The organism is Corynebacterium sp. 239_CJEI, from assembly GCF_001055995.1.
In the GTDB taxonomy this organism is placed as follows: domain Bacteria; phylum Actinomycetota; class Actinomycetes; order Mycobacteriales; family Mycobacteriaceae; genus Corynebacterium; species Corynebacterium jeikeium_D.
Window position 1 is genome coordinate 230,685 of the sequence record NZ_JVOW01000006.1, and the last position, 43,867, is coordinate 274,551.

The 43,867-nt window shown below is 59.9% G+C and carries 36 protein-coding genes (1 of these 36 running past the window's edge); 28 read left to right on the forward strand and 8 right to left on the reverse strand.

The window, feature by feature from the left end:
- The 4 genes from polA to coaE all read left to right on the forward strand — a co-directional run.
- Window positions 1–214 carry the 3' portion of a DNA polymerase I gene (polA, locus tag ADB08_RS02060; protein ID WP_151011022.1) on the forward strand. The gene continues 2,417 nt to the left of window position 1, outside the view, so 214 of the gene's 2,631 nt are visible here — the last part of the coding sequence; its start codon lies off the left edge, out of view; the stop codon is at window positions 212–214.
- Window positions 215–496: 282 nt separating this feature from the next.
- Window positions 497–1,960 (forward strand): 30S ribosomal protein S1, encoded by a 1,464-nt coding sequence (rpsA, locus tag ADB08_RS02065; RefSeq protein ID WP_005510285.1) that lies wholly within the window; start codon window positions 497–499, stop codon window positions 1,958–1,960.
- A gap of 378 nt (window positions 1,961–2,338) precedes the next feature.
- On the forward strand, window positions 2,339–3,448 hold the full coding sequence (locus ADB08_RS02070) for a glutathione S-transferase family protein (protein WP_370550221.1): 1,110 nt from the start codon (window positions 2,339–2,341) through the stop codon (window positions 3,446–3,448).
- A 33-nt stretch (window positions 3,449–3,481) separates the two neighbouring features.
- Complete coding sequence (coaE, locus tag ADB08_RS02075; RefSeq protein WP_049170349.1) at window positions 3,482–4,123, forward strand: dephospho-CoA kinase; 642 nt, start codon at window positions 3,482–3,484, stop codon at window positions 4,121–4,123.
- Here the strand turns inward: coaE and ADB08_RS02080 are convergent.
- From ADB08_RS02080 to ADB08_RS02090, 3 genes are all read right to left on the reverse strand, one after another.
- Entirely contained in the window at window positions 4,056–5,270 is a 1,215-nt protein-coding gene (locus ADB08_RS02080; protein ID WP_049170351.1) for an aminotransferase class I/II-fold pyridoxal phosphate-dependent enzyme, read from the reverse strand. The genes coaE and ADB08_RS02080 overlap by 68 nt on opposite strands.
- A gap of 104 nt (window positions 5,271–5,374) precedes the next feature.
- On the reverse strand, window positions 5,375–6,064 hold the full coding sequence (locus tag ADB08_RS02085; RefSeq protein ID WP_224783711.1) for a hypothetical protein: 690 nt from the start codon (window positions 6,062–6,064) through the stop codon (window positions 5,375–5,377).
- Between the two features lie 94 nt (window positions 6,065–6,158).
- Window positions 6,159–7,043 (reverse strand): type IV toxin-antitoxin system AbiEi family antitoxin domain-containing protein, encoded by an 885-nt coding sequence (locus ADB08_RS02090; RefSeq protein WP_049170353.1) that lies wholly within the window; start codon window positions 7,041–7,043, stop codon window positions 6,159–6,161.
- A 398-nt stretch (window positions 7,044–7,441) separates the two neighbouring features.
- Here ADB08_RS02090 and uvrB point away from each other — a divergent pair, with 398 nt between their 5' ends.
- Window positions 7,442–9,574, forward strand: coding sequence for an excinuclease ABC subunit UvrB (gene uvrB / locus ADB08_RS02095; protein WP_016422912.1), 2,133 nt, complete (start codon window positions 7,442–7,444; stop codon window positions 9,572–9,574).
- Window positions 9,575–9,706: 132 nt separating this feature from the next.
- A complete protein-coding gene (locus tag ADB08_RS02100) occupies window positions 9,707–10,147 on the forward strand; it encodes a universal stress protein (protein WP_005511992.1) in 441 nt (146 codons plus the stop codon).
- An 84-nt stretch (window positions 10,148–10,231) separates the two neighbouring features.
- Here ADB08_RS02100 and ADB08_RS02105 read toward each other — a convergent pair whose 3' ends face one another.
- From ADB08_RS02105 to ADB08_RS02120, 4 genes are all read right to left on the reverse strand, one after another.
- Window positions 10,232–11,326: a DNA glycosylase AlkZ-like family protein gene (locus tag ADB08_RS02105; protein ID WP_065421639.1), complete on the reverse strand. Its 1,095-nt coding sequence runs from the start codon at window positions 11,324–11,326 to the stop codon at window positions 10,232–10,234.
- A gap of 34 nt (window positions 11,327–11,360) precedes the next feature.
- Window positions 11,361–13,862 carry a HelD family protein gene (locus tag ADB08_RS02110; RefSeq protein ID WP_053087299.1) on the reverse strand — a complete coding sequence of 834 codons (2,502 nt, stop codon included), beginning with the start codon at window positions 13,860–13,862 and terminating at the stop codon, window positions 11,361–11,363.
- A 134-nt stretch (window positions 13,863–13,996) separates the two neighbouring features.
- A complete protein-coding gene (locus ADB08_RS02115; protein ID WP_049170361.1) occupies window positions 13,997–14,866 on the reverse strand; it encodes a DoxX family protein in 870 nt (289 codons plus the stop codon).
- A gap of 189 nt (window positions 14,867–15,055) precedes the next feature.
- The gene (locus ADB08_RS02120) at window positions 15,056–15,763 is read right to left on the reverse strand and encodes an MBL fold metallo-hydrolase (protein WP_053087300.1); all 708 of its coding nucleotides are present in this window, start codon (window positions 15,761–15,763) and stop codon (window positions 15,056–15,058) included.
- Between the two features lie 139 nt (window positions 15,764–15,902).
- Between ADB08_RS02120 and uvrA the strand changes: the two genes are divergently transcribed.
- Window positions 15,903–18,755: an excinuclease ABC subunit UvrA gene (gene uvrA / locus ADB08_RS02125; RefSeq protein WP_049170364.1), complete on the forward strand. Its 2,853-nt coding sequence runs from the start codon at window positions 15,903–15,905 to the stop codon at window positions 18,753–18,755.
- A 1-nt stretch (window position 18,756) separates the two neighbouring features.
- Here the strand turns inward: uvrA and ADB08_RS02130 are convergent, their stop codons facing one another.
- Window positions 18,757–21,207: a DUF2339 domain-containing protein gene (locus tag ADB08_RS02130; RefSeq protein WP_049170366.1), complete on the reverse strand. Its 2,451-nt coding sequence runs from the start codon at window positions 21,205–21,207 to the stop codon at window positions 18,757–18,759.
- A gap of 412 nt (window positions 21,208–21,619) precedes the next feature.
- Here ADB08_RS02130 and infC point away from each other — a divergent pair, with 412 nt between their 5' ends.
- The 21 genes from infC (at window position 21,620) to tyrS (ending at window position 43,313) form a co-directional block, all read left to right on the forward strand.
- Window positions 21,620–22,171: a translation initiation factor IF-3 gene (infC, locus tag ADB08_RS02135; RefSeq protein ID WP_172954614.1), complete on the forward strand. Its 552-nt coding sequence runs from the start codon at window positions 21,620–21,622 to the stop codon at window positions 22,169–22,171.
- Between the two features lie 76 nt (window positions 22,172–22,247).
- Window positions 22,248–22,442, forward strand: a complete 195-nt coding sequence (rpmI, locus tag ADB08_RS02140) for a 50S ribosomal protein L35 (protein WP_005511726.1) — start codon at window positions 22,248–22,250, stop codon at window positions 22,440–22,442.
- A 78-nt stretch (window positions 22,443–22,520) separates the two neighbouring features.
- Window positions 22,521–22,904, forward strand: a complete 384-nt coding sequence (gene rplT / locus ADB08_RS02145; RefSeq protein ID WP_016422904.1) for a 50S ribosomal protein L20 — start codon at window positions 22,521–22,523, stop codon at window positions 22,902–22,904.
- Window positions 22,905–23,087: 183 nt separating this feature from the next.
- Complete coding sequence (locus tag ADB08_RS02150; protein ID WP_049170369.1) at window positions 23,088–23,918, forward strand: TrmH family RNA methyltransferase; 831 nt, start codon at window positions 23,088–23,090, stop codon at window positions 23,916–23,918.
- 98 nt (window positions 23,919–24,016) lie between these two features.
- Complete coding sequence (pheS, locus tag ADB08_RS02155; RefSeq protein ID WP_049170371.1) at window positions 24,017–25,066, forward strand: phenylalanine--tRNA ligase subunit alpha; 1,050 nt, start codon at window positions 24,017–24,019, stop codon at window positions 25,064–25,066.
- 32 nt (window positions 25,067–25,098) lie between these two features.
- Window positions 25,099–27,591: a phenylalanine--tRNA ligase subunit beta gene (gene pheT, locus ADB08_RS02160; protein WP_049170373.1), complete on the forward strand. Its 2,493-nt coding sequence runs from the start codon at window positions 25,099–25,101 to the stop codon at window positions 27,589–27,591.
- Between the two features lie 27 nt (window positions 27,592–27,618).
- Window positions 27,619–28,455 carry a trypsin-like serine protease gene (locus ADB08_RS02165; RefSeq protein WP_016422900.1) on the forward strand — a complete coding sequence of 279 codons (837 nt, stop codon included), beginning with the start codon at window positions 27,619–27,621 and terminating at the stop codon, window positions 28,453–28,455.
- A 180-nt stretch (window positions 28,456–28,635) separates the two neighbouring features.
- A complete protein-coding gene (argC, locus tag ADB08_RS02170) occupies window positions 28,636–29,676 on the forward strand; it encodes an N-acetyl-gamma-glutamyl-phosphate reductase (RefSeq protein WP_172620236.1) in 1,041 nt (346 codons plus the stop codon).
- Complete coding sequence (argJ, locus tag ADB08_RS02175) at window positions 29,673–30,881, forward strand: bifunctional glutamate N-acetyltransferase/amino-acid acetyltransferase ArgJ (RefSeq protein ID WP_016422898.1); 1,209 nt, start codon at window positions 29,673–29,675, stop codon at window positions 30,879–30,881. The genes argC and argJ overlap by 4 nt, the downstream gene beginning before the upstream one ends.
- 21 nt (window positions 30,882–30,902) lie before the next feature.
- Window positions 30,903–31,796 (forward strand): acetylglutamate kinase, encoded by an 894-nt coding sequence (gene argB / locus ADB08_RS02180; RefSeq protein ID WP_016422897.1) that lies wholly within the window; start codon window positions 30,903–30,905, stop codon window positions 31,794–31,796.
- 58 nt (window positions 31,797–31,854) lie between these two features.
- Window positions 31,855–33,060: an acetylornithine transaminase gene (locus tag ADB08_RS02185; protein ID WP_049170375.1), complete on the forward strand. Its 1,206-nt coding sequence runs from the start codon at window positions 31,855–31,857 to the stop codon at window positions 33,058–33,060.
- A gap of 6 nt (window positions 33,061–33,066) precedes the next feature.
- Window positions 33,067–34,008 (forward strand): ornithine carbamoyltransferase, encoded by a 942-nt coding sequence (argF, locus tag ADB08_RS02190; RefSeq protein WP_049170378.1) that lies wholly within the window; start codon window positions 33,067–33,069, stop codon window positions 34,006–34,008.
- 4 nt (window positions 34,009–34,012) lie between these two features.
- Window positions 34,013–34,495 carry an arginine repressor gene (locus ADB08_RS02195; RefSeq protein ID WP_005511719.1) on the forward strand — a complete coding sequence of 161 codons (483 nt, stop codon included), beginning with the start codon at window positions 34,013–34,015 and terminating at the stop codon, window positions 34,493–34,495.
- Window positions 34,496–34,544: 49 nt separating this feature from the next.
- Window positions 34,545–35,744, forward strand: coding sequence for an argininosuccinate synthase (locus ADB08_RS02200; RefSeq protein ID WP_016422894.1), 1,200 nt, complete (start codon window positions 34,545–34,547; stop codon window positions 35,742–35,744).
- Window positions 35,745–35,789: 45 nt separating this feature from the next.
- Window positions 35,790–37,229, forward strand: coding sequence for an argininosuccinate lyase (gene argH / locus ADB08_RS02205; protein WP_049170381.1), 1,440 nt, complete (start codon window positions 35,790–35,792; stop codon window positions 37,227–37,229).
- A gap of 529 nt (window positions 37,230–37,758) precedes the next feature.
- Window positions 37,759–38,910 (forward strand): hypothetical protein, encoded by a 1,152-nt coding sequence (locus tag ADB08_RS02210; protein WP_049170382.1) that lies wholly within the window; start codon window positions 37,759–37,761, stop codon window positions 38,908–38,910.
- Between the two features lie 6 nt (window positions 38,911–38,916).
- Window positions 38,917–40,548 (forward strand): VWA domain-containing protein, encoded by a 1,632-nt coding sequence (locus ADB08_RS02215; protein ID WP_049170384.1) that lies wholly within the window; start codon window positions 38,917–38,919, stop codon window positions 40,546–40,548.
- The gene (locus tag ADB08_RS02220; RefSeq protein ID WP_049170388.1) at window positions 40,535–41,182 is read left to right on the forward strand and encodes a hypothetical protein; all 648 of its coding nucleotides are present in this window, start codon (window positions 40,535–40,537) and stop codon (window positions 41,180–41,182) included. The genes ADB08_RS02215 and ADB08_RS02220 overlap by 14 nt, the downstream gene beginning before the upstream one ends.
- Window positions 41,172–41,345 (forward strand): Trm112 family protein, encoded by a 174-nt coding sequence (locus tag ADB08_RS02225; protein WP_005511714.1) that lies wholly within the window; start codon window positions 41,172–41,174, stop codon window positions 41,343–41,345. The genes ADB08_RS02220 and ADB08_RS02225 overlap by 11 nt, the downstream gene beginning before the upstream one ends.
- Entirely contained in the window at window positions 41,346–41,996 is a 651-nt protein-coding gene (locus ADB08_RS02230) for a DNA-3-methyladenine glycosylase (protein ID WP_049170390.1), read from the forward strand.
- Window positions 41,997–42,044: 48 nt separating this feature from the next.
- Window positions 42,045–43,313 carry a tyrosine--tRNA ligase gene (gene tyrS, locus ADB08_RS02235; protein ID WP_193394148.1) on the forward strand — a complete coding sequence of 423 codons (1,269 nt, stop codon included), beginning with the start codon at window positions 42,045–42,047 and terminating at the stop codon, window positions 43,311–43,313.
- The last annotated feature ends 554 nt before the right edge of the window (window positions 43,314–43,867 follow it).

Sequence of the window (43,867 nt, forward strand, 5' to 3'; positions counted from 1 at the left end):
GATGCTCCGGGTCGACGATGCTTTACGACGGGGCGGGTTGCGCTCACGTGTCCTCCTGCAGGTTCATGACGAACTGGTTGTTGAAGTTGCAGATGGGGAAGAGGGAGCCATCAAGGAGCTGTTGCATCGCGAGATGGACTCGGCGGCTGAATTGTTGGTGCCGTTGGATGTTTCTATCGGTGCTGGTGTGAACTGGGATACTGCTGCGCATTAGTGGTGCGAAGGTCGGGCCGTAGTGCTGGTCGGCGGACTTGATGCGGGCTTGCCGCGGATGTGTTGCGGACTTGAATGTCGCAGCTCAAATCGGTATTGTTCGCTAGGTATGCATTAGCGTGCCGACTTTGCAGCCTCGAGCTTCATGGACATCGGGTTAACTAATTGCCAATGGTGAGATTCGCCGAAAGCGGATTTGGCCCGGTTGTCCAGGGGTTTCTTTGAGGGGCAAGGCCGAAATTGTCCGTTTTTCGATTTCTATCCGCTTCGGAGCACATCTTATATGTCCACTTCTAACGTCCCTCAGGTTGCCATCAACGACATTGGCACCGCTGAGGATTTCCTGGCCGCTGTCGACTCGACGATGAAGTACTTCAACGATGGTGACATCGTTGAAGGCACCGTCGTTAAGGTTGACCGCGACGAGGTTCTTCTCGACATCGGCTACAAGACTGAAGGTGTCATTCCTTCCCGCGAACTGTCCATCAAGCACGATGTCGACCCTGACGAAGTGGTCGAAGTTGGCGATGAGATCGACGCGCTGGTCCTGACCAAGGAAGACAAGGAAGGCCGCCTCATCCTGTCCAAGAAGCGCGCTCAGTACGAGCGTGCTTGGGGCACCATCGAGCAGCTCAAGGAGAACGACGAGCCGGTTACCGGTACCGTCATCGAGGTCGTCAAGGGCGGCCTGATCCTCGACATCGGCCTGCGCGGCTTCCTGCCGGCTTCCCTCGTCGAGATGCGTCGTGTCCGCGACCTCCAGCCGTACATCGGCCAGGAGATCGAGGCCAAGATCATCGAGCTCGACAAGAACCGCAACAACGTCGTTCTGTCCCGCCGTGCATGGCTCGAGCAGACCCAGTCTGAGGTCCGCTCCGAGTTCCTGCACCAGCTGCAGAAGGGCCAGGTCCGCAAGGGTGTCGTTTCCTCCATCGTCAACTTCGGCGCATTCGTCGATCTCGGCGGTGTTGACGGCCTGGTTCACGTTTCCGAGCTGTCCTGGAAGCACATCGACCACCCGTCCGAGGTTGTCCAGGTTGGCGACGAGGTCACCGTCGAGGTTCTCGAGGTCGACCTGAACCGCGAGCGCGTTTCCCTGTCCCTGAAGGCTACTCAGGAAGATCCGTGGCGCGTCTTCGCCCGCACTCACGCAATCGGCCAGATTGTTCCGGGCAAGGTCACCAAGCTGGTTCCGTTCGGTGCGTTCGTCCGCGTCGAGGAGGGCATCGAGGGCCTGGTTCACATCTCCGAGCTGGCTTCCCGCCACATCGACGTTCCGGACCAGATCGTCTCCGTCGACGAGCAGGTCATGGTCAAGGTCATCGACATCGACCTCGAGCGTCGTCGTATCTCCCTGTCCCTCAAGCAGGCTGACGAGGACTTCACCGAAGAGTTCGACCCGACCAAGTACGGCATGGGCGACTCCTACGACGAGCAGGGCAACTACATCTTCCCGGAGGGCTTCGACCCGGAGACCAACGAGTGGATGGAAGGCTTCGAGACTCAGCGCGCCGAGTGGGAGGCTCGCTACGCAGAGGCAGAGCGTCACCACCAGCTGCACGCTGCCCAGATCGAGCGTCACCGCGCTGCAGCTGCCGAGGCTGCAGAGACCGCTTCGAACTACTCCTCCGAGTCCGGCGAGGCAGCTCCGGCTGCTCCGGCCGCACCGGCTGCAGACAACGCAGGCGGCACCCTGGCTTCCGACGAGCAGCTCGCTGCTCTGCGCGAGAAGCTGGCTGGCAACTAAGCTAGGCCGCTAAGGGCTTATACGTCCCTTTGAGAAATCGCCCCGGCGAGGTTTTCCTCGCTGGGGCTTTTTCGTGCCTTCTTTGCTTTACGACGGGCACCTGCTCGGCCTTGTTCTTATAGCGGCGGCTTGGGGGCTTGCTGCATCTTTGGTCCGGGTGATGGAGCTTTGGGCCATGAAGGGGGCACCGCTGTTGCCTAGGGCGGGCTTACGCTTCACCAGAAGTAGTTTGCTGCACAGTAACCGGCTGCTGGCGAAGCGCAAGCCGTCCTAATGGCCCTAATGACTCTAATGTCCTGGTGGCCCTGTCGATTTTGGTGGCTCTGGCGGTCTTTACTGCCGTTGACAGCCTATCTTTCTGCCCATATGATTGGTGACATGACAACAAAGGACGAAGCCAAGCAGGTAGATAACGCTAACCAGGTAGAGGATTCCTCCCACTCCACCGGTGGTGTGTACTCCCAGGAGGGCAAGGACTTTAACCGCGACACCCGCTATATCAACGACCGCATTGTTAAGAACGGTCGCGAGGTAGGCGACGGAATTAAGACGTGGCCCGTTGAAGCCGGTCGCTACCGCCTTGTTGCAGCTCGCGCCTGCCCGTGGGCGCATCGCACACTTATCGTTCGCAGGCTGCTCGGCCTGGAAGATGCAATTTCAGTCGGAATTCCAGGGCCAGTGCACGATGCCCGCTCCTGGACATTCGACAAAGGCCCAGGTGGCCGCGATGAAGTACTCGGCTACGAGCGCCTGCAGGAGGCATTCCTCAAGCGTTTCCCGGACTACCAGCGTGGCATTACTGTTCCGGCCATCGTCGAGATCGAGTCGGGCGAGGTCGTGACCAATGACTTCCCCCGGATCACCTTGGACTTCATTACCGAGTGGACCGAGTTTCACCGTGACGGCGCCCCGGATCTCTACCCGGAGGAGCTGCGTGCGGAAATGGATGAGCTTATGCAGTTCATCTACACCGAAATCAATAACGGTGTCTACCGCTGCGGCTTCGCGGGCTCACAGGACTCCTACGACAAAGCTTACGACCGACTGTTCAGTGCCCTAGACAAGGTATCTGAGCGCTTAGAGACCCGCCGCTACCTCATGGGCGACCACATCACTGAGGCCGACATTCGCCTTTACACGACCCTCATCCGCTTCGATGCGGTCTACCACGGCCACTTCAAGTGCAACCGGAATAAGATCTCCGAGATGCCGGTTCTATACAACTACCTGCGTGATCTCTTCCAGACTCCGGGCTTCGGCGACACCACTGACTTTGTCGATATCAAGCGCCACTACTACGAGGTCCACCGCGACCTCAATCCCTTAGGTATTGTCCCGAAGGGCCCGGAGCTTTCCGACCTGCTCCAGCCGCACGGCCGTGAGGCCCTTGGCGGCAGCCCATTCGGTAACGGCACCGCGCCGACCCCAGTCAACCCGGATCCCGTCGAAGAGGGCCACCGCATCGAGGATCTCGTCGTAAAGCACTAACGTGCCGGGGCGTGTCCACGTACCCTTAGAGACATGCTCAAAGTAGGACTAACCGGTGGCATGGGCAGCGGAAAATCTACGGTCGCCCGTAGGTTCGCCGAGCTCGGTGCCGTCATCATCGACGCTGATCAGATTGCTCGTGACGTCGTCGAACCCGGCGAACCGGCGCTGGCCGAACTCGCCGAAGCTTTCGGCGAGGGCATTGTGCTTGACGACGGCTCCCTCAACCGCGGCGAGCTTGCGAAGCGGGCCTTCGTATCCGCGGAGAAGACGGAGCTGCTGAACTCCATCACTCACCCGCGTATTGAGCAGCGCACCGAAGAGCAGTTCAACGCGGCAGGTGACGCCATCATTGTTTTTGACTCTCCGCTGTTGATTGAAATGGGGCAGTCGGAAGCACAGGACCTCGTCGTAGTTGTGCATACCCCGGTGGAGGTCCGTCTCGACCGTCTGGTGGAAAGCCGCGGTGTAGACCGAGAGGATGCGAAGCAGCGCATCGCTAAGCAAATCAGCGATGACAAGCGCCTGCAGTTCGCCGACGTGGTTCTGGAAAACTCAGGCACCGAGGAGGACCTCGTGCGCCAGGTCGACCGGATTTGGGAGCGGATTATTCAGCCGCTGAATCAGATTCGCCAGCTGCAGGCCGGGCAGCAAGATAATCCCGCAGCCGGATGATAGCCTCCTCAATCACCTCGGCGCGCTTGCAGAAAGCGAACCGCACCAGGTAGCGGTACTTTTCTGACTCTGGGTCATCCACAAAAGCGGTGACGGGGATGGCTGCGACGCGGCATTCCTTGACCAGGCGGGTGCAGGTCTCCAGGGCGTCGCCAAGCCCCCAGCTCGAGACATCGGCGACGACAAAATACCCTGCCTGCGGCGTGAAGGCATCGGCGCCAAGGCCCTCCAAGCCCTCGGCGAGGAGCCGCATGTTGCCCTCGAGCTGACCTGCCAGCTCGTCCACCCATGGGGCACATTCCTGCAGGCCACGGGCGACTGCGGGCTGAAGGGGAGTGGCGCCGACATAGCTCAAGAACTGCTTGGCCTTGACGACGCCATCGAGTAGCTCAGTCGGGGCGAGCGCCCAGCCAATCTTCCAGCCGGTGACGTTGAAGGTTTTTGCGGCACTGGACACGACAATGGTCCGCTCGCGCATGCCGGGCAGAGCGCTGATGGAAGAGTGTGACAATCCGTTGAAGTACAGGCGTTCGTAGACTTCGTCGGCAAGCATGAGTAGATGGTTTGCGATGGCGACATCGGCGATGGCCTGCAAGTCCTCGTCCGCGAGGACGGTGCCGGTGGGGTTGTGCGGCGAATTGATGATGATCATGGCCGTTTTGGCGGTGACGGCATCGGCAAGCGCGCTGCGGTCGAGCGACCAGGAGCGTGCCGTGCCGGAAGCTGCGGGGATGAGCGGCACCGCGGTATATGTGCAGTTAGCCAGTGCGATGGCGGCTTTGTACGAGTCGTAGTACGGCTCGATGACGATGACGTGGCTGCCGGGTTCGAGATGCCCCAAGGTGGTGGCGGCAATCGCCTCCGTGGCACCGACCGTGACGAGGCATTCGGTGTCGGCATCGTAGACCTGCCCCGTGCGGCGGGCGCGATCGGCGACGATAGCCTCGCGGAGCACCTTCATGCCGCGGCCGGGGCCGTACTGGTTGTTTCCTCCAGCTATCTGATGTCGCGCCTCCGCGAGCACCTCGTCCGGCCCATCCCAATCCGGGAAGCCCTGTCCAAGATTGATCGCCTCGTGCTCGGTAGCGAGGCGGGACATGGTGGCGAAGATGGTCTCGCCGAAGGGGCGCAAGCGGGAAACTGTCATGGTTTCACTGTAGGCGGGAGTTTGCGGGCTTGTTGCGATTCCCCATCGGCGAATCGCGGCTGGCGGCCAGCAGTTGCACCGACTGCCGACCGCCACCTGGTGCGCTAGTACATGTAAATCTTCGCGTTGTTGCCGCCGGTGCACACGACAACGTCGTCTTGTGTGCTGCAGCTGAGGTCGTAGGTCTTCCCGGTCGCGGGGCTCTTGGCCTTGATGTTTGGCTGCAGGCGGTCGCGGATATTGTCCTCCGAGGCGTTAAGCCCCTCGGTCTGCTGGTTGAATACGGCCTTCGCAAAGTCGCAGCTGGTGTTTGGCCCCGCCGCGATGAGGTTGAGGCCGTACCCATCGCCGTAGATGCAGGTGGTTGCCTGTTCGCCCGCCGCCGTGAAGGTGGATCCCGGCGAGGGGTTGTTGTAGATCTCAGCGGTCATGTCCTGACGAAGCTCGCTCCCGTCGCCGTTGTCGCCGCTTTCGCTTGACGACGTCGACGTGCCACCAGTCTCCGCCGTCGTTGTGTCGCCTCCCTGGTCCGGTGCGGAACCGGTTGGGTTAGGCGTGTTGCCCGAACCCTTGTCAGATACGCCATCCTCGGGCTGAGTAACGGTGGTGGTTTCAACCGGAGTAGCAGATTCGGACGCTGCTTCGGTTTCCTGTGTTGAGCAGGCGGTGAAAGCCAATGCGGTGGTGGCGAGGATACCGGCCACAAGGGCTCGGTGTGAGGTTGCTTTTCGAGTGGTGGAACCTGGGCGAGTCGTAGCGTGCGTGTGGACTGGTGTGCGGCGCGAGGTGTTCATAGGCGCCAGGCTAGTTGCTGTGCGGGCAGTTTTCATTACAAAATAAATAACAATTCGGCAAATGGATGGCGGTTTATTTTGCGATATCGGCTGTTTATCGCTGCTTATTGGCGTAGCCAACCGTTGGATTCCATTCCCAAACTTTCTGACAGGCAGGCCATCCTGGTTTATAGTCCACGCGGGGACGGCGCTTTTGTACCCATCGGATTGCCTGCTCGATCTCGTCGAGGACGCTGTCGAGATTCCAATTGATGCATGAGTCCGTGAACCGCAGGACTATCCAGCCGTGCAGCGTGCCGGAGTTGGTCTTCCAGCGATCTGTGATGAACGAGTCCTCGTTGGCGTGGTACTTCTCTGAGTCAACTTCGATGGCTATTTTCCACTGGTCAAGCAGGATGTCGAAGCAGTAGGGGCCGATGTACTGGTTCATTCGGATGCGGTACCCGCGCTTGATTAGTGGACGGGCCAGCTTGCGCTCGAGTTCGCTGCATGAGCCAATCGGCGTGGTAGCGATGGTTTCACGCAGCCATGCAGGGACCTTCCGCATCCGGCTGAGGTCGTGGTTGAGTCGCTTCTCGCCGTCCCGGCCGGCGTAGTGTGTTTCCAGGATTCTGTGTGCATAGTCTTTTGAAGCGCGTGCTGCCCAGAGGGCTTCGACAACTGGTATGCCATCGATTCTGGTGCAGGCCGGCAGGCGGCTGTGCCTAATGGAGAAGGTCTCGGCCTGAACTGATCCCGCGCCCTCTGCCTGGATAGGAAGTGTCAGGGGAAGTCTCAAGTGGATTTGAGCTGCGCTTTTACCGCTTAGCGCAATGCTTTTGTAATGCCCCGTGATTGCTCGGGCGACTGAGGCGGGAGAGTGGTCGTCAATGTAGAGGCCCCGTACCAATTTAGTTAGCCTGCCTTGTTGTAGGAGGGCTCTGGTCTTTTTCTCTCCGATGCCGAGTGCACGCAACTCGGCCGTGGTGAAACTTCCCATGGTCGGGACTCTAAGCTTTTTCGGCCCAGGGGATTTTCTGTGAGAGAGGCTCCACGTCCAATCTGTGGACAACTTTCAGGGTGTGGATAACCCAGGCCTCCCGCAGCCTTGCAGCCTTGCAGCCTCGCAGCCGCAGCCGCGGACCATCGATAAGACGGCTTGCGCTTCACCAGGAGTCAGTCCATGCGCACTAAGGGCCAGCTGGTGAAGCGGAACCCGCCTTTGCTGGCCTGGCAGCGACTTTATGCCAGCCTTGTCCAAATCTGTGCCGATTTTAATGTTGGTCCGGAACTCGACAGCCGCTCCTAAGCCCCTGGGCCCCAGCCCTGGACAGCCCAAAGCCCCAGGAAGTAACGTAACCAGCCGCTTTCAAGACAGCCTTCGCTACGCTGGGAACTATGGCATTTGCAGCAGAGCAACCCGTCCTCGCGCACTCGGAGTTCCGTCCCGTCGGTGAAGTCGAGCGCGCTGAGGGAAACTTCGAGGTCATCAGCGAGTTCGAGCCCTCGGGCGACCAGCCGCAGGCAATCGCGGAACTGTCGGAGCGCCTAGATAGAGGCGAGCGCGAGGTAGTCCTGATGGGTGCCACGGGCACCGGTAAGTCAGCCACCGCAGCGTGGTTGATCGAAAAGGTGCAGCGGCCAACCCTCGTCATGGCACCGAACAAGACGCTTGCGGCCCAGCTGGCCAATGAGCTCCGCAGCCTGCTGCCAAACAACGCGGTCGAGTACTTCGTTTCGTACTACGACTACTACCAACCCGAGGCCTACATCGCGCAGACCGATACCTATATTGAAAAGGATTCCTCCATCAACGAGGACGTGGAGCGCCTGCGCCACTCGGCTACTTCAGCGCTGCTGTCGCGTCGCGACGTAGTCGTCGTCAGCTCTGTTTCTTGCATCTATGGCCTGGGTACCCCGCAGTCATACCTCGACCGTTCGGTGTGGCTGAAGGAGGGCGAGGAAGTCGACCGCGACCAGTTCCTGCGCCTTTTGGTGGACATTCAGTACGCCCGCAATGACATTGCCTTTACCCGCGGCACCTTCCGAGTAAAAGGTGACGTGGTCGACATCATCCCGGCCTACGAAGAAAAGGCCGTGCGGGTGGAGTTCTTCGGCGACGAGATTGATTCGCTGTACTACCTCAATCCAGTCACGGGCGACGTCATCGACCAAGTCCCGGAGCTGCGCATTTTCCCTGCTACGCACTACGTCGCCGGCCCGGAGCGCATGGAACGGGCCGTCGCGGACATCAAGGCCGAACTCGCCGAACGCCTGGCGGATCTGGAAAACCGGGGCAAGTTGCTGGAAGCACAGCGTCTGCGCATGCGCACGGAGTACGACCTCGAAATGATTGAACAGGTCGGCTTCTGCTCCGGCATTGAGAACTACTCGCGCCACATCGATGGTCGCGCGCCGGGCTCGGCCCCCGCGACGCTCATTGACTATTTCCCGGAGGACTTCCTCACCATCATCGATGAGTCGCACGTCACCGTGCCACAGATTGGCGGCATGTTCGAGGGCGACGCTTCCCGTAAGCGCAACCTCGTCGACTTCGGTTTCCGCCTCCCATCGGCGCTGGATAACCGCCCGCTGACGTTCGACGAATTCGATGCCCGCGTGGGCCAGGTCGTGTTCATGTCCGCAACGCCGGGTGACTATGAGCTCGAAAAGACCGGTGGAGAGTATGTGGAGCAGGTCATTCGTCCGACTGGGCTGGTGGACCCCAAGATCGTCGTTAAGCCTACTGAGGGGCAGATTGATGATCTGATCGGCGAGATCCGAAAGCGCACCGAGCGTGACGAGCGCGTTCTCGTGACCACCCTGACGAAGAAGATGGCGGAGGACCTGACCGACTACCTGCTCGAAAATGGCGTGCAGGTGCGGTACATGCATTCGGATGTGGATACGCTCAAACGCGTTGAGCTGCTGCGGCAGTTGCGTCTCGGCGAGTACGACGTGCTGGTCGGTATTAACCTGCTGCGCGAGGGGCTGGACTTGCCCGAGGTTTCGCTGGTGGCAATCCTCGACGCCGACAAGGAGGGGTTCCTGCGTTCGGAGCGCTCGTTGATTCAGACGATTGGTCGTGCCGCGCGAAACGTCTCCGGCGAGGTGCACATGTACGCCGACAAGATCACCGATTCCATGCGGTTCGCCATCGACGAGACGGAGCGCCGCCGCGAAAAGCAGATTGCTTACAACACTGAGCATGGCATCGATCCGCAGCCGCTGCGCAAGAAGATCGCGGACATTCTGGATCAGGTCTACGACAACGCTGACACCGATTACGAAGGCAAGACCGGTGCGGCCGCTGATGCGCTGCTCTCGCGTGCCGACGGCTCGGGCGCGGCCGATGGTGCTAGCGGTAAGCAGATGCCGAGGGCGGAGCTCGAGGCGCTTATCGCGGACCTGTCGGAGCAGATGGCCGCGGCTGCGCGAGAGTTGAAGTTCGAGCTCGCGGGGCGCTTGCGCGATGAGATTTTCGACCTCAAGAAGGAACTTAAGGGGATGATTGAGGCCGGTGTCGAGTAGTTTTTTGCTACTGTTGTGGGAAGTAAAACAGTGTATTCGCGAAAGTGGCTCTGGCCAGTGGGTTCGGGGCAACGACGGCGTTACGCACGATGAACTGTTTTAATGCAACTTCCACAGTGAGGGATAGTTTTCATGAGTGATTACAAGACCATTGTTGTCGGCACGGATGGTTCTAAGTCGTCGCTGCTCGCAGTAGAGCGCGCTGCCTCGATTGCCGCGGCTTTCGATGCCACCCTGGTTATCGGCTGCGCTTACTACGAGACTGCAGAGGATGCGTCCAAGACCCTGCGCCAGGATTCGGTTCAGGTCCTCGGTGATGACCCGGCTCAGAAGAACCTGGCTGCTGCTAAGGAGGCCGCAGAGGCCGTCGGCGCTACCAAGGTTGAGACCGAGGTTCGTTCCGGCTCCCCGGTTGAGGCTCTGATGTCTCTGGTCACTGACCGTCGCGCTGACCTGCTGGTGGTTGGCAACCGCGGTATTAACTCGCTGACTGGTCGTCTGCTGGGCTCCGTGCCGGCTGATGTTGCTCGTCAGTCGGACTGTGACGTCATGATTGTTCACACTGTGAGCTAACAAAACGGTGAGCTAGTAAGACCGTCAGCTAACAATTTAGCTTTCGTTTTAAACCGGCATCTCTTAGTTGAGGTGCCGGTTTTTCTATTGTCGGCCGGTGATAACCCCTTCTTCAACTACAAAAGGCCAGCTAATTCCGTTTCTGGTTAAGACCTGGTTGCGAAGGGATTCAGGAAGAACTTCGGTACGGCTGCCATAGCCCATGAGGTACTCGTCAAAAGCGGGCAGTCGAAGCGTCAGTGAAAGCGCGGCTTCAAGCTCGGCCTCAGCTACGTTCTGCTGCCATGCCGGCATGAAGTACTCATTTTGTGCGAGTCCTTCGCCGGTGAATTCTGTGTCAGTTGGCGTGTGCGGAGAGGCAGAGGAATCGAGGGAGAAAGGAGCTATTAAGTGGTCGATAAGCTTAAAGGCCTTTTTCGCTTGAGTTTTCGTCAGCCCCAGCCACCACGCGAAGTCAGCTACACAGATAGGTCCGCGGGAATTAACATAGCGCCAGGCAATGTCGGCCAGCGTGGATTCAGCTGAGTGTTCTGTGCTGGAGCCCTCCGTGGTATTTGCTGAGAGGCCGCCTTTGAAAGTTACGTCGGCAAGCAGGACGAAGGTATCTTCGGATCCTTTTCGTGGCCCTTGGACGACAGCGCCTTCGCCGCCGAATGTGCGCAGTAGGTGAGGACCTCTTTGTTCCGTGGGGTCTATTCCATGATCTGCGAAAACCTCATAGGCTTCAGTCCGAGTCAGCGGGTCGGACAGGCCACGTGAGCGCAATTCGGAATGAAATGCTGCCCTTGCGGTCTGCACATCATCTTGAGAAAGCCCGAGTGTCGTACGACGTCTTGCTGCTGCCTTTTCGATGCGCGGATTCGTCAACCTCATAATTGCTCCCGCGTCTTGCGCTGAAACAAAGTGCAGGGTGCCTCGTTGAGACCAACAGCGAACGATGTCGTAAGAAGAAATGGCTGCTAAAACATCGTCGGTGGTGCTGCCACTGCGTAGGGCGATGGCATTAACACCGTTCGAATAATTCTGCCCTTGTAGAGCGACCATGCCATGCGTTGCTGATAATGCAGGCGAGTTGAGGTTTGTATTCCAATCGCTGCGTGCTTGACTTGCAGCTAACCCCTGGGCAATGAGACGGCGTGCGCGAAGTTCAGCTAGCTGAGGTAGATAGTTTTGGGACATAATGTCTCACTCATTCTGTACGGCACTATCCTCGTCATTCTAACCATTGCAGCTCCGGCAAAACGCTCGACTGCTGAGGCGCCACAACAATTAGCCCCTGGGTCGCACGAGTCAGTGCAACGTACAGGTCCTGTAGCCCCTGTGGGGATTGCGCCACAATCTGGTCGGGCGCAACGACGATGACCTCGTCGAATTCCAGGCCTTTTGAGGTCGTGATGTCGTAGACCGCGCAGTTGGTGAGTTTGCTGGGGCGAGTAGCAGGTGCGTCATCGGCGGCACTAGCCCCGCCAGCACCATCAGGGTCACCATCTCCATCAGCTCCACCACCGAGAAAATCCCGCACCTCCGCGCGCGTGGCTTCGAGCAACTCGGCGGGCGCGATCACAGCGACCAGGCGATCCGGTTGTGCAACCCGCTCCACATGTGCCAACGCCTCCGTCACGGTGCGGGCCTGGACAGGCTTGCGGCCGGTCGCGCGAATCGACTGCGGCGCCTCCAGCTCCGAATCAATCTCAGCCAGGACGCTGGCGGCAACCTCCATCACCTCAGCTGGGGTGCGGTAGTTGACGGTCAGCTCGTGGAGATGCCACCTCGAGCCGATGATGGGTTCCAGCACATCATCCCAGGTCGCGGCACCTGCGGGTGAGCCCGTCTGGGCCACGTCGCCGACGAGGGTCATCCAACCGTTGGGGCTGCGGCGGCGCAGCATGCGCCAGGCCATCGCGGAGAGTTCCTGCGCCTCGTCGACGATGACATGGCCGTAGGCCCACAGGCGATCCGCCGCCGCCCGCTCGGCGGTGGATCGCAGGTCGCGCTCACGGTGGCGTTCGGCCAGTGCCTCGGCATCGATGACGTCGTACGCAGATAGAATCTCGGCCTCGAAGCCGTCGTCAAGGTCCTGGGACGCAGAGCTGGACAGGGTATCCAACGCGCCCTGCGCCTCCTCGACGCGGGCCTGCCAATTCTCGTCATCGGTCTCCGCTTCACCAACCGGGCCGAGGAGCTCCGCCAGCTCGTCGAGAAGCGGGGCGTCGGAAGGCATCCAGTCGGTGCCTTCCGGCCGGTAGAGAGCCTCGCGCGTCAGCTCGTCGTAATCGCTGGCGGCGTAGTCGATGGCCTCGCGGGAACTCAGCAGTTCCGACAGCACCTGCTCGGGTGTGAGTGCGGGCCACAGCTCGTCGAGGATGTCGGCGACTGCTCCGGATTCGTCAATTTCGTCGCGCAGGTCGGCAACGTCGGTCACGGACAGCAGGTTTTCGCCGCCCAGCGGGTCGGCGCCAATGACCTCGGCCATCTGTGCGGCCAGGAGTTCCACCACGTGATCCCGGAAAATCGGACGTGCCAGATTGTGTGGTTTACGAGTCCGCCGCGCACGCGTTCGCGCGGCTTTCACCATCTCTGGCGTGATGGTCAGGATGATGTTGTCGTTACGGACTTCAAACGACTCCGCGGGGAGCTCCTGGTAGGCCCGCACGGCTTCGCGCAGGATAGTGAGCATCTCAATCGAGCCCTTAACTTCCTGCGCAACCAGGGGTTCGGGGTTGTGCCCGTCGATAAGCGCGTCGGACGCGCGTACGCCGGGGTAGAGATCGGCGATGGTGGTCAGCACCACGCCTGTTTCGCCGAGGCTCGGCAGCACGCGGGAGATGTAGTCGAGGAAGGTCGTGTTCGGGCCGATGATGAGGACACCGGTTTTCGCCAGCTGATCGCGGTAGGTGTAGAGGAGCCACGCGACGCGATGCAGCGCCACCGCCGTCTTGCCCGTGCCGGGACCGCCCTGGACGACCAGGGTGCCGCGGGTGGAATCGCGGATGATGAGGTCCTGCTCGCGCTGAATGGTCTCCACAATGCCGCGCATATGGCCGGTGCGCGCTTGATTCATGACCTCGCGCAGCACCGATTCGCCACCGACACCAGCCTCGACTTCGGTCTCGTGTGCGCTGTCGTCTTCCTCGCCGGAGAGCCATTCGTCGTCAATGCTGCGGACCTTCCGGCCGTGCGTGCGCAGGTGGCGACGCAGGCTGACTCCCTCGGGATGCGCGGTCGTGGCCAGGTAAAACGGGCGCGCACCATCGGCACGCCAATCCATGATGACCGTGCGGTAGTCGTCGTTTTCATCGGACAGGCCGATTCGCCCGATGTATCGCTTATCGACGGTCGCCCCCGGCCCTTCCTCTGCCAAAGGATTGTCGGGGTCTGGGTCATCGATATCGATTCGACCAAAGACCAGGCCAATCTCGGCTGAGCGGTAGCGGTCCAGGTTAGCCTGTAGTCGGTGGTATTCCACCTCGCGTTCAACGCGGGCTTGCGGGTCCGGGTCGTCGATGAGCATGACCTGGCGCAGGTACTCTTGGTCGCGCTCGCGTGCCCGGTCGAGGAAGCTGAACGCGCGATTGACGTAGGCCTGTTCTGCAGCGAGGGTACTCTCTTCTTCTCGCTGTGGTGCTGAACTTGCCTGGTCCGGCAGACCTGCCTGGCCAGTGCGGCCAGTGTGGCCTGTCTGGTCCTGCCCGGGCTCGGATGCGCGCGACGCCAACCTGGTCTCCTCAACAGTTCGTTAAAACTAGTGCTAATTGATGTGCTGAATGAATATAAAAATATGAAAACGCCCCCGCACGCGTCGTGGCGTGGGGAGCGTTTAAGTATACCGCTTTAACTGCGGCAGCAAACTTACTGCAGGCGCTTCTGCGCCTTCTTTGCAGACTTCTTGGCCTCCTTAGAAGCCTTGGCTGCGCGCTTGCGCAGTTCCTTGCGCTGCTTGCGAGTGTCCTTCTTGAGATCCTTGCCCAGGTCCTCGGCGTAGTCGCGAGCGTCCTCAGCGAGCTCGCTAGCCTTGGCAATCCAGTCGTCCTTGTTGTCCTCGACGTAGCTCTTAGCGGTGTCGAAGGCGCCGGTGAGCTGCTCGCGCCAGCCGTCCTTGTTGTCCTCGACGTATTCACGAGCCCCATCGGTGGCCTCAGAAGCGCGGTCGCGGAGCAGGCCGGCCTTTTCGCGGACGTTCTCGCCGGCGGAAGCGAAAGCTGCGCTGACTTCCTCAGTGCGCTGCTCGGTTTCAGACTTGGTCGGCAGGGCAGCCTGAACCTTCTTGTTCAGCTGCTTGCCAGCCTTCTCAGCGCGCCAAGCGACACCCGGCTTGCCGTCGGTGTCAGCGGTAGCCAGGAAGAGGCCACCCAGCAGACCGATGTCGGTCAGGAATCCAGTGCGGCGAGCCGCCTTCTCCTTCGAGTCCTGGGTCTCCCAGAATGCGTGGCGAGCCAGCATCGTCGGAATTTGTGCAGCGACCAGAGCCGTGGCGGACAGACGTGGGGCCTTACCCAGAGCGTAGAGGGAACCGGCGGCAACCTTGGTACCAGCGACGGCCTGAACAACCAGCTTCTCGCTATTTGGCACGTACTTGTTGTACTGGTTCGGGGTTACGGAGCGGACGCGGGCAATCAGGTCGCGTGCGCCCTCTTCATGATCCTTCTGGTTCATCAGCGTGTCGACACCGTCGGCAACGAAAACCGAGGCCAGCATTGGTCGGGCAAACTTGCGAATCATCTAAATTCCATCTCCTTTGTCGTCCAGGTGAAACCGTGTTTTTGGCCACCTGGTCGCTGTAATTCACTATTAATCCTACGCAGCCTGGCCTATTTATGTCGTGGGAATGGCGAGTTTTTCAGACGCTGCGACTGCATCCAGCGCTACGAACCACGCTCATCCAGTGCTACCAACCACACTTATCCAGCACTACCAGCCCCGCTGGCGCCAGTTCTCCACCTCGGGGCTCTCGACACCAACTGTGGTGTCTTTGCCGTGGCCGGGGTGAATCACCGAGTCGGCGGGGTAGACGCGGAAGACACGGCTCTCGACATCGTCGATAAGCTGCGTGAAATCCTCGGGCGAGTACGTTTTGCCGACACCGCCTGGGAAGATGCTGTCACCGACGAAGAGGTGGTGTGACGGGGTGTCGTCGGAAAGCGCGCCGGCTTCCTTGGCGGACAGGTCGAGGCAGAGGCCGCCCTTGGTGTGTCCGCGAAGGATGAACGTGGGCAGCGTGATGTCCTCGCCGAACGTGATGGTCTCGCCGCCGTCGAGCTGCTGGTCGGCGGGCTCGGGAATGTCGGCAGCGTCGAGGCTGGACGTGATGTGGCGGGCCGGGAATGACTGCAGGAGCTCGCCGAGCGCCTGAACGTGATCGCCGTGGGAGTGCGTGGTGACAATCGTGCGCACCTGCGCGCCGACGTGCTCAACCAGGCGGATTAGGTGCTCGGCGTCGGTGGCGGCGTCGATAAGTAGAGAACTGTCGGGCTCGCGGGAGTCGACCAAAAGGTAGACGTTGTTGTCCATCGGTCCGACGGAGGTCTTATAAATAGTGACATTGCCGTAGTCAATGCGCTCAACGCCGCGCGTGCTCGGCGAGTTGGAGTAGGGGCTGATTGTAATGTCGTCGTTCATGCGCCCCAGGGTAATGAGGTGTCTGTCGGCGCGCTAGGAGCGCAACGTAACCACGAGTCTCTGAACACATGTGCGAAAAATTGGTTATGGGCTGTAGACTAGTCGGCAGTGAATCGTCGACGAATTGAGGTTTCCCACTGTGGCTGAACGTCTAGTGGTCAGAGGCGCCCGCGAGCATAACCTGCAGGGTGTTGACATCGATTTGCCCAGAGACAAGATGGTGGTTTTCACCGGTCTGTCGGGGTCGGGTAAATCGTCACTGGCATTTGACACAATTTTCGCCGAGGGCCAGCGCCGTTACGTGGAGTCGCTGAGCTCCTATGCGCGCATGTTCCTGGGGCAGATGGAAAAGCCCGATGTAGAGATGATTGAGGGGCTCTCGCCGGCGGTGTCGATCGACCAGAAGTCGACGAACCGCAACCCGCGCTCGACCGTCGGAACCATCACTGAAGTGTATGACTACCTGCGTCTTCTCTACGCGCGCACCGGTACTCCGCACTGTCCGACCTGTGGGGAAGTAATCTCCTCACAGACTCCACAGCAGATCGTCGATCAGGTCATGGAAATGCCGGAGGGCACCAAATTCCAGGTCCTCGCACCCGTCGTGCGCACGCGCAAGGGTGAATTCGTCGACCTATTTGAACGCCTCGCATCTGAGGGCTACGCGCGTGTCATCGTCGACGGCGAAATGCATCGCCTAACGGATCCGCCGAAGCTGAAGAAGCAGGTCAAGCATGACATTGACGTGGTTATTGACCGCCTCCAGGTGAAGGAGTCGCAGCAGCGCAGGCTCACCGATTCCGTCGAAACGGCGCTTCTGCTTGCCGACGGCGTCGTGGTCATCGACGCAGTCGGGCTAGAGGCAGATGACCCGCGTCGTACCCAGCGATTCTCGGAAAAGATGGCCTGCCCGAATGGGCACCGCATTGCTATCGATGAGCTGGAACCACGGTCGTTTTCCTTTAACTCGCCGTACGGTGCCTGCCCGGAGTGCGACGGCATTGGCACCAAGCTGGAGGTGGACACGGACCTGGTCATTCCAGATCCGTCACTGCCGACGATCGAGGCTATTGCGCCGTGGCGACAGACGCTGAACAAGAAGTACTTTGAAAAGTTGGTCGAAGGGCTCGCTACCGAGATGAGCTTCGACCCGACCACGCCTTTCGAAGATCTCACAGCGCCGCAGCGCAAGGCCCTGCTGCATGGTTCCAGCCACAAGGTCACGGTGCGGTACCGAAATCGCTACGGCCGTACTCGCCAGTACACCGCACCGTTTGAAGGCGTGATGCCGTACCTGCACCGCAAGCTGTCGCAGGCAGAGAGTGACTCTCAGAAGGATCGCTTCCAGGGGTACATGCGTGAAGTGCCGTGTCCTGCGTGTAATGGCACGCGTCTGCGGCCAGAAATTCTTTCGGTGACGCTGGATTCGGCGGAGTTCGGGCAGAAGAATATCGCCGAGCTCACAGAGCTGTCGGTCCACGATGGCTCGGCATTCCTGAATTCGCTGACTTTGGGCAAGCGCGAGGAAATGATTGCCGGTCGCGTTCTGCGTGAGGTGCAGGCTCGTCTGAAGTTCCTGCTGGATGTGGGGCTGGACTATCTGTCCCTGTCGCGTTCGGCGGGCACGCTGTCCGGTGGCGAAGCGCAGCGAATTCGTCTGGCCACCCAGATTGGCTCGGGGCTCGCCGGCGTGCTCTATGTCTTGGATGAGCCGTCGATTGGTCTTCACCAGCGCGATAACAGTCGTCTAATCAAGACTCTGAAGAACCTGCGCGACCTGGGCAATACGCTGATTGTGGTCGAGCATGATGAGGAGACGATTCGCGAGGCCGATTGGCTGGTCGACATTGGGCCCAAGGCCGGTGAATACGGTGGACAGATCGTCTACCAGGGCGAACCGTCGGGCATTGTTGACTGCGAAGAGTCGCTGACAGGTGCGTACCTCTCGGGTCGTCGGGTGTTGGCGGTGCCGGAGAACCGGCGTGCGATTGATAAATCGCGCATGGTGACGGTCAAGGGCGCTCGCGAAAACAACCTGAAGAAGATCGACGTGAAGTTCCCCCTCGGCGTGTTGACCTGTGTGACGGGTGTTTCCGGTTCAGGCAAGTCCACCTTGGTCAACGAAATTCTGGCCAAGGTGATGAGCAATGAGCTCAACGGTGCTCGTCAGGTGCCGGGACGTCACAGCCGCGTGGAGGGGCTGGATCAGCTGGACAAGCTGGTGCAGGTTGACCAGTCGCCGATTGGTCGCACCCCGCGTTCCAACCCAGCGACGTACACCGGCGTGTTCGACAAAATCCGCAACCTCTTCGCAGAGACGCAAGAGGCCAAGGTTCGCGGTTATAAGCCGGGCCGGTTCAGCTTTAACGTCAAGGGCGGTCGCTGTGAGGCGTGTAAGGGCGACGGCACCATCAAAATTGAGATGAACTTCCTGCCGGATGTCTACGTGCCTTGCGAGGTTTGCCATGGCGCGCGCTACAACCGCGAAACGCTGGAGGTTCGCTACAAGGGCAAGACCATCGCTGAGGTGCTGGACATGCCCATCTCCGAGGCAGCGGAGTTCTTCGAGCCGATTCAGTCGATTGCGCGTTATCTCAATACGCTTGTCGACGTCGGCCTGGGCTATGTCCGCCTCGGGCAGGCGGCGACCACGCTCTCGGGTGGTGAGGCTCAGCGTGTGAAGTTGGCCAGTGAGCTGCAGAAGCGCTCCAATGGTCGAACCGTTTACATCTTGGACGAGCCGACAACGGGTCTGCACTTCGAGGACATTCGCAAGCTGATGCTCGTATTGCAAGGCCTGGTGGACAAGGGCAACACCGTCATTGTCATTGAGCACAATTTGGATGTCATCAAGTCTGCGGACTGGATTATCGACATGGGGCCGGAGGGCGGCTCCGGCGGTGGCACCGTGGTTGTTGAGGGCACGCCGGAGGACGTCGCGAACTGTTCCGGTTCCCACACTGGCCAGTACCTGAAGCCGCTGCTTAAGTAGCTTAGGTAGTCGGCTCGTTTCCGTCGGAAATTCCAGGGCCGTCGGTGCGGGTGATGCCTTCCATTCTGTCAGCAGCGGGGTCGGCATCTGCTGCGCCGCTCGCGCCGGCAGCGTCAGTATCGCTGGCGGTGCCGTCACAGTCCGGTGCCGCCGGCTCCTCGGCACTCTTCTGCTTCGCCCCGGAGACCGCCATGGCCAGCAGAATCAGACCACAGCCGAGGAACGCCAAGGCGCGGATAACGCCATCGAGCGTTGCCATGTCGTAGAAGATCAGCTTGACGATAGACAGCGCCGCAATCGTCAAACCCGCTGCCAGTCGCGCCGGAATGTGGTGGAACCTCTTCGATAGCACCAGCATGCCGGCAATCGTGGCCCAGAAAATACTCAGCAACATGTGTGCGGCGTTGAAGCTCACGCCAATAGTCGTGAGCAGCACGATAAATGGCATACCCAGTGCAGCCAGGCCAATCAGTGCAAAAGCTGGCGGTAGCTGCGACCTCGCTGCCGTCACGGCCAGGCCGATGTCGGCGCACAACAGGAACAACAGCGAAAGCATTTCTGCCCACGTTGCCGAGTAGCCAGCCGCAGCACCGGCATTCAACGCTGCGGGCAGGATGTAGAGGTGTACTACCGTTGCGCCGAGCAGCCAGGTCAGTGCCGCAATCTTTGTATATGGTGCCACGGCATCCCGGGTTGGTTCAGGAGCCTGTAGTCGTGCGCCAATCGCGCCGTGCTTCGGTGCTGTGGCCAGCGCCCAGACAAAGAGCGCGGCACCGATGGAGATTGGGATGAGACCCCAAGTGTGGGTTCCAGTATCGGCTCCTGAGCTCCTTTCTGGGCCTGCCACCGCGAGCGCTAGCCAGGGCAGAATTGCCGTGGCCAAGGCCAATGGTGCGAGATAGCGGAAGATGGCACGGTTCCAAAGGAATACTGCAGCAATTGCGATGAACAGCACGAATCCGCCGTAGAACAGCAACCAGAGGCTGGAGGTGGACTGTGTGGCGTTGACCGTTGGGACTGCAGCTACAACCGGAGTCGAGAAGGCAACTACTGACGTGATGGTGACCAGATCGTCTTCCCAGGTGCTGGTTTCCGAAGGCTCGTCGTCAAGCTCGGGAGTGAGTTGGCGAGCCAACGCCAGCGGGCCGAACTGGGCAAACGCGAAAAGGGCAATGGTGAGTGCGGCGATTGCGGGCATCACCAGTGCATTGTTGGTCGTGATTACGCCGATGAGAACGTTTGCGCCGAGCAGGAATGCGACTACGTACTTCCGGAAGGGGACGTTCAGGAGGCAGACGATAGCGGCGATGACCATCAGTTGAAGGGTGATTTGCGCGAGCGAGGAGCTCAGCGGGCGGGCGTGGAAGTTGAGGCCGATCGTCGCCCACAGCATTAATCCGGTGTTGATTGTGATTGTCCACGCCGCGGTTGCACTCGACTTCGTCCACCGCGCGCCGTATAGACCGACTGCAGCGAAAGGCAACATGATGACCAGCGTCGCCGCCACCGGAATCCAGTCGAGGAGGTAGGACATCGACATCGTTGTCAGGTGCGCAGCGGCTAGTGATGTCGCAATCAACGCCGTCACGCCAGCAGGCGGTGCTTGACGACGGTGCGCTCGCACAGCTGCGACCGCGAGCACGGCGGCCAACAAGTAAGCCAGGACCACACGACCGGCCGGTCCGATCAGGCCGGATTGGATTGCGACCGCGACGAAAAATGCGATACCGGCAGCGGTGATGAGACCACCGAAGATGGCGATGATTCTGATGATTGCCTTCTCGTTGCGCCACCAGGGCTCGCGAGGTTCACGCGGTGCCTCTGGCAGCTTCGGTGGCGGGGTGGAGTCTGTGGGAGAAGACTGTGGCGAGGGAGAAGACTGCGGCGACTTCGAATCCCGCCGCCATTGGTGGGCAGAGGGGAAGCCAAACATCGGCTGCGCAGCTGCGTCGCTCTGTGGCAGGGGAGCTGGTTGATTCCGCCAGTCCGCTTGTGTTGGCGGTGGTGGCACCTGTATCTGCTGAGACTGCTGGGGATACTGCGGTGTGGCGAGCGTCTGCTCAGCCTGCGGTTCCCAACGGGGAGGAGGTGCCTGCTCTAGTGGCGGACTGGGCGCTGGCGGCGGTTGCGGATTGTGTTGATGTGCCCCTTGAGGTGCAGCATGGGGCGGCGCTTGAGGTACCGGCGCAGATTCCGCTCCCGTAGTGTGAGGCGCGTGCGGTCCAGTCGGCGCTTGCCCGCTTGCCTGAGAAAGGCGCACCTGCCAAGTACGGGTGAGCTGAGCCAGCCGAAGCGAGCTGGCCTCCAAATCTGCCAGAGCATGGGAAAGCTCTGAGACGGAGTCGCCGGTCAGGACAAAATCGCCGGTCGGTGGCTTGTCGTATCGGGCGGAATGCTGATTAGGATCGGTGTTCTCGGCTTTAGGGCCAAAGCCGTTGGAGCCAGTATTCATGGTGACGACTTTAATCGTGTTTGGCCTAAAAACTATGGAGAGAATCTACCAATCTGATTACAATTCGGATTGCAATTTTTTTGACGCTTGGTATCGCGTCGGGTGCCGATGGTGAATAACCCGGAGTGAGAGCCGGTTTTGGTATGCGAGAACAGCTGTGTTAACATCTCGTCTACGACCGCCAGAATGCGATGCTTGCTGCCTTCGGGGAGCATTTAGTTGCATTCGGCAGCGAAGAGGATTTAAGTCCCACCCTAGGTGCGCCAAAGAATTACGGTAGCGCCGGGGTCCACCCTAATCGGTGATGTCACATCGCACGATTGGAAGGCGTCCTTATACAGTGTGTAGTAATCCGCTGTAGACGCGTGGCTTTTCTTCCTTTCCCGCTTGCTATCGCGGTTTGAAACGAAGATTGTTCAGGTTCAACCTAGGAGGCCACATCAGCGCTGAAGCTCGTATTAACGAGGATATTCGAGTACCGGAAGTCCGCCTTGTAGGACCGAATGGTGAGCAGGTGGGCGTTGTCCGCACCGGTGACGCACTCAAGCTCGCTTACGAAGCAGACCTTGACCTGGTTGAGGTTGCTCCGCGAGCAAAGCCGCCGGTCGCCAAGATTATGGACTACGGCAAGTTCAAGTACGAACAAGCCCAGAAGGCACGCGAGGCTCGAAAGAACCAGCAGCAGACTGTGGTCAAGGAGCAGAAGTTCCGTCCGAAGATTGATGACCACGACTACGAAACCAAGAAGAACAACGTTGTTCGTTTCTTGGAGAAGGGTTCGAAGGTCAAGGTCACGATTATGTTCCGTGGCCGTGAACAGTCTCGTCCAGAACTGGGATTCCGCCTGTTGGAGCGTCTGGCCGCCGATGTCGAAGAGTACGGCATTGTCGAGTCTCGCCCGAAGCAGGACGGTCGCAACATGACTATGGTCCTGGGGCCGGTTCGGAATAAGGGTAAGAAGTAACCGACCTGACCAGAAATGGTTGTAAACGAGATTTTTGCGCCACGAGCGTCAAAGATCGGTAGGGGAGAGTTTTAACATGAAGCAGAAGACCCACAAGGGCACCGCAAAGCGCATCAAGGTTACCGGTTCCGGCAAGCTGCGCCGCGAGCAGGCTAACCGCCGCCACCTCCTGGAGGGCAAGCCGTCCACTCGTACCCGTCGCCTGAAGGGCACCACGGACGTTGCTAAGTCGGACGTCAAGCGCGTCAAGCGTCTGCTGGGCAAGGCTTAATTTTTCAAGCCTCGTCCCAGGGGCAATCGCCCTCTTAATTTCACTAGTTCTTAAAGACAACGAAAAGGAAGTATCACCGTGGCACGTGTGAAGCGGTCTGTTAACGCTAAGAAGAAGCGTCGCGAAGTTCTCGATTCCGCAAAGGGCTACCGTGGTCAGCGCTCCCGCCTGTACCGCAAGGCCAAGGAGCAGATGCTCCACTCCAAGACCTACGAGTTCCGCGATCGCCGCCACCGTAAGGGTCAGTTCCGTCGTCTGTGGATTCAGCGCATCAACGCTGCTGCCCGCGCTAACGACATCACCTACAACCGCTTCGTCCAGGGCCTGAACCTGGCTGGCGTTGAGGTTGACCGTAAGAACCTGGCTGAGATGGCTGTCAACGACCCGCAGGCATTCGCTGCTCTGGTCAAGGTCGCTAAGGACGCTCTGCCGGAGGACGTCAACGCTCCTGCTGCTAAGTAAAGCAGCTACGAGGTAACTCGTACGTAGCGTTGGCAAGCGCCTGCGACCGGCAGTGCGCCTGCCAACATCTTTGAAAAACCACCGTCGATTGGGTTAACGAATAACCTCGGCGGTGGTTTTTCGTATCCGCACTGGCCTGCTGGCGGTTATGAATCCCGAGCCGCATCACTAGGATTAATCACTATGAACTCTGCGCTGTACTTCAACGACGAGCCGTTTACTCCTCGCACTCCGCGAGTCTCGGCGGCTATTCAGCTCCACCGTGCGGCCAAGCGGAAGAAGGCCGGTCGCTTCCTCATCGAAGGCTTCAATTCCGTCGATGCAGCTATCCGCGCAGAGGCTGTCGTGGAAATCTTCGTCACCGCTGCCGCCGCCGAGCAGTTCCGAGAGCTGCTCACGGGGTATCTCGAATCTGGGACGCAGCGTAAGTCTGTTTCGCTTATCGACGACTCCGCCGCCCGCTCTTTGAGCGAAACTGTCACCACCACCGGACTCTTCGCCGTCTGCGACACCAATGCGGTGTCCACTTCGTTGGAAGAGGCCATTGAGGTTGGAAAGCAGTCCGGCTGTTTGGTGATTCCGGTGGAGTGCAATGACCCGGGTAATGTCGGCACGATTGTGCGTATGACTGATGCTCTCGGAGCTGGCGCGGTTATCCTTGCTGGCGATTCGGTTGACCCTTTGAACTCGAAGGCCGTGCGTTCCTCTGCGGGGTCTGTTTTCCATACACCGGTCGCACGCGAGCGCGATATCGATGTCGTTGTGGAGAGAGTCAGGGAAGCGGGCTTTGCCACCCTCGCCACGGCGATGGATGGCGCTCTCACACTCGGCGTTGATGCGCTTCCCGACGGTCCCGTCGCCTGGCTTTTTGGCAACGAAGCACATGGCCTGTCGGAGGAGATTACGGCCTCGGCGGGGGCGAGTGTGGCCATCCCGATTAAGGGCGAGGCGGAGTCGTTGAACCTCGCCACCGCAGCGGCCATGTGCCTGTGGGAGACGGTTCGGGGTAAGTAGGAAACCTCGATGGTGAGGTGCATGCACGTGTGCAGTTATCCTCGACTATGATTGTTCCATCACAAGAACTGATAGTCCTATATAGAAGTGGTTGACACGTGAGCGATTCGCCAAATCCTATCGATCTTTCCGAGGAAGCCCTCCAGGCGGCTGCGCAGAAGGCCACGGGTGCCTTTGATGCTGCCGGCAACCTGGATGAGCTTTCTGCCGCCCGCCGTGAGCACTTGGGGGATGAAGGCTACATTCCGCAGGCTCGCCGCGCGCTGGGCTCCATTCCGAAGGCTGAGCGCAAGGATGCTGGTCGTCGCGTAAATGTTGTTCGCGGAGCCGTCGAAAAGCACTATGCTGAGCGTCTTGCAGTGCTGGAGGAAGAGGAAAACGCGCGTCGCCTGGTCGCGGAGCGTATCGACGTGTCGGTGGACACCACGCAGAGTCAGCGTGGCGGTATGCACCCAATTACCATCCTGTCCGAGCAGATTGGTGACATCTTCGTGGGCATGGGCTGGGAAATCGCCGAGGGCCCAGAGGTCGAAGCCGAGTACTTCAACTTTGACGCGCTGAACTTCCTGCCGGATCACCCGGCTCGTACTCTGCAGGATACTTTCCACATTGCGCCGGAAGGATCCAAGCAGGTGCTGCGTACGCACACCTCGCCGGTCCAGGTTCGCACTCTGCAGTCACGTGACCTGCCGATTTACGTTATCTGCCCGGGCCGTACCTTCCGCACCGATGAGCTCGACGCCACCCACACCCCGGTCTTCCACCAGGTGGAGGGACTCGCTGTGGACAAGGGGCTGACCATGGGGCACCTGCGCGGCACGCTGGATCACATGGCAAAGGCGCTGTTCGGTCCGGAGACCAAGACCCGCATGCGCACCAACTACTTCCCGTTCACTGAGCCGTCCGCTGAGGTTGACGTCTGGTTCCCGAATAAGAAGGGCGGCGCAGGCTGGATCGAGTGGGGTGGCTGCGGCATGGTCAACCCGAACGTGCTGCGGGCCTCTGGCATTGACCCGGAGGTGTACTCGGGCTTCGCGTTCGGCATGGGCCTGGAGCGCACCCTGCAGTTCCGCAATGGCCTGACTGACATGCGCGACATGGTCGAAGGCGACGTCCGCTTCACGCAGCCGTTCGGTATCCGCGGCTAATTCACTGACCTACAGATAGGAGTTTTACTTACATGTTCATTCCACAGTCGTGGGTCACTGAAATCGTTCGCGGCCCAGAGAACACCATCAACCCGGACTGGTCCGTTACCCCGGACGAGTTGGATGAGGGCTTTGTCCGCGTTGGTTTTGAAACCGAGGGGCACGAGCCGCTGGAGAAGGTCGAGGGGCCGCTGGTTTTCGGTCGCGTCGACCACATTGAGGAGCTCGAGGGCTTTAAGAAGCCAATTCGCTTCTGTCAGGTCAATGTCGGTGATGCCAATGGCACCGGCGAGCTGCAGGAGATCATCTGTGGTGCCCGCAACTTCGAAGAGGGCTCCATTGTTATCGTCGCACTGCCGGGCTGCGTGCTGCCGGGTGGGTTCGAGATTTCCGCACGGAAGACTTACGGCAAGATTTCCAACGGCATGCTCTGCTCCGAAGCTGAGCTGGGTATGACCGATTCCTCCGCCGGTATTCTGACGCTGCCGTCGGCCCCAGCTGAGCTGGGTTCGTGCGCCAAGGAATTCATCGGTCTCGATGACGAGAAGTTCGAGGTCAACATCACCCCGGACCGCGGTTACGCGCTGTCGGCCCGCGGTCTGGGCCGCGAGATCTGCTCCGCCTTCAACCTCGACTTCGCCGATCCAGCCAAGGTCAACGAGCTGCCGGTCGAAGGTGAGGTCCTGAACGTCACTATCGACGAGGACACCGACACCCGCCGCTTTGGTCTGCGCCGAGTCACCGGCATCGACCCGAACGCCGAGACCCCGTGGTGGATGCGTCGCCGCCTGCTGCTGGCTGGTCAGCGTCCGGTCAACGTGGCCACGGACGTCACCAACTATGTGATGCTACTGCTCGGTCAGCCGATGCACGCTTTCGACGGTTCCAAGATCGCTGGTGGCCTGCACATCCGCAACGCTAAGGCCGGCGAGACTCTGACCACCCTCGACCACGTGGACCGCAAGCTCGACCCGGCAGACGTTGTCATCTGCGACGACAATGGTATTCAGTCGCTGGCCGGCATCATGGGTGGTCTCACCTCCGAGATCGCCGACGACACCACCGATGTGGTCTTCGAGGCCGCCAACTGGTCGCCGCTGCATGTCTTCCGCAGTGGTCGCCGCCACAAGCTGAGCTCCGAGGCTTCACGACGTTTCGAGCGCGGCGTGGACACCGCTCTGGTCGAGCCGGCTCTGGATCTGGCCTGCCAGCTGCTCGCTGACATCGCCGGCGGCACTATCGACACTGGTCGCACCCTGCTCGGTGAGGTTGCCACCATGCCGACTATTGACTTTGCTGTCAACCGCGCCAGCGAAGTTGCGGGCGTTGATTACCCGCGTGAGACCGTCATTGGACGCCTGCGCGAGGTCGGTTGCGAGGTCGTCGACAACGGTGACCGCCTGGCTGTCACTCCGCCAACCTGGCGCTCGGACCTGACCATGTCCGCTGACCTGGTTGAGGAGATCCTACGTCTGGAGGGCCTGGAAGACATTCCGGTTATCCTCCCAATCGCCCCGGCCGGTCGCGGTCTGACCGAGCGTCAGCTGCGTCGCCGCTTCGTCGGCCACGCGCTGGCTCACAATGGCTACCTGGAGATTCTGCCGACACCGTTCATTGCCAACGATGTCTTCGACGTCTGGGGCCTGGACGCTGATGACCCGCGTCGTAACACCGTCAAGGTCATCAACCCGTTGGAGTCCGACCACGCTCAGCTGGGCACGACTCTGCTGCCGTCCATGCTTGAATCGCTGAAGCGCAATGTTGCTCGCGGCCAGGTCGACCTGTCGCTCTACGGTGTGGAGCAGGTATCCATCGAGCGCGGTAACGGTGTCTCGCCGATGCCGTCTACCGCGGGTCTGCCGAGCGAGGCCGAGCGCGCCGAGCTGCTGGAGTCGCTGCCGGAGCAGCCGCTGCACGTCGCCACTGTCGCCTGCGGTCGTATCCGCCTGGATAGCCCGTGGGGTGACGAGGCCGCGTACACCGTCGCCGACGCCATCGAAGCCGCGCGCATTGTTGCCCGCGCTGCCAACGTCGAGCTGGAGATCCGTAACGCTGAGGTGCTGCCGTGGCACCCGGGCCGCTGCGCTGAGCTGCTTGTCGACGGCGAGGTCGTCGGCCACGCCGGTGAGCTGCACCCGAAGGTGTGCAAGGACGCTGGTCTGCCGGAGCGCACCTGCGCGATGGAGATTAATCTCGATGCACTGCCAGTGACGGAGCACCTGCCGGCGCCGGTACTCAGCCCGTTCCCGGCTGTCCACCAGGACGTCGCGCTTGTTGTCAGCGATGAGGTCTCCGCCGCAGAGGTGGAGAAGACTCTGGTGGAGGGTGCTGGTGAGCTCCTCGAATCCATTCGTATCTTCGATGTTTACCGTTCCGAGCAGATGGGCGAAGGCGTTCGTTCACTGGCGTACTCCCTGCGTTTCCGCGCACCGGACCGTACGCTGAAGGAAGAGGAAGCTTCCGCGGCTCGCGAGGCGGCCATTGAGCTGGCCACTACCCGTCACGGCGCTCAGCTGCGTGGCTAAAAGGGGAGACCACAGGGAGAGATACCCATGATTGGCATCTTGCGGCACCGCGGCAACAGGCTGAATAGCGCAGAGGCACGAGAGCAGCGCGTTGGAGTGCGCGCGGTGAGCAGCGCGAAGCCTGCGGCGACTGTGGCTGCAGCTGCTGTCACGGCAGGTCTGTTGCTCACCGGCGCGCCGAGTGCGGCTGCGCTGGTTGGCGGGGAGGCTGCTGCGCCTAGTGTGGCGGCGGACTCCGTGGTGTCAATCATGGTCCAGACCAGTCCCCATACCGGAAACTTTTGCACGGGAACTGCAATCGCCCCGCAGTGGGTAATGACCGCCGCCCACTGCGTGCGTGATGTCCCGCAGCAGGCTGGGGAAGTAGAGGTCGGTTTCGGTCAGGATTCCCACCGTGTTCCTATCGATAGCTGGGAAATTGCGCCCACCGGTGACGTAGCGCTTGTTCACCTTGCGGGCGACGCAGCTCTTCCGGGGTATCCCGCAATGGAACGTCGTCAAGCGTTTTCGGAGCAAGAAACGGCAGGCACGGTCTATGGGCGATCGCTGCTCGGCGATGTTGCGGATGGCTCGCTGCCGTCGGCGACCGTCACCGCTTCGATGTGTCCGGTGAAGTATCAACAATGCGTGCGGGAAGACTCCGTGTTGGCGCGCATGGAGCGCCCCGCGGCGTTGCAGGTAGGCGATTCGGGCGGACCGCTTTTTATCGACGGCCAGCTAGCGGCGGTGTTCTCGGGCGCGGTGGCTTTTGATGGCAGCGTGGCACCGGAGGAATCGGGTTACTATCTCTACACCACGACGTCATCGGTGGCGCAGTGGGCAGATGGCGTGATGAGCCAGGAGCCAAGCGTCGTAGTTGAATAGTCCGGCGTTGAGTAATCCGGCGCGCTGATTGAATGGCCGGCTCGGCGAACCAGATGTATGTACCGACGACGGCGTTATATTCATAATTCACTCACGTCACATCGATAGAATTCCAGCACTTTGGCAACGAATTCTATGAATATCTTGCAACGCAGTGAATAAAAGTGTTGAATGTTTGGCATGAGTATTTCCGTTGCCATTGCTGGTGCGACCGGTTACGCAGGAGGAGAGATCCTCCGCCTCCTGTTGTCGCACCCGGCGTATCTTTCCGGCGAACTGACCATCGGCGCACTAACGGGAGCATCCAACGCGGGTGCCCGTGTGGGCGACATTATGCCTCATGTGGCACCTTTGGCTGATCGTCGTATTGAGCCGACTAATGGTGACACACTTGCCGGGCATGACGTGGTGTTCCTCGGCCTGCCCCACGGTCATTCGGCTGCGATTGCAGAGCAGTTGGGCGATGACACGGTGATTATTGACTGCGGCGCGGATTTCCGCCTGCAGGATGCCGATGAGTGGGAGCACTACTACGGCTCGGAGCACGCCGGTACCTGGACTTACGGTATTCCGGAGCTGCCGGGCAACAGGGAAGTAGTGGCTGCTTCCAAGCGTATTGCTGTGCCGGGTTGTTTCCCCACTGGCGGTACCATTACGGCACTGCCGGCAGTTGCAAAGGGTCTGGTCAAGCCGGATCTGTCCGTTGTTTCCGTCACCGGTACCTCCGGTGCGGGCAAGAAGGCAGCTGTGCCCCTGCTCGGGTCCGAGGTTATGGGCAATCTCCGCGCCTACAACACTGCGGGCAAGCACCGCCACACCGCAGAGTTCCTACAAAACCTCAAGCCGTACGCAGAGGCTCTCACCGTCAGCTTCACGCCGGTGCTCGCTCCGACGTCGCGCGGCATTCTCACCACCATCACCGCTCCGCTTGTCGACGGGGTGACGGAGGCAACCGCACGGGAGGCCTACCTCGAGTTCTACAAGGGTGAGCCGTTTGTGCAGGTGTTGGCCGAAGGGCTGCAGCCGCAGACGCAGTCGGTAATTGGCTCTAACTTGGTTCAGATTCAGGTTGAGGTAGATGAACGCGCCAAGCGTCTGGTGCTGACCTCGGCGATTGACAATCTGACAAAGGGCACCGGTGGTGCCGCAGTTCAGTGCATGAATTTGGTTACTGGACAGAATGAAACTGCAGGACTTCCATTGGTAGGAGTTGCCCCATGATGAAGGAAGAAAAAGAAGGTCTCGTCAACGTCGCTGGTGACGAAGGCGGCGTATGTGCACCTCAGGGGTTCGTGGCCAGTGGTGTCATTGCAGGCATCAAGGTCAGCGGAAACCCGGACATGGCGCTCATCGTAAACCAGGGGCCGGAGAAGACTGCTGCGGCTGTCTTTACTACCAACCGTGTCCAGGCTGCGCCGGTGACGGTATCCAAGAAGCACATCGCTGACGGCAAGCTGTCCGCTGTGGTGCTGAACTCGGGCAATGCCAACGCCTGCAATGGTCAGCCGGGTATTTCCGACGCCCTCGAAGTCTGTCAGAAGGTCGCAGATGAGCTCGGCGTCGATGTTACCGAGATTGGTACCTGCTCCACCGGCTTGATTGGTGACCGGCTGCCGATGGACATTGTTCTGGCAGGTGTGCCGAAGCTTTGTGAGAATCTGGGCAGCGATGCCGCCGCAGGTACGGCTGCAGCAGAAGCCATCTTGACCACTGACTTGGTGGCAAAGCAGGCCGTTGCGCATGGTGACGGATTCACTGTCGGCGCTATGGGCAAGGGTGTTGGCATGATTAGCCCGTCGATGGCCACGATGCTCGGTGTGATTACGACGGATGCGTCGGTAAGCGCAGAAATGGCGCACGAGGCTATTGCCAAGGCGAGCGAGGTTACGTTTAACCGCCTAGATATTGATGGCTCCACATCCACCAATGACACCGTCATCATTTTGGCCAACGGTGCCTCTGGTGTGAAGCCCTCGCAGGAGGAGCTCGACCAGGCAGTGCTCAGTGTGTGTGATTCCATCGCGCGCCAGATGCAGTCGGACGCCGAAGGCGTGACCAAGCGTGTGTCCGTGACCGTGCGTGGCACCGGTGGTGCTGAAGATGCTCTGGTAGCTGCTCGAATCATCGGCCGCGACAACCTCTTCAAGTGTGCGATGTTCGGTTCGGACCCGAACTGGGGTCGTGTGCTGGCGGCTGTCGGCACTGCACCGGTGGATATGGATCCGGAGCACATCACTGTTTCCTTCAACGGTCATGTAGTCTGTCGCGATACCGGTGGCACGCCTGATGCTCGTGAAGTGGATCTCTCCGGCAAGGACATTGCCGTGGAGGTTGACCTCGGTACTGGTAATCCGGAAGAGGCCACGATTCGTACGACTGACCTTTCCCACGACTACGTTCACATCAACTCGGCATATTCGTCGTAAAGGTTTTGAGGAGACTCTGCAATGGTTCACCAGTTGACCGAAGGGCTGTCCTTCGAACAGCGGGCACATGTGCTGGCGGAAGCACTGCCGTGGCTGCAGCACCACCGCGACAAGATTGTGGTGGTCAAGTACGGCGGTAACGCGATGACCGACCTGAAACTGAAGAAGGCCTTCGCGCAGGACATGGTTTTTCTGCGCACCGTGGGGGTGAAGCCGGTGGTTGTCCACGGTGGCGGCCCTCAGATTTCGTCGATGCTCAAGCGCCTGGGGCTGGAGGGAGAGTTCCGAGGCGGTTTCCGTGTCACGACTCCGGAGGTCATGGAAATTGTCCGCATGGTGCTCTTCGGGCAGGTCGGCCGCGAACTGGTGAACCTCATCAACGCCTACGGCCCCTATGCAGTGGGTACCTCTGGTGAGGACGGTGGCCTGTTCACTGGTACTCGACGAACGGTAAACGTCGGCGGCAAGGAAACAGATATCGGGCTGGTCGGCAATATCACCGAGGTGCACTCGGAAACGCTATTGGACCTGATTGATGCCGGACGTATTCCGGTGGTCTCTACGATTGCGCCGTCCGCTGATGGCAAAGAGGTCTACAACATCAACGCCGACACGGCAGCAGGTGCACTGGCATCGGCAATTAACGCGAACCGTTTGGTGATTCTGACTAATGTCGAGGGTCTCTACACGGATTGGCCGAACCGCGATTCGCTGGTGTCAAGGATTTCCACTTCGCATCTGCGAGAAATCCTCCCGACGCTGGATTCCGGAATGATTCCGAAGATGGAGTCCTGCCTGAACGCAGTGGATCAGGGAGTGCCTGCGGCCCACGTTATCGACGGCCGCCAGCCACACTCGGTGCTGCTGGAGCTGATGACTTCCGGCGGTATCGGCACAATGGTAGAGCCCGGATAAGGCAGAAAAGACGGACAAGAATTTACCGACATACATGTTAGGCAGGTCGAAAGACGACATGAGCGACTTCAAGCAGCAGTGGCAACACACGATGATGAACAATTACGGCACGCCGCGCATTGAGCTTGTGCAGGGTAAGGGCGCTATTGTCACGGATTCCGAGGGCAAGGAATACCTGGACCTGCTCGCCGGTATTGCAGTCAACGCGTTGGGTCACGCACATCCGGCCATCGTGGAAGCTGTGTCCAAGCAGATTTCCACGATGGGGCACGTGTCCAACATCTTCGCCTCTGAGCCACCGTTGGCACTGGGCGAGAAGCTCATTGAGCTCACTGGCTGGGACACTGATGACACCCGAGTTATGTTCTGCAACTCCGGCACTGAGGCCAATGAAGCCGCGTTCAAGCTGGCGCGGTTGACGGGGCGCAATCGCATTATCGCTACCCACCACGGGTTCCACGGCCGTACCATGGGCGCACTTGCCATGACCGGTCAGCCCGACAAGCGCACCCCGTTCGAACCGATGCCGGGTGGAGTCGAGTTCGTGCCGTACGGTGACATTGACTTCCTCACCAAGACCATCGAATCCGATCCGTTGGGTGTCGCTGCGGTGATTCTGGAACCAATTCAGGGTGAGACCGGTGTGGTCGCACCGCCAGAGGGATACCTCGCTGCCGTCCGCGAACTGACCAAGCGCTTCGACGTTCTCATGATTGTCGACGAAGTACAGACCGGCATCGGCCGTACCGGCCAGTGGTTTGCCCACCAGCACGATGGCATCGTGCCGGATGTTATGACCCTGGCGAAGGGGCTCGGCGGCGGCCTGCCGCTGGGTGCTGTCATCGCCAACGGCCGCGCAGCGGAACTGTTTACTCCTGGTGCGCACGGCACCACCTTTGGTGGCAATCCGGTCTGTGCCGCTGCCGGCCTGGCCGTCATCGAGACGCTGGAAGAAGAAAAGCTGCTCAATCGAGTCACCGAGAAGGGCAAGGTCCTGGCTCGCAAGCTCGCGTCGTTAAGCCATGTCGATCACGTGCGTGGTCGCGGCTTCATGCTTGGACTGGTGCTGCGCGAGAACCTGGCGAAGGAAGCGGTTAACGCCGGTTATGAACGTGGTGTCATTCTGAACGCTCCGCAGGCGAATGTGCTGCGTATTGTGCCGCCGTTGAACCTCAGCGATGAGGAAGTCAACCGCGCCGTCGAGTTGATTGATGCCTGCCTGAACGACGCCGTTGAGGCTGTCGCCAACAAAGGAAGGAATTAGAAACTGATGCTCCGTCATTTTCTCGCCGATGATGACCTGACTCCACAGGAGCAGGCTGAGGTGCTGCAGTTGGCTGCAGAGCTGAAGGTAGCGCCGTACTCCCGACGTCCGTTTGAGGGGCCACAGTCGGTTGCGGTGCTGTTCGACAAGACGTCGACTCGTACCCGTTTCTCCTTCGACGCTGGTATCGCAGCTCTGGGCGGCAACGCGATTGTGGTCGAAACCGGTAACTCGCAGATGGGCAAGGGCGAAACCTACCAGGACACCGCTGCTGTGCTCAGCCGCTTTGTCTCGGCAATTGTCTGGCGCACCTACGCGCAGTCAGGGCTGGAGGCCATGTCTGAGACCGCGACGGTGCCGATTGTCAATGCGCTTTCCGACGAGTTCCACCCGTGCCAGATTCTCGCTGACCTGCAGACCATCATCGAGCACAAGTGCCCGGAGGAAGGCCAGACGGGACTGCGTGGCAAGAAGGCTGTGTACTTCGGCGATGGTGCCAACAACATGGCCAACTCCTACCTTGTGGGCTTCGCCACCGCAGGTCTGGACGTCACCATCTGTGCACCGGAGGACTTCCAGCCGGAGCAGGTCTACGTCGACCGTGCCAAGAAGGTCGCGGAACAGACCGGAGCGGTCGTGTCCGTGACCGCGGACGTCGATGAGGCCATTGCCGGTGCCGACGTTGTCATCACCGATACCTGGGTCAGCATGGGGCAGGAGAACGACGGCTTGGATCGTCGTACTCCGTTCCTGCCGTGCCAGGTCAACGCTGAGCTGATGGCCAAGGCAAATGAGGATGCCATCTTCCTGCACTGCCTGCCGGCATACCGCGGCAACGAAGTTACCGCCGAGGTCATCGATGGCCCGCAGTCGGTAGTCTTCGACGAGGCGGAAAACCGCATGCACGCTCAGAAGGCGTTGCTGACCTGGCTGGTGGAGAGGCAGTAAGGTCATGACCGCAGCACAACCAGGTTCTCGCACAGCTAGGCAGACGCGCATCGCTGACCTGCTGGCGCAGCATCACGTGTCCAGTCAGGTTCAGCTCGTCGAGCTGCTTGCCGACGAAGGCATTGAGATTGCGCAGGCGACGTTGTCCAGAGACCTCGATGAGCTGGGAGCCCGAAAGATTCGCGATGGAGCCAACGGTTCGCGGTATTCCATCGTCGAAGATGCACTCGCTGTCTCCAGCGGGGCAGTGGCCAGGATGCGGCGCGTTTTAGACGAGCTGCTGGTCTCCATTGATCATTCGGGCACCATCGCGGTTGTGCGTACACCACCGGGAGCCGCACAGTATCTAGCCAGTGTGATTGACCGTGCGGGACTCAAAGAAATCGTTGGCACAATTGCGGGAGATGACACCGTAATGTGCCTGGCTAGAGAACCACTTTCCGGCGCTGACCTAGCCCAGCGTCTAGCCGCCGGAACGAACCAGTAAACTATTCCACGAAATGCTTTAAAGCACCGATTAAAGGAGCGCTTACCCTATGACCAACCGGGTTATTCTTGCTTACTCTGGTGGCCTCGACACCACCGTTGCTATTCCGTACCTCAAGGAAATGACCGACGGCGAGGTCGTCGCAGTTTCCATCGATGTCGGACAGGGCGGCGAGGACATGGAGTCCGTGCGTCAGCGCGCTCTGGACGCCGGCGCTGTCGAAGCTGTCGTTGTCGACGCTAAGGACGAGTTCGCCGAGGAGTACTGCCTGCCGACCATTAAGGCCAATGGTCTCTACATGAAGCAGTACCCGCTGGTTTCTGCACTGTCTCGCCCGCTGATTGTTAAGCACATGGCGAAGGCCGCAGAGGAGTTCGGTGGCACTCACGTCGCACACGGCTGCACCGGTAAGGGCAATGACCAGGTCCGTTTCGAGGTTGGTTTCGCCAACACCGCCCCGGATCTGAAGATTATTGCACCGGCTCGTGACTTCGCTTGGACCCGCGACAAGGCTATTGCCTTCGCTGAGGAGAAGGGTCTGCCAATTGAGCAGTCCAAGTCCTCTCCGTTCTCCATTGACCAGAACCTCTTCGGTCGCGCCATTGAGACCGGCTACCTGGAGGACCTGTGGAACGCACCAACCAAGGATGTCTACGCGTACACCGAGGATCCGACCCTGAACTTCAGCTCCCCGGACGAGGTCATCATCTCCTTCGAGGACGGTAAGCCGACTGCCATCGACGGCAAGAAGGTTTCCGTGCTTGAGGCCATCGAAGAGATGAACCGCCGCGCTGGTGCTCAGGGCATCGGTCGTCTGGACATGGTTGAAGACCGCCTGGTCGGCATTAAGTCCCGCGAGATTTACGAGGCTCCGGGCGCAATTGCCATCATGACCGCACACGCAGCGCTCGAGGACGTCACCGTTGAGCGTGAGCTGGCTCGTTACAAGCGTCAGGTCGAGGGCGAGTGGGCCAACCTGGTCTACGACGGCCTGTGGTTCTCGCCGCTGAAGCGCGCGCTGGATGCCTTCATCGAGGAGTCCCAGAAGGGCGTTTCCGGTGACATCCGCATGGTCATGCACGCAGGTCACTGCAACGTCAACGGTCGTCGTTCGAACACCTCGCTGTACGACTTCAACCTGGCTACCTACGACGAGGGCGACACCTTCGACCAGACCCTGGCTCGCGGTTTTGTCGAGCTGCACGGCCTGTCCTCGAAGATGGCCGCAAAGCGCGACTTCAAACTGTAAAGCTTCTCCAGAGCGACTAGAGCGAAAGGCCTATTGGAAAAGACAATGGTCGAAAAGCACGGTACCAACGAAGGCTCCCTGTGGGGCGGCCGCTTTGCCGGTGGCCCGTCCGAGGCGATGGCCGCATTGAGCAAGTCCACCCATTTTGACTGGGTGCTCGCGCCTTACGACGTTCTTGCGTCCAAGGCCCACGCCCGAGTGCTGCATGCCCGTGGGCTGCTCAGCGATGCCGACTTTGACACCATGATCGAAGGCCTTGATCAGCTCGGTCGCGACGTTGCCTCCGGCGAATTTGGTCCAGAGCCGACAGATGAGGACGTCCACGGTGCCATGGAGCGCGGTCTGATTGATCGCGTCGGCCCGGAGGTCGGCGGTCGCCTGCGCGCTGGTCGTTCCCGCAATGACCAGGTGGCAACTCTGTTCCGCATGTGGCTGCGCGATGCCGTGCGCGGCGTTGCACTGGATGTCACTGACCTGGTTGCCGCCCTGGTGGCTCAGTCCAAGGCACATCCGGATGCCATCATGCCGGGCAAGACCCACTCCCAGGCAGCGCAGCCGGTATTGCTGGCCCACCAGTTGCTGGCTCACGCGCATCCGCTGCTGCGCGATCTGGACCGCATCCGCGATCTCGACCGTCGACTGGCTGTGTCCCCGTACGGTTCCGGTGCGCTCGCGGGATCTTCGCTGCACCTGGATCCGGAGGCCATCGCGGAGGAGCTCGGCTTCGACTCTGCCACGGACAACTCCATTGACGGCACTTCTTCGCGTGACTTCGCCTCTGAGGCGGCTTTTGTCTTCGCCCAGATTGCTGTGGACATGTCTCGCCTGGCAGAGGAAATCATCTACTGGGCCACCCCGGAGTACGGCTACGTCACTCTGGCTGATGCCTGGTCGACTGGATCCTCCATCATGCCGCAGAAGAAGAACCCGGACGTGGCAGAGCTGACCCGCGGTAAGACCGGTCGCCTGATCGGTAACCTCGCTGGTCTTATGGCCACGCTGAAAGCGCAGCCGCTGGCCTACAACCGTGACCTCCAGGAGGACAAGGAGCCTTTGGTGGACTCGGTTGAGCAGCTAACCTTGCTGCTGCCGGCCCTGACCGGCCTGGTGGCAACGCTGACCTTCCACGAAGACCGTCTGCGCGAGCTCGCTCCGGCGGGCTACACCCTGGCCACGGACTTGGCTGAGTGGCTGGTCCGCGAGGGCGTACCGTTCCGCGACGCTCACGAGGCATCCGGCCAGTGTGTCCGCATCGCAGAGTCCAAGGGCGGTATCGGTCTGGACGAGCTTTCCGACGAGGACCTCGCCGGTATCCACCCGGCACTGACTCCGAAGGTCCGTGAAGTGCTGACTATTGACGGTGCTGTCGCTTCCCGCGATACTCGCGGCGGCACCGCGGGTGTCCGTGTTGCAGAGCAGCTCGCTCGCGTTGACGAGAAGAATACCGAGCTGAAGCAGTGGGCTGAAAAGCCGGTTCGCGGCTAAAGCTGCTAGAGCTAGCAAACCTGCTAGCCCAGCTAACGCAGCTAATTAATCGGTGTGCGGTCAATCGACCGCACGCCGATTTTTTACAGCCCGGGGGGGGGGAGTAGAAAAACCAGCAACCCGACAACTGATGACCCGGTAACTATCAACCCGATAACTGGCCACCCGAAAAATTACGGGCTCCACGTGCGAATACGGGCTGCAAATGTGAAACTGTGTAAGTTTATGACACTTTCAGGCCATTTTTCAGGCCATTTTTGTCATAAACGTAGTCAGTAACTCGGCTCGACCCGCCGCCGCCAGTCATAAACGCAGTCAGTAACTCGGATCGATCCGACGCCACCAGTAACCTTGTAATGCCAGGGTGCCCCCCCCGAAGTGACGCAGATTACTGATTATTTCTATATCTGTTGCCAGGTTTGGCCGGGTCTCTTACCATAATTTCATGGCGGAAAGTACGCGGTCGAGCGGTGGAAATCGCAGCTCACGAGATAAAAATAAAAATCAGAGTGGTAGCAAGAAAGGGTGCATGGGCCCGGGGGCAATTCTTGCAGTCATTTTGATTGTCATCGCGGCTGTTGCAGTCTATGTCGGTCGCGGCGGTAGTATTCCAGGTTTTTCTGGTGGCAGCTCCGGAGGAAACCGTGATTTCTTCGGTGGTGAAAAGACCGTCGTCAAGGCGATTGTTGGCTCTGAGAAAAAGCCCTTCTTCGAAGACAAAGAGGTCCAGAAGGCTCTTGCCTCTCACGGCTATGTGGTGGAAGTAAAGACGGCGGGTTCGCGTCGGATGGCCACGGATGTGGATCTGGATTCCTTCGACTTGGCATTCCCGTCGTCGGCACCGGCAGCGGAGAAAATTGCCGAGAAAATGAGCGGCGCTGAGCGGTACGACGTCTTCTACACACCGATGGCGATCGCTACTTTCGACAACATCTTGCAGGCATTGGCGCGGGAAAATGTTGCTCGCCAACAGGGCACTACGTGGCAGGTAGATATGGCAGCGCTGGCCACGATGCAGCACGACAATGTCCGCTGGCGTGACTTCGCGGAGAACGATTATCCGTCGCCGCGCACGGTGCAGATGTCCACGACGGACATTCGTTCGTCGAACTCGGCCGCGATGTACTTGTCGCTCATGTCTTGGATTACCAATGAAGGCCGGATTGTGTCTGACAGTGGGCAGGTCAATGCGGTCTTGCCGGAGCTCACCCCTCTGTTCACCGGCCAGGGGTACACGGAATCCTCGTCGGCTGGTCCATTTTCGGACTACCTCTCGCAGGGTGTCGGTTCGAAGCCAATGGTGATGGTTTACGAGTCGCAGTTCCTGGGGGAGAACAGTGCCCCGAACAGCCGGTTGAAGCCGGAAATGCGCCTGGCGTATCCATCGCCGACGATTCTGAGTACTCACGTGGCGCTGGGTTTTAACGACAATGGAGCTGCGGTCGCACGGCTCCTCGCCGAAGACCCTGAGCTTCAGAAGCTGGCGGCCAAGCACGGTTACCGCTCCAGCCAGCCTGAGGCGATGGAGGAATTCCAGACGCAGTTGAAGACGGGCCAGGAGGTTTCCACCGATTTTGTGGACTCCATTGATCCGCCGAGTTTCGACATCCTCGAGCAGCTTATTGAGGGTGTTTCCCGTGGATACCAGAGCCCGCCGAGGCCGGAAACGGAAGAGGGGTAAAGCCGAATGAACATGTATAAGGCACTAACTGCCCTCCGCAAAATGCTTCTTGGCCTCGTCGGTGTGCTCGGCATCTTCGCTGTCGCGGCCTGCTCCGACGGTGGCCTGAACCTGCCGCTGGGCTCCGACGAGGAGAAGACCAACAAAGTCGACGTCGATTCTGACCTCAAGGGCTCGACCATGCGTATCGCCGGGGCCACGGAGCTTGCAGAGCTCCAGCCACTGATGCAAAAGGCCTCCGACGACCTCGGTTTTACGATTAACCTCGAGCTTGTCGACGGCACCGTGAAGAACAGCCACGCCCTTGTCGCAGACGAATTCGACAACCAATTTGATGCCACTTGGTTTGCTACCAACCGGTACGTTGATCTGCTCGGTGGGGCTGACAAGCTGGGCGAAGCCAAGAAAGTCGCCACCTCGCCGGTAGCCTTTGGTATCCATTCGGCGAAGGCTCGGGAGCTCGGTTGGGATACCAAGCAGCCGACGTGGGCTGAGATCGCGGAGGCTGCGTCGTCAGGCAAATTGACCTACGGCATGACCAACCCCGCGGAATCGAACTCGGGCTTTTCCGGTGTGGTGTCGGTTGCGACCGCGTTCGCCGACACCGGATCGGCGCTGACTACGGGGGATATCAACCGCACCACGCCTGAACTGCAGAAGTTCTTCGAGGGGCAGAAGATGACCTCGGGTTCGTCGGGGTGGCTGCGTGACAAGTTCCTGGATGAGTCGGACTCCGTCGATGCGCTCATCAACTATGAAGCTGTGTTGCAGCAGATGAATAAAGAGGGCGCTGACCTGGAAGTTGTTGTTCCGAGCGACGGTGTCATCAGTGCGGATTACCCGCTGACGCCACTAGCTCAGCCGGCTAACGACCTTGCCGCGCGGCAGACGGAGGCTCTCGGGCAGTGGCTGGAAGCGAACTCGCAGGTTCTCGCCGATCACTTCCTGCGCCCGGTCTCCGATGACGCCAACCTGCCGGAAAGCATGACCAACAGCGTCATTATCGAGCTGCCGTTCCCGGGCGATCGCGCCGTCACGGACCGCCTTATTGAGGCTTACGACAATGACCTGCGCGTGCCCGGAGAGTCGGTCTTCGTTCTCGACACCTCCGGTTCAATGTTCGGTGAGCGCATCGCCGATCTACAGGCGACGATGCGCGCAATCGTCGACGGCAGTGCACGCACCGAAACGGGAAGCGTGGGATTGCGAAACCGTGAGATCGCGACGATCCTGCCGTTCAGCACGACCGTCGGCGAGCCCACGACCACAACAATTGACGGCCCGGAATCGCGCGCGCAGCTCACCGCCGCCGTCGATGGTCTGTACGCAGAGGGCGAGACGGCGCTTTACGACGCACTGATTCAAGCCTTCGACCTTCTCGGCAGCTCGGATAAAAACTCCATCCCGTCTATCGTGGTGTTGACCGATGGTCAGGTGACGTCGGGCAAGAGCTTTGCGGAATTCCGTGATTTCTACCAGTCCAAGGGCGGGAATCTGCCGCCGGTATTCGTCATCCGCTATGGCGAGGCAGATCCGGGAGAAATGCAGGAACTTGCGAATCTGACCGGTGGTAAGGTCTTTGAATCCCGTGAGACCGAGCTTGCTGATGTGTTCAAGGAGATTCGTGGCTACCAGTAAATCCTCCGGCACTTCCTCTGGCGGTGGCTTTCTCAACAGTCCCGCCAACATTGTCGGGCTCATCCTTGCCATCGCCGTCGTGCTGCTGCACCTGACCGTGGGGCTTGGTTTCCTGTGGCCGGTTGTTGCGATTGCCGCGTGGGGCGCGTCGGTTGCTTTGTTGCCGAGGCAGAGCAAAGTGGCGCAGAAGTCCGTTAGTTCGGCGCCGAAGCCTGAGATCCCACAGCGTCGCCCGCTCAATCCATCTGAGCTGCGTAGGAATCTTCACCGGACATTGGGCAGGCTTTTCGATGCCCAGCCTGGCGAAGATCTTGGCAACGCCGCAAATGACCTGGGTGCGACGCTGGAATCCGTCCTGAGCGAGTGGAAGTATCTCAAAGATTATCCCGAGCAGAAGGTAGTCATCGGCGGCATTATCCAGGAGTACTTGCCGCAGACAGTCAACTCCTACCTCGCGATCCCGGAGCGATTGCGTCGCAAAGCCGAGAATCCGGCTCGGGAATCCATCGACCTGCTGCATTCCGCGGTGCAGAAGATCCAGGATGCTATCGGCCAGGACAACCTGATTGCTTTGGAAGGTCAGCGTGACACCCTGGCAATTCAGTTCGGTAAGGTAGTGGACTATGAGCCTTGATCCGAAACTCCTTGATATCCTCGCTTGCCCGCGTGACAAGGGGCCGCTTGAATACCTCGAAGACGAGCAGGTGCTGGTCAATCCTCGCCTGAAGATCGCCTACCGCATCGACGAAGGCATTCCGGTCATGCTTTCCGACGAAGCTATCGCCTGGGACAAGTAATTGCCTTTCCCGCTTCCCGACGGCTACCACGCCCTCGACCGCACTGTGCTGTCGGGAGCCCCCATTGAGGCTGCACAGACGCTGCTCGGGTGCGTAATTGTCATCCCCGCTGAGGATGTTATCGCCACTATCACGGAGGTCGAGGCATACGGCGGCCCAGTTGACCAGCGCTATCCCGACCCGGCCGCGCACTGCTTCATGGGGCCAACCGCACGCAACCGCGCCATGTTTGGCCCGGCGGGGCATTGGTATATCTACCGCTCCTATGGCATCCACTTTTGTGCCAATATCACCAGCGCTACGGACGGCACGGGCGGGGGAGTATTAGTCCGCTCCGTTCGCATTGAGCGGGGCATGGATGCGGTGCGTCGACGCCGCGGTGAAAAGCCAGCAGTTGCGGGTCTCGGACGTGGTCCAGGCAATGTTGGTCAGGCGCTTGGCCTTGACTTAAATGACTATGGGGCAGATGCGCTGGATCCGTCGTCACGCGTGTTTGTGGCGCAGCCAGTGAACGCCGATTCGGTTAGAGATATCCACGCAGGCCCGCGCGTGGGCGTTCGGCGAGCGGCGAATCGGCCGTGGCGGCTGTGGCTCCCAGACGATTCCGTCTCGGCCTATCGTCGCCACAAGAAGGCCGTTGAGGAGTTCTAGGTCACCCTCGCGGTGAACGTCGGCAAGCGAAACGTTACGATAGTGGACGTGACTGAACAGAACATTATCGACGAACTACAGTGGCGTGGCCTGATTAATCAGTCCACCGATGTTGACGCGCTGCGTGAGGCGTGCGAAAACCCCATTACTCTGTATTGCGGTTTTGACCCAACTGGCGATTCGCTGCACGCGGGCCACCTGGTTCCGATGATTATGCTGCGTCGTTTCCAGCTGGCCGGTCACCACCCAATTGCGCTGGCCGGTGGTGCTACGGGCTTCATCGGCGATCCGCGTGATGTCGGTGAGCGTTCGATGCTCAGCCAGGATGCCATTGAGCACAACCTGGAGGCCATCAAGGACCAGCTACGTCGTTTTATTGACTTTGAGGGCGAGGCCCCGGCGACGATGGTCAATAATGCGGACTGGACTATGAACATGTCCGTCATTGACTTCCTTCGCGATGTCGGCAAGAACTTCTCCCTCAACACCATGCTCGACCGCGACACTGTGAAGCGTCGCCTCGAGTCTGACGGCATCTCCTACACCGAGTTTTCCTACATGCTGCTGCAGTCCAACGACTACGTGCAGCTGCGCCGCAACTACGATTGCGTGCTGCAGATTGGCGGCGGTGATCAGTGGGGCAACATCGTCTCTGGTGTCGATTTGAACAGGCGTATCGACGGCGCCAAGGTGCACGGCCTGACCGTGCCGCTGGTGACCGATGCGCAGGGTCAGAAGTTCGGTAAGTCTACCGGTGGCGGCAAGCTGTGGCTGGACGCTGAAAAGACCTCGCCGTACTCCTGGTACCAGTACTTCCTCAACGCTGGTGACTCGGTTGTTATTGACTACCTGCGTTGGTTCACCTTCCTGTCTCAGGAAGAGATTGCTGAGTACGAGGTCGCTGTTGCGGAGCGTCCGTTCAAGCGTGAGGCGCAGCGTCGTCTGGCGCAGGAGATGACCAACCTGGTTCACGGCGAAGAGGCCACCAAGGCTGTCGAGTTGGCGGCGCAGGCGCTGTTTGGACGCGCGGAGCTGACCGAGTTGGATGAGGCCACTCTGGCAGGTGCCGTTTCCGAGACCGAGGTTGCGGAGATTGCCGAAGGCGAGCCACGTACTGCTGTTGACCTTCTCGTCGCTGCGGGTCTTGCCAAGTCGAAGGGCGAGGCACGCCGCACCATTAAGGAAGGTGGCGCGTACGCTAATAACCAGCGCATCGAGGACGAAGCGTGGGAGCCAGCTGCCGAGGACCTGCTGCACGGCAAGTGGATCGTGCTGCGCCGCGGTAAGAAGAACTTCGCTGGTGTGAAGTTCGTGTAGGTGCTGGTTGGTCTTTGTGTAGGCGCGCTGCTAATCTCTCGATTAATTGGTGTTTATGCAGCTTGATTCCTTTTAGGTAGCTGGGCTAGGGCTCCGGGCAGGCTAGGGGATTGATGATTTCAGAATCATCTGCTCCTGGTCAGCTTGGAGCCTTAGTTGTTTTAAAGGGAGCGTAGAAGCCGAAGCAAAGGTGGTAGCGATGAGCGAAAGCTCCCGGCTTTCGTCACGGTGTGGGGACTGTCGGTCCTAATGAATCGTTCTACTCCACAGGCAAAACGCTAGTTCATATCCATCTACCTGGGGTTTTGTGTCTTTGGGTGGGGTGTGTGTAATGTATCTGGAGGTCAGCGTGGCTAGGGAGTTTATGTGTTTGGTTGGCTGATGTGGGGGAAATGTTTTCGTGCGGTTAGCCGCTGGGAGTCGTTGGTTTGACTTTCTGGTTAATTGTTTGTTAATGTTTTCTCTCGCTGCTCACGTGGTGGTTGCCCTGGTTGTGGGGTGGTTGTCTTCGTGGGTGTGTGTTGTGTGAGAACTCAATAGTGTGCCGATGTACT

Coding starts and splice junctions, on each gene's coding strand:
- rpsA (WP_005510285.1), top strand. CDS start 497: ATGTCCACTTCTAACGTCCCTCAGGTTGCCATCAACGACATTGGCACC.
- ADB08_RS02070 (WP_370550221.1), top strand. CDS start 2,339: ATGACAACAAAGGACGAAGCCAAGCAGGTAGATAACGCTAACCAGGTA.
- coaE (WP_049170349.1), top strand. CDS start 3,482: ATGCTCAAAGTAGGACTAACCGGTGGCATGGGCAGCGGAAAATCTACG.
- ADB08_RS02080 (WP_049170351.1), bottom strand. CDS start 5,270: ATGACAGTTTCCCGCTTGCGCCCCTTCGGCGAGACCATCTTCGCCACC.
- ADB08_RS02085 (WP_224783711.1), bottom strand. CDS start 6,064: ATGAACACCTCGCGCCGCACACCAGTCCACACGCACGCTACGACTCGC.
- ADB08_RS02090 (WP_049170353.1), bottom strand. CDS start 7,043: ATGGGAAGTTTCACCACGGCCGAGTTGCGTGCACTCGGCATCGGAGAG.
- uvrB (WP_016422912.1), top strand. CDS start 7,442: ATGGCATTTGCAGCAGAGCAACCCGTCCTCGCGCACTCGGAGTTCCGT.
- ADB08_RS02100 (WP_005511992.1), top strand. CDS start 9,707: ATGAGTGATTACAAGACCATTGTTGTCGGCACGGATGGTTCTAAGTCG.
- ADB08_RS02105 (WP_065421639.1), bottom strand. CDS start 11,326: ATGTCCCAAAACTATCTACCTCAGCTAGCTGAACTTCGCGCACGCCGT.
- ADB08_RS02115 (WP_049170361.1), bottom strand. CDS start 14,866: ATGATTCGCAAGTTTGCCCGACCAATGCTGGCCTCGGTTTTCGTTGCC.
- ADB08_RS02120 (WP_053087300.1), bottom strand. CDS start 15,763: ATGAACGACGACATTACAATCAGCCCCTACTCCAACTCGCCGAGCACG.
- ADB08_RS02130 (WP_049170366.1), bottom strand. CDS start 21,207: ATGAATACTGGCTCCAACGGCTTTGGCCCTAAAGCCGAGAACACCGAT.
- rpmI (WP_005511726.1), top strand. CDS start 22,248: ATGAAGCAGAAGACCCACAAGGGCACCGCAAAGCGCATCAAGGTTACC.
- ADB08_RS02150 (WP_049170369.1), top strand. CDS start 23,088: ATGAACTCTGCGCTGTACTTCAACGACGAGCCGTTTACTCCTCGCACT.
- pheT (WP_049170373.1), top strand. CDS start 25,099: ATGTTCATTCCACAGTCGTGGGTCACTGAAATCGTTCGCGGCCCAGAG.
- ADB08_RS02165 (WP_016422900.1), top strand. CDS start 27,619: ATGATTGGCATCTTGCGGCACCGCGGCAACAGGCTGAATAGCGCAGAG.
- argC (WP_172620236.1), top strand. CDS start 28,636: ATGAGTATTTCCGTTGCCATTGCTGGTGCGACCGGTTACGCAGGAGGA.
- argJ (WP_016422898.1), top strand. CDS start 29,673: ATGATGAAGGAAGAAAAAGAAGGTCTCGTCAACGTCGCTGGTGACGAA.
- argB (WP_016422897.1), top strand. CDS start 30,903: ATGGTTCACCAGTTGACCGAAGGGCTGTCCTTCGAACAGCGGGCACAT.
- ADB08_RS02185 (WP_049170375.1), top strand. CDS start 31,855: ATGAGCGACTTCAAGCAGCAGTGGCAACACACGATGATGAACAATTAC.
- argF (WP_049170378.1), top strand. CDS start 33,067: ATGCTCCGTCATTTTCTCGCCGATGATGACCTGACTCCACAGGAGCAG.
- ADB08_RS02195 (WP_005511719.1), top strand. CDS start 34,013: ATGACCGCAGCACAACCAGGTTCTCGCACAGCTAGGCAGACGCGCATC.
- ADB08_RS02200 (WP_016422894.1), top strand. CDS start 34,545: ATGACCAACCGGGTTATTCTTGCTTACTCTGGTGGCCTCGACACCACC.
- argH (WP_049170381.1), top strand. CDS start 35,790: ATGGTCGAAAAGCACGGTACCAACGAAGGCTCCCTGTGGGGCGGCCGC.
- ADB08_RS02210 (WP_049170382.1), top strand. CDS start 37,759: ATGGGCCCGGGGGCAATTCTTGCAGTCATTTTGATTGTCATCGCGGCT.
- ADB08_RS02215 (WP_049170384.1), top strand. CDS start 38,917: ATGAACATGTATAAGGCACTAACTGCCCTCCGCAAAATGCTTCTTGGC.
- ADB08_RS02225 (WP_005511714.1), top strand. CDS start 41,172: ATGAGCCTTGATCCGAAACTCCTTGATATCCTCGCTTGCCCGCGTGAC.